Source organism: Methylobacterium sp. CM6244, from assembly GCF_054817885.1.
This window is the reverse complement of sequence record NZ_CM139247.1, coordinates 484,259-539,386: the sequence shown is the minus strand read 5'-3', so window position 1 is coordinate 539,386 and position 55,128 is coordinate 484,259. Positions and strand designations below refer to the sequence as shown.

The 55,128-nt window shown below is 65.7% G+C and carries 55 protein-coding genes and 2 pseudogenes (1 of these 57 running past the window's edge); 31 read left to right on the top strand and 26 right to left on the bottom strand.

Annotation, left to right across the window (positions count from 1 at the left end; translation table 11 throughout):
• On the top strand, positions 1-1,786 hold the 3' portion of the coding sequence (gene thiC / locus ACYQML_RS02530) for a phosphomethylpyrimidine synthase ThiC (protein ID WP_056141096.1). 122 nt of this gene lie to the left of the window's left edge; only the last 1,786 of its 1,908 coding nucleotides appear in the window; the start codon falls outside the window, past its left edge; its stop codon occupies positions 1,784-1,786.
• A 52-nt stretch (positions 1,787-1,838) separates the two neighbouring features.
• On the opposite strand, the gene ACYQML_RS02525 is transcribed toward thiC, so the two are convergent.
• The 3 genes from ACYQML_RS02525 to aptA all read right to left on the bottom strand — a co-directional run bounded on the left by ACYQML_RS02525 (position 1,839) and on the right by aptA (position 5,279).
• The gene (locus tag ACYQML_RS02525) at positions 1,839-3,155 is read right to left on the bottom strand and encodes a D-amino acid dehydrogenase (protein WP_461234596.1); all 1,317 of its coding nucleotides are present in this window, start codon (positions 3,153-3,155) and stop codon (positions 1,839-1,841) included.
• Between the two features lie 316 nt (positions 3,156-3,471).
• Complete coding sequence (locus ACYQML_RS02520) at positions 3,472-3,861, bottom strand: tautomerase family protein (protein WP_461234595.1); 390 nt, start codon at positions 3,859-3,861, stop codon at positions 3,472-3,474.
• 68 nt (positions 3,862-3,929) lie between these two features.
• A complete protein-coding gene (gene aptA / locus ACYQML_RS02515; protein WP_461234594.1) occupies positions 3,930-5,279 on the bottom strand; it encodes an omega-aminotransferase AptA in 1,350 nt (449 codons plus the stop codon).
• 173 nt (positions 5,280-5,452) lie between these two features.
• Here aptA and ACYQML_RS02510 point away from each other — a divergent pair, with 173 nt between their 5' ends.
• From ACYQML_RS02510 to ACYQML_RS02495, 4 genes are all read left to right on the top strand, one after another.
• A complete protein-coding gene (locus tag ACYQML_RS02510) occupies positions 5,453-6,859 on the top strand; it encodes an aminotransferase-like domain-containing protein (RefSeq protein ID WP_461234593.1) in 1,407 nt (468 codons plus the stop codon).
• Positions 6,860-6,918: 59 nt separating this feature from the next.
• Positions 6,919-7,335 (top strand): HIT domain-containing protein, encoded by a 417-nt coding sequence (locus ACYQML_RS02505; RefSeq protein ID WP_461234592.1) that lies wholly within the window; start codon positions 6,919-6,921, stop codon positions 7,333-7,335.
• The gene (gene nudC / locus ACYQML_RS02500) at positions 7,335-8,240 is read left to right on the top strand and encodes an NAD(+) diphosphatase (RefSeq protein WP_419953031.1); all 906 of its coding nucleotides are present in this window, start codon (positions 7,335-7,337) and stop codon (positions 8,238-8,240) included. The genes ACYQML_RS02505 and nudC overlap by 1 nt, the downstream gene beginning before the upstream one ends.
• A gap of 231 nt (positions 8,241-8,471) precedes the next feature.
• On the top strand, positions 8,472-9,290 hold the full coding sequence (locus ACYQML_RS02495) for an outer membrane protein (RefSeq protein ID WP_461234591.1): 819 nt from the start codon (positions 8,472-8,474) through the stop codon (positions 9,288-9,290).
• A gap of 48 nt (positions 9,291-9,338) precedes the next feature.
• On the opposite strand, the gene ACYQML_RS02490 is transcribed toward ACYQML_RS02495, so the two are convergent.
• From ACYQML_RS02490 to ACYQML_RS02480, 3 genes are all read right to left on the bottom strand, one after another.
• Positions 9,339-9,851 (bottom strand): ureidoglycolate lyase, encoded by a 513-nt coding sequence (locus ACYQML_RS02490; RefSeq protein ID WP_461234590.1) that lies wholly within the window; start codon positions 9,849-9,851, stop codon positions 9,339-9,341.
• Positions 9,848-10,687 carry a bifunctional allantoicase/(S)-ureidoglycine aminohydrolase gene (locus ACYQML_RS02485; RefSeq protein ID WP_461234589.1) on the bottom strand — a complete coding sequence of 280 codons (840 nt, stop codon included), beginning with the start codon at positions 10,685-10,687 and terminating at the stop codon, positions 9,848-9,850. Before ACYQML_RS02485 ends, ACYQML_RS02490 begins: the two co-directional genes overlap by 4 nt.
• A gap of 127 nt (positions 10,688-10,814) precedes the next feature.
• Positions 10,815-12,116 (bottom strand): dicarboxylate/amino acid:cation symporter, encoded by a 1,302-nt coding sequence (locus ACYQML_RS02480; protein WP_461234588.1) that lies wholly within the window; start codon positions 12,114-12,116, stop codon positions 10,815-10,817.
• 214 nt (positions 12,117-12,330) lie between these two features.
• On the opposite strand from ACYQML_RS02480, the gene ACYQML_RS02475 reads away from it, so the two are divergent.
• Together ACYQML_RS02475 and ACYQML_RS02470 are read left to right on the top strand one after the other, a co-directional pair.
• Entirely contained in the window at positions 12,331-13,263 is a 933-nt protein-coding gene (locus ACYQML_RS02475) for a LysR family transcriptional regulator (protein ID WP_461234587.1), read from the top strand.
• A gap of 325 nt (positions 13,264-13,588) precedes the next feature.
• Positions 13,589-13,972 carry a hypothetical protein gene (locus ACYQML_RS02470; protein WP_056422121.1) on the top strand — a complete coding sequence of 128 codons (384 nt, stop codon included), beginning with the start codon at positions 13,589-13,591 and terminating at the stop codon, positions 13,970-13,972.
• Between the two features lie 19 nt (positions 13,973-13,991).
• Here the strand turns inward: ACYQML_RS02470 and ACYQML_RS02465 are convergent, their stop codons facing one another.
• Positions 13,992-14,231, bottom strand: a complete 240-nt coding sequence (locus ACYQML_RS02465) for a hypothetical protein (RefSeq protein WP_056422118.1) — start codon at positions 14,229-14,231, stop codon at positions 13,992-13,994.
• Positions 14,232-14,579: 348 nt separating this feature from the next.
• On the opposite strand from ACYQML_RS02465, the gene ACYQML_RS02460 reads away from it, so the two are divergent.
• The 3 genes from ACYQML_RS02460 to ACYQML_RS02450 all read left to right on the top strand — a co-directional run bounded on the left by ACYQML_RS02460 (position 14,580) and on the right by ACYQML_RS02450 (position 18,129).
• Positions 14,580-16,673, top strand: coding sequence for a M48 family metalloprotease (locus tag ACYQML_RS02460; RefSeq protein ID WP_461235644.1), 2,094 nt, complete (start codon positions 14,580-14,582; stop codon positions 16,671-16,673).
• Complete coding sequence (locus ACYQML_RS02455) at positions 16,673-17,179, top strand: hypothetical protein (RefSeq protein ID WP_461234586.1); 507 nt, start codon at positions 16,673-16,675, stop codon at positions 17,177-17,179. The genes ACYQML_RS02460 and ACYQML_RS02455 overlap by 1 nt, the downstream gene beginning before the upstream one ends.
• A 308-nt stretch (positions 17,180-17,487) precedes the next feature.
• Positions 17,488-18,129: an HD domain-containing protein gene (locus ACYQML_RS02450; protein WP_461234585.1), complete on the top strand. Its 642-nt coding sequence runs from the start codon at positions 17,488-17,490 to the stop codon at positions 18,127-18,129.
• Positions 18,130-18,316: 187 nt separating this feature from the next.
• Here ACYQML_RS02450 and ACYQML_RS02445 read toward each other — a convergent pair whose 3' ends face one another.
• Positions 18,317-19,456, bottom strand: a complete 1,140-nt coding sequence (locus tag ACYQML_RS02445) for an HPP family protein (protein ID WP_461234584.1) — start codon at positions 19,454-19,456, stop codon at positions 18,317-18,319.
• A gap of 581 nt (positions 19,457-20,037) precedes the next feature.
• Here ACYQML_RS02445 and ACYQML_RS02440 point away from each other — a divergent pair.
• Complete coding sequence (locus ACYQML_RS02440; protein ID WP_461234583.1) at positions 20,038-20,754, top strand: hypothetical protein; 717 nt, start codon at positions 20,038-20,040, stop codon at positions 20,752-20,754.
• A gap of 97 nt (positions 20,755-20,851) precedes the next feature.
• The gene (locus ACYQML_RS02435; RefSeq protein WP_461234582.1) at positions 20,852-22,018 is read left to right on the top strand and encodes a helix-turn-helix domain-containing protein; all 1,167 of its coding nucleotides are present in this window, start codon (positions 20,852-20,854) and stop codon (positions 22,016-22,018) included.
• Between the two features lie 63 nt (positions 22,019-22,081).
• Here ACYQML_RS02435 and ACYQML_RS02430 read toward each other — a convergent pair whose 3' ends face one another.
• Complete coding sequence (locus tag ACYQML_RS02430; protein WP_461234581.1) at positions 22,082-22,471, bottom strand: hypothetical protein; 390 nt, start codon at positions 22,469-22,471, stop codon at positions 22,082-22,084.
• Between the two features lie 237 nt (positions 22,472-22,708).
• On the opposite strand from ACYQML_RS02430, the gene ACYQML_RS02425 reads away from it, so the two are divergent.
• Positions 22,709-24,331 carry a Na+/H+ antiporter gene (locus tag ACYQML_RS02425; protein WP_461234580.1) on the top strand — a complete coding sequence of 541 codons (1,623 nt, stop codon included), beginning with the start codon at positions 22,709-22,711 and terminating at the stop codon, positions 24,329-24,331.
• A 279-nt stretch (positions 24,332-24,610) separates the two neighbouring features.
• A complete protein-coding gene (locus tag ACYQML_RS02420) occupies positions 24,611-24,877 on the top strand; it encodes a hypothetical protein (protein WP_311275739.1) in 267 nt (88 codons plus the stop codon).
• A 34-nt stretch (positions 24,878-24,911) separates the two neighbouring features.
• Here the strand turns inward: ACYQML_RS02420 and ACYQML_RS02415 are convergent, their stop codons facing one another.
• Both ACYQML_RS02415 and ACYQML_RS02410 read right to left on the bottom strand, forming a co-directional pair.
• Entirely contained in the window at positions 24,912-26,912 is a 2,001-nt protein-coding gene (locus tag ACYQML_RS02415; protein WP_461235643.1) for a hybrid sensor histidine kinase/response regulator, read from the bottom strand.
• A 152-nt stretch (positions 26,913-27,064) separates the two neighbouring features.
• Positions 27,065-27,475 carry a DUF1236 domain-containing protein gene (locus ACYQML_RS02410; RefSeq protein WP_207413376.1) on the bottom strand — a complete coding sequence of 137 codons (411 nt, stop codon included), beginning with the start codon at positions 27,473-27,475 and terminating at the stop codon, positions 27,065-27,067.
• 295 nt (positions 27,476-27,770) lie between these two features.
• Between ACYQML_RS02410 and ACYQML_RS02405 the strand changes: the two genes are divergently transcribed.
• Positions 27,771-27,995 (top strand): hypothetical protein, encoded by a 225-nt coding sequence (locus tag ACYQML_RS02405; RefSeq protein WP_056422077.1) that lies wholly within the window; start codon positions 27,771-27,773, stop codon positions 27,993-27,995.
• Between the two features lie 87 nt (positions 27,996-28,082).
• Here the strand turns inward: ACYQML_RS02405 and ACYQML_RS02400 are convergent, their stop codons facing one another.
• The 3 genes and pseudogenes from ACYQML_RS02400 to ACYQML_RS02390 form a co-directional block, all read right to left on the bottom strand.
• The gene (locus ACYQML_RS02400; protein WP_056422073.1) at positions 28,083-28,319 is read right to left on the bottom strand and encodes a DUF6894 family protein; all 237 of its coding nucleotides are present in this window, start codon (positions 28,317-28,319) and stop codon (positions 28,083-28,085) included.
• 255 nt (positions 28,320-28,574) lie between these two features.
• On the bottom strand, positions 28,575-28,805 hold the full coding sequence (locus tag ACYQML_RS02395) for a hypothetical protein (RefSeq protein WP_461235789.1): 231 nt from the start codon (positions 28,803-28,805) through the stop codon (positions 28,575-28,577).
• A 102-nt stretch (positions 28,806-28,907) separates the two neighbouring features.
• A pseudogene (locus ACYQML_RS02390) lies at positions 28,908-29,540 on the bottom strand (calcium-binding protein); the annotation flags it as partial.
• A 388-nt stretch (positions 29,541-29,928) separates the two neighbouring features.
• On the opposite strand from ACYQML_RS02390, the gene ACYQML_RS02385 reads away from it, so the two are divergent.
• A complete protein-coding gene (locus ACYQML_RS02385) occupies positions 29,929-30,201 on the top strand; it encodes a hypothetical protein (RefSeq protein ID WP_156652691.1) in 273 nt (90 codons plus the stop codon).
• Positions 30,202-30,304: 103 nt separating this feature from the next.
• Here ACYQML_RS02385 and ACYQML_RS02380 read toward each other — a convergent pair whose 3' ends face one another.
• Positions 30,305-30,664 (bottom strand): hypothetical protein, encoded by a 360-nt coding sequence (locus tag ACYQML_RS02380; RefSeq protein ID WP_056422068.1) that lies wholly within the window; start codon positions 30,662-30,664, stop codon positions 30,305-30,307.
• Positions 30,665-30,958: 294 nt separating this feature from the next.
• Between ACYQML_RS02380 and ACYQML_RS02375 the strand changes: the two genes are divergently transcribed.
• Positions 30,959-31,846 carry an MBL fold metallo-hydrolase gene (locus tag ACYQML_RS02375; RefSeq protein WP_056422066.1) on the top strand — a complete coding sequence of 296 codons (888 nt, stop codon included), beginning with the start codon at positions 30,959-30,961 and terminating at the stop codon, positions 31,844-31,846.
• Between the two features lie 467 nt (positions 31,847-32,313).
• Here the strand turns inward: ACYQML_RS02375 and ACYQML_RS02370 are convergent, their stop codons facing one another.
• Complete coding sequence (locus tag ACYQML_RS02370; RefSeq protein ID WP_461234579.1) at positions 32,314-32,583, bottom strand: hypothetical protein; 270 nt, start codon at positions 32,581-32,583, stop codon at positions 32,314-32,316.
• A 19-nt stretch (positions 32,584-32,602) separates the two neighbouring features.
• Here ACYQML_RS02370 and ACYQML_RS02365 point away from each other — a divergent pair, with 19 nt between their 5' ends.
• On the top strand, positions 32,603-33,007 hold the full coding sequence (locus ACYQML_RS02365; protein ID WP_461234578.1) for a hypothetical protein: 405 nt from the start codon (positions 32,603-32,605) through the stop codon (positions 33,005-33,007).
• Positions 33,008-33,113: 106 nt separating this feature from the next.
• Here ACYQML_RS02365 and ACYQML_RS02360 read toward each other — a convergent pair whose 3' ends face one another.
• Positions 33,114-35,168, bottom strand: a complete 2,055-nt coding sequence (locus ACYQML_RS02360) for a PAS domain-containing hybrid sensor histidine kinase/response regulator (protein ID WP_419953014.1) — start codon at positions 35,166-35,168, stop codon at positions 33,114-33,116.
• On the bottom strand, positions 35,165-36,682 hold the full coding sequence (locus ACYQML_RS02355; RefSeq protein ID WP_461235642.1) for an ATPase domain-containing protein: 1,518 nt from the start codon (positions 36,680-36,682) through the stop codon (positions 35,165-35,167). Before ACYQML_RS02355 ends, ACYQML_RS02360 begins: the two co-directional genes overlap by 4 nt.
• Positions 36,683-37,016: 334 nt before the next feature.
• On the opposite strand from ACYQML_RS02355, the gene ACYQML_RS02350 reads away from it, so the two are divergent.
• Positions 37,017-37,907, top strand: coding sequence for an NAD(P)H-dependent oxidoreductase (locus ACYQML_RS02350; protein WP_461234577.1), 891 nt, complete (start codon positions 37,017-37,019; stop codon positions 37,905-37,907).
• A gap of 150 nt (positions 37,908-38,057) precedes the next feature.
• Here ACYQML_RS02350 and ACYQML_RS02345 read toward each other — a convergent pair whose 3' ends face one another.
• On the bottom strand, positions 38,058-38,798 hold the full coding sequence (locus tag ACYQML_RS02345; protein WP_461234576.1) for a 3-oxoacyl-ACP reductase family protein: 741 nt from the start codon (positions 38,796-38,798) through the stop codon (positions 38,058-38,060).
• 81 nt (positions 38,799-38,879) lie between these two features.
• Between ACYQML_RS02345 and ACYQML_RS02340 the strand changes: the two genes are divergently transcribed.
• Together ACYQML_RS02340 and ACYQML_RS02335 are read left to right on the top strand one after the other, a co-directional pair.
• Positions 38,880-39,527 carry a TetR/AcrR family transcriptional regulator gene (locus ACYQML_RS02340; protein WP_461234575.1) on the top strand — a complete coding sequence of 216 codons (648 nt, stop codon included), beginning with the start codon at positions 38,880-38,882 and terminating at the stop codon, positions 39,525-39,527.
• Between the two features lie 220 nt (positions 39,528-39,747).
• Positions 39,748-39,927, top strand: coding sequence for a hypothetical protein (locus ACYQML_RS02335; RefSeq protein ID WP_461234574.1), 180 nt, complete (start codon positions 39,748-39,750; stop codon positions 39,925-39,927).
• Between the two features lie 460 nt (positions 39,928-40,387).
• Here ACYQML_RS02335 and ACYQML_RS02330 read toward each other — a convergent pair whose 3' ends face one another.
• The 6 genes and pseudogenes from ACYQML_RS02330 to ACYQML_RS02305 all read right to left on the bottom strand — a co-directional run bounded on the left by ACYQML_RS02330 (position 40,388) and on the right by ACYQML_RS02305 (position 47,725).
• On the bottom strand, positions 40,388-40,705 hold the full coding sequence (locus ACYQML_RS02330; protein WP_461234573.1) for a DUF6894 family protein: 318 nt from the start codon (positions 40,703-40,705) through the stop codon (positions 40,388-40,390).
• A 177-nt stretch (positions 40,706-40,882) separates the two neighbouring features.
• A pseudogene (locus ACYQML_RS02325) lies at positions 40,883-41,101 on the bottom strand (nitrate ABC transporter substrate-binding protein); the annotation flags it as partial.
• A gap of 107 nt (positions 41,102-41,208) precedes the next feature.
• On the bottom strand, positions 41,209-43,785 hold the full coding sequence (locus ACYQML_RS02320; protein WP_461234572.1) for a TonB-dependent siderophore receptor: 2,577 nt from the start codon (positions 43,783-43,785) through the stop codon (positions 41,209-41,211).
• 119 nt (positions 43,786-43,904) lie between these two features.
• Complete coding sequence (locus ACYQML_RS02315; RefSeq protein WP_461234571.1) at positions 43,905-44,849, bottom strand: FecR family protein; 945 nt, start codon at positions 44,847-44,849, stop codon at positions 43,905-43,907.
• Positions 44,850-44,945: 96 nt separating this feature from the next.
• Entirely contained in the window at positions 44,946-45,455 is a 510-nt protein-coding gene (locus tag ACYQML_RS02310) for an RNA polymerase sigma factor (RefSeq protein WP_311275750.1), read from the bottom strand.
• 329 nt (positions 45,456-45,784) lie between these two features.
• Entirely contained in the window at positions 45,785-47,725 is a 1,941-nt protein-coding gene (locus tag ACYQML_RS02305; protein ID WP_461234570.1) for a methyl-accepting chemotaxis protein, read from the bottom strand.
• Between the two features lie 577 nt (positions 47,726-48,302).
• Here ACYQML_RS02305 and ACYQML_RS02300 point away from each other — a divergent pair.
• Both ACYQML_RS02300 and ACYQML_RS02295 read left to right on the top strand, forming a co-directional pair.
• Positions 48,303-48,569 (top strand): hypothetical protein, encoded by a 267-nt coding sequence (locus ACYQML_RS02300; protein ID WP_056423210.1) that lies wholly within the window; start codon positions 48,303-48,305, stop codon positions 48,567-48,569.
• 261 nt (positions 48,570-48,830) lie between these two features.
• Positions 48,831-49,169, top strand: a complete 339-nt coding sequence (locus ACYQML_RS02295; RefSeq protein ID WP_056422045.1) for a hypothetical protein — start codon at positions 48,831-48,833, stop codon at positions 49,167-49,169.
• Positions 49,170-49,303: 134 nt separating this feature from the next.
• Here the strand turns inward: ACYQML_RS02295 and ACYQML_RS02290 are convergent, their stop codons facing one another.
• Positions 49,304-49,453, bottom strand: a complete 150-nt coding sequence (locus ACYQML_RS02290; RefSeq protein WP_156467615.1) for a hypothetical protein — start codon at positions 49,451-49,453, stop codon at positions 49,304-49,306.
• Positions 49,454-49,984: 531 nt separating this feature from the next.
• On the opposite strand from ACYQML_RS02290, the gene ACYQML_RS02285 reads away from it, so the two are divergent.
• From ACYQML_RS02285 to ACYQML_RS02250, 8 genes are all read left to right on the top strand, one after another.
• The gene (locus ACYQML_RS02285) at positions 49,985-50,494 is read left to right on the top strand and encodes a ferritin-like domain-containing protein (RefSeq protein WP_311275753.1); all 510 of its coding nucleotides are present in this window, start codon (positions 49,985-49,987) and stop codon (positions 50,492-50,494) included.
• 176 nt (positions 50,495-50,670) lie between these two features.
• Positions 50,671-51,825 carry a zinc-dependent alcohol dehydrogenase gene (locus tag ACYQML_RS02280; protein ID WP_461234569.1) on the top strand — a complete coding sequence of 385 codons (1,155 nt, stop codon included), beginning with the start codon at positions 50,671-50,673 and terminating at the stop codon, positions 51,823-51,825.
• Positions 51,826-51,836: 11 nt separating this feature from the next.
• On the top strand, positions 51,837-52,358 hold the full coding sequence (locus ACYQML_RS02275; protein WP_461234568.1) for a hypothetical protein: 522 nt from the start codon (positions 51,837-51,839) through the stop codon (positions 52,356-52,358).
• A 269-nt stretch (positions 52,359-52,627) separates the two neighbouring features.
• Positions 52,628-53,488 (top strand): SDR family oxidoreductase, encoded by an 861-nt coding sequence (locus ACYQML_RS02270; RefSeq protein WP_461234567.1) that lies wholly within the window; start codon positions 52,628-52,630, stop codon positions 53,486-53,488.
• Between the two features lie 311 nt (positions 53,489-53,799).
• Positions 53,800-53,985 (top strand): hypothetical protein, encoded by a 186-nt coding sequence (locus ACYQML_RS02265; protein WP_246748098.1) that lies wholly within the window; start codon positions 53,800-53,802, stop codon positions 53,983-53,985.
• Entirely contained in the window at positions 53,985-54,203 is a 219-nt protein-coding gene (locus ACYQML_RS02260) for a hypothetical protein (RefSeq protein ID WP_056422031.1), read from the top strand. Before ACYQML_RS02265 ends, ACYQML_RS02260 begins: the two co-directional genes overlap by 1 nt.
• A 45-nt stretch (positions 54,204-54,248) precedes the next feature.
• On the top strand, positions 54,249-54,569 hold the full coding sequence (locus ACYQML_RS02255) for a hypothetical protein (protein ID WP_056422029.1): 321 nt from the start codon (positions 54,249-54,251) through the stop codon (positions 54,567-54,569).
• Positions 54,570-54,717: 148 nt separating this feature from the next.
• Complete coding sequence (locus ACYQML_RS02250) at positions 54,718-55,077, top strand: hypothetical protein (RefSeq protein WP_461222175.1); 360 nt, start codon at positions 54,718-54,720, stop codon at positions 55,075-55,077.
• Positions 55,078-55,128: the final 51 nt, after the last annotated feature.

Sequence of the window (55,128 nt, the reverse complement as noted above, 5' to 3'; positions counted from 1 at the left end):
TGACGACATCCGGGTGCCGTTCCGCGAGGTCACGTTGAGTGATCCGAAGGAGGCGCCGGTGCGGGTCTACGATCCGTCTGGCCCCTATACCGAGACCGATGCCCGGATCGACCTGAATGCCGGCCTGCCCCTGCTGCGCGACCCGTGGATCGCCAAGCGCGGCTACGCCACGATCACGCCGCGCGCGGTCAAGCCCGAGGACAACGGCTTCGTGCCGGAGGACAAGCTCGTCGCCCCCTGTCCGGCGACGCGCCAGATCCGCAAGGCCGGCCCCGGCCAGATGGTGACGCAGTACGAGTTCGCCAAAGCCGGGATCATCACCGAGGAGATGATCTACGTCGCCCACCGCGAAAACCTCGCCCGCGAGACGATGCTGGAAGGCGCGCAGACCGCGCTGGCCGACGGCAACAGCTTCGGTGCCTCGCTCCCCGCCTTCATCACACCGGAATTCGTGCGCGACGAGGTGGCGCGCGGCCGCGCCATCATCCCGGCCAACATCAACCACCCCGAGGTGGAGCCGATGGCGATCGGCCGCAACTTCCTCGTCAAGATCAACGCCAATATCGGCAATTCGGCCGTGACCTCGTCGGCAGCGGAGGAGGTGGAGAAACTGGTCTGGGCGACCCGCTGGGGCGCCGACACGGTGATGGATCTCTCCACTGGTCGAAACATCCACAACATCCGCTCGTGGATCGTGCGCAACTCGCCCGTGCCCATCGGCACCGTGCCGATCTACCAGGCGCTGGAGAAGGTCGGCGGCGATCCGCTGAAGCTCGACTGGGAGGTCTTCAAGGATACCCTCATCGAGCAGGCCGAGCAGGGCATCGATTACTTCACCATCCATGCGGGCGTCCGCCTCGCCCATGTGCCGCTCACCGCGCGCCGGGTCACCGGCATTGTCAGCCGAGGCGGCTCGATCATGGCGCGCTGGTGCCTCGCCGGTCACCGGGAATCGTTCCTCTACGAGCGGTTCGACGAGATCTGCGACATCATGAGGGCCTACGACGTCTCGTTCTCGCTGGGCGACGGCCTGCGCCCTGGCTCCATCGCGGATGCCAACGACGCGGCGCAGTTTGCGGAACTCGAGACCCTCGGCGAGCTGACGAAGATCGCCTGGGACAAGGGCTGCCAGACCATGATCGAGGGTCCCGGCCACGTGCCGATGCACAAGATCAAGGTGAACATGGAAAAGCAGCTGGAGGAGTGCGGCGAGGCGCCGTTCTACACCCTCGGCCCGCTGACCACCGATATCGCACCGGGCTACGACCACATCACGTCGGGCATCGGCGCCGCCATGATCGGCTGGTTTGGCTGCGCCATGCTCTGCTACGTCACCCCGAAGGAGCATCTCGGCCTGCCCAACCGCGACGACGTCAAGGAAGGCGTCATCACCTACAAGATCGCGGCCCATGCCGCCGATCTCGCCAAGGGCCATCCGGCGGCGCAGCTGCGCGACGACGCCCTGTCACGCGCCCGGTTCGACTTCCGCTGGGAGGACCAGTTCAACCTGTCGCTCGATCCCGACACGGCGCGCGCCTACCACGACGAGACCCTGCCGAAGGACGCCCACAAGGTTGCGCATTTCTGCTCGATGTGCGGCCCCAAATTCTGCTCGATGAAGATCACGCAGGATCTGCGCGCCGAGGTCCTGGCGATGGAGGCGGCCGGTCAGGTGTTGGGCGAGGCGACGCCCATGAGCCAGGCCGAACGCGAGGCGGGAATGGCGGCCAAATCCGCCGAGTTCCAGGCCGAGGGCGGCAAGCTCTACGTCGACGCGGCCGAATAGGCCGCCTCGCCTCACCCTCTCGCGCCCGGCGCGAGAGGGCATTACCCCGTTGTCAGGCTCCGCGTGCGTAGCGGCTGACGGCGAGGTCCGGGGTGGCGATGTCCGGCGTGCGGCCGGAGATAAGATCGGCCAGCACCCGGCCCGAGCCGCAGGCCATGGTCCAGCCCAGGGTGCCGTGGCCGGTATTAGTGTAGAGGTTCGACAGGCGCGTTCCGCCGACGATGGGCGTGCCGTCCGGCGTCATCGGCCGCAGGCCGGTCCAGAACGTGGCCTGCGAGAGATCGCCGCCCGCCGGGAACAGATCACCGACGGAGCGGACTAGGGTTTCCCGGCGCGGTCCCCGCAGGACCGCGCTGAAACCGGCGAGCTCGGCGGTGCCGCCGACCCGGATGCGGTCGCCGAGCCGGGTGATCGCGACCTTGTAGGTCTCGTCCATCACCGTCGAGACCGGGGCGGCGTCGATATTGGTGACCGGCAGGGTGAGGGAATACCCCTTCACCGGATAGACCGGCAGGTCGATGCCGAAGGGCCGGAGCAGAGCCGGGGTGTAGCTGCCCATGGCCGCCACATAGGCGTCGGCGGTCAGCACCTCGCCCGCTGCCGTCGCCACGCCGCTGATCCGGTCGCCTTCGCTGCGCAGGCCTGTGATGGCCGTGCCGTAGCGGAAGACCACACCAAGGTCTTCGCAGAGTGCGGCGAGCCGCTGGGTGAAGAGGTGGGCGTCGCCGGTCTCGTCGCCGGGGAGCCGCAGGCCGCCGACGAAGGTCCCGGCCACCCGCGCCAGGGCCGGCTCGGCCATGATGCAACCGGCGGGCTCCAGCACCGCGTAGGGAACGCCATAGGCGTCGAGGACGCGGGTGTCGTCCCCGACATGATCGAGCTGCTTCTGCGTCCGGAACAGCTGGAGCGTGCCCTGCTCGCGGTGATCGTAGGCGATGCCGGTCTCGGCGCGCAGGTCGCGCAGCACGTCGCGGCTGTATTCGGCCAGACGCACCATCCGGCCCTTGTTGCGCTGGTAGGCTTCCTCCGTGCAATTCGCCAGCATCCGGGCGAGCCAGCCGTAGAAACGCGGCTCGAAGCTCGGCCAGACCACGAGGGGCCGGTGGCGCATCATCAGCCACTTCATCGCCTTGAGGGGAATGCCGGGCGCCGCCCAGGGCGCCGAATATCCCGGTGAGACCTGGCCGGCATTGGCGAAACTCGTCTCGAGCCCCGCCGCCGGCTGGCGCTCCAGCACGGTGACCCGGTGGCCGGCTTTGGCCAGGTAATAGGCCGAGGTGACGCCGACGACACCGCCACCGAGGATCAGGACATGCATGGCCGGCGTTCCGTAGAGGGTCGGGGTTAGGGTCCGGAATGAGCTTGGCACCCCGAGCGGGCTCGCATGGGCGGGCCAACACGTCACCTTGCTCAGTCCCTATGGCGTGTCGCAGGTTTCAGGCCGCAGAAGCGGCGACACTCGTTGCGAAACCCGCCCAGGGCCTGTTCGATCGGGTTTTCCAGCGGATGCTTGTGCCAGAGCAGATCATCCCAGCAGACCACCTCATCCTGAGGCGCCCTTTGCTTGAGCAAAGGGCCTCGAAGGAGCCCTCCAGTCGTCTCCCGATCCCTGGAAGCCTCCTTCGAGGCCGCTACGCGGCACCTCAGGATGAGGTTAAGCTCTAGAATAAGAACTCAAACGGTTGTCAGAGTTCGCCGGTGAGGAACTGCGCCCGGCCGTGGCCGAAGGACCAATCCTCGTCGGTGTTCTCCACCGTGGAGACCATGACGTCGGCCGGGGCGATGCCGCAGGCGGCTTCGAGCTTCTCGGTCAGCAGCTTGTAGAACAGCTGCTTCTTCGCTTTGCCGCGCGGCCGGGTGATCATCTGGACCACCACAACGTCCTTGGTGCGCGGGATGTCGAGCCCGGTATCCTCGACGATCATCCGCGAGGGCTTGTGCTCGGTGACGATCTGGTAGCGGTCGCCCGGCGGGACGTTGAACGCCTCCAGCATTGCCTCGTGCGCGGCGTCGAGGAGCGTCTTCAGTTCGGAATCGGTGCGGCCTTCCAGGATATCGAAGCGCATCAGGGGCATGTCGGTTCAACCTTTGAAGAGAATGGAACGGGTCACGGGCCGTCTATCGGGAGTGCGCCGGCCGCCGGTCAGGCTTCGGCGCGGATGAGACCGCGCAGCATCTCGATCATGCCGGTGATCTCGGCGGGGGTCGAGATGAAGGGCGGGCCCATGGCGATGGTGTCGCCGGTGAAGCGCAGGAGGATGCCTTCGCGCAGGCCGCGCTCGAAGATCCGCAGAGCGCGCGCGCCGGGCTGGCCCGGTGTCGGTTCGAGATCGACGGCCGCCGTCAGGCCGAAATTGCGGATGTCCTTGATGCCCGGTTCGTCGCGCAGCGTGTGGACGGCCCCCTCGAGGATCGGCTCCAACTCGCGCACGCGGGCGAAGAGGTCGCCCTCCTCCATCAGGTCGAGGGAGGCATGGGCGACGGCCGCCGCCAGGGGATGGCCCGAATAGGTGTAGCCGTGGAACAGCTCCACCGCCGCGGCCGGCCCGGTCATGAACGTGTCGTAGATCTCCTTGCGGACGATGACGCCGCCCATGGGCACGATGCCGTTGGTGATGCCCTTGGCGAAGGTGATCATGTCCGGGATCACGCCGAGGCGGTCAGCGCCGAAGGGCGCGCCGAGGCGGCCGAAACCGGTGATCACCTCGTCGAAGATCAGCAGGATGCCATGGCGCGTGCAGATTTCGCGCAGGCGCTGGAGATAGCCGAGCGGCGGCACGATGACCCCGGCCGAACCCTGCAGCGGCTCGACGATGACGCAGGCGATCGTGCCCGCATCGTGGAGCGCCACCATCCGTTCGAGGTCGTCGGCGAAATGCGCGCCCCAAGTCGGCTGGCCCTTCGAGAACGCCATCTCGGCATAATCGTGGGTATGGCGCAGGTGGTCGACGCCCTGGATCATCGCGGTGGCGAACATCTTGCGGTTGGCCACCATGCCGCCCACCGACATGCCGCCGAAGCCGACGCCGTGATAGCCCTTCTCACGGCCGATCATGCGGAAGCGGCCGGCCTCGCCGCGCAGGCGATGATAGCCGAGGGCGATCTTGAGGGCGGTATCGACGGCCTCCGAGCCGGAATTGGTGAAGAACACCCGGTCCAGCCCGTCCGGCGCCATGTCGGCGATGCGCTCGGCCAGCCGTAGCGTCACCGGGTTGGTCATCTGGAAGGCGGTGCAGTAGTCGAGCGTCTCGGCCTGCCGGCGCAGGGCCTCGACGATCCGCGGCTGCGCATGGCCGAGGGGGCAGCACCACAGGCCCGACAGGCTGTCGAACAGCTCGCGCCCCTCGGCGGTGCGGTAATAGGCGCCCTTCGCCGAGGTGATGATGCGCGGCGTCGGGTCGGCCTTCACATGGCGATTGGGCGTGAACGGCATCCAGTATGGCTCGACGTTGAGCTGCCGGTTCGCCGCCTGATCGATGATCGCATGATCCATGTGTCTCTCCGCCGATCCGCGATGCAAGATCCCGACCCTCGCCGCGCTGCGTTATCGCCCGGCCCTGGCTCACCGACTATCGACAGTTGGCGGGTTGGCACGCGCAGCTGTATCTGTTCACCCACCCATACAGTCGGATCGCCGAGACCGGCCTCGCCCGTGGATGACGGCCCATGATCAGCCTCGACCCCGCCAGCACCGCCCCCCTCGTCGCCCAGTTGGTGGAGGCCTTCTCCGAGCGCATCCGCAGCGGAGGCGTGGCGCCGGGCGCCCGACTGCCCTCGGTGCGCAAGCTGGCCGTTCAGTGCGGCGTGAGCACGCTCACCGTCTCGAACGCCTACAATCGGCTGGTCGCGGACGGCCTGCTCGAAGCCCGACGCGCGAGCGGATACTTCGTCTCGGCCCGGCTGCTTGATCGCAAAGCCGTCGTCCACCGGCGGAAACCCGTGCAGATCTCGGTGGATTCCGGCTGGCTGCTCCAGCGGGTCTACGAGGAGGACGCTTTCACCGTCAAAGCCGGCTGCGGCTGGCTGCCCGACAGCCACCTGTTCGCCGACGGGATCAAGCAGGCCCTGGCGGCCCTGGCGCGGCGCCCCGACCGGCTGGTCTCGCGCTATGGGCATCCCCTCGGCCACGCGCCCTTGCGCCGGGCGATCCAGCTGCTCCTTGCCCAGCGCAACATCGAGTGCGAGCCGGACCAGATCCTGCTGACGCATGGGGCGAGCCAGGCCCTCGATTTGACCATGCGGACCTTCCTCCAGCCGGGCGACGTCGCCTTCGTGGACGATCCTGGCTATTGCAACCTCTACCCCTCGCTCCACGCGATGGGGGTGACCATCGTCGGCGTCGAGCGGACCCTCCAGGGGCCGTCGATCCCCGCGCTCCAGGCACTGGCGGAGCGGCACAAGCCGAAGCTGTTCTTCACCAATACGAGCTTCCACAACCCCACCGGGACGTCCTGCTCGCCGGCCACCGCCTACCAGATCCTCCGCATCGCCGAGAAACACGACTTCCAGATCGTCGAGGACGACATCTATGCGAGCTTCGTCGAGGAGACGGCGCCCAGCATCGCCAGCCTCGACCAGCTCGCGCGCGTCATCCACATCAGCAGCTTCTCGAAGACCATCTCGCCCGCCCTGAGAGTCGGCTATCTCGCCTGCAACCCCGAGAATGCGCAGCGGCTCCTGCGCATGAAGATGGCGGCGAGCCTGACGAGCTCGGAAATCTCCGAGAGCATCGTCCACTCGATCCTGACGGAAGGCCAGTACCGCCTCCACATCGCGCGGCTCCGCGAAAAGCTCGCCGCCGAGCAGAAGATTGTGGCCGAGGCCCTGCTCTCGGTGGGCCTGTCGCTGTTTCACCGCCCCGCCAACGGGCTCTTCCTCTGGGCCGGCTTCGGCGGCGATCCGGACACGGCCGGCCTCGCGCAAAGGGCCGCCGCGAAGGGCATCATGCTCGCCCCCGGACACCTGTTCCGCGCCGATCAGGAGCCGACCCCGTGGCTGCGCTTCAACGTGGCGCATGCCAACGCGCCGGCCCTGTTCCGCTTCCTCGACACCGAGCGGCCCGCGCCCGCGTGACTTACGAGGCCGAACCGGCGAGAACTCCGCATTCCCAACGCATCCCAGCTTGAGCGGCGATGACAAACGATTTCACCCTCGACCCGCGCCTCGTCGCCGACACCGTGCCGGTGGGCGACCTCGCCTTGTGCAGTATCCTGCTGATGGACGACGCCCGGTTTCCCTGGCTGATCCTGGTGCCGCGCCGGGCGGGTGCTAGCGAACTCACCGACCTGTCGGCGGAGGATGCGCGCGACCTCATGGACGAGATCCGGATCGCCACCGGCGTGATGCTGGCCCTCGCCAAGCCCGACAAGGTCAACGTCGCGGCCTTGGGCAACGTCGTACCGCAGCTCCATGTCCATGTGATCGGGCGTTTCCTGTCCGATCCGGCCTGGCCCTCGCCGGTCTGGGGCGTAGGCACGCGCCAGTCCTATCCGCACCACGCCCGCGCCCAGATGATCGAGCGCATCGGCGCCCTGTTCGCGGCCGCCTGATGAGCGCGCGCCTCGACCAACTCGGCTATGCGGAAAGCCGGCTCGTCCGCCATTCGGCCGAGAGCAGCGACCTCGTGCCGAAGCCGGACGCGCCGGATGCGCGGATCGTGCTGGTGGCGGGGGACCGCATCGTCCTTGCCGGCGATACGGCGCTCCTCCCCTCCGGGCAGGCGGCGAGTGCCTGTCACGCCGATCTCACGCTCTTCCTCGGCCGCCTCGACGGGGCTCCGGTCTTCGCCTGCGCGGTCTCGCCGGAGTCCGCCGACGGGTACGAGTCCGATCCCGGCTTCCGCACCACCGACCTGCGCAGCCTCGCCGCCGAGAATGCGGTAGCGCCGCATGAACTCGGCCTCCTCGCCACGGCGAAATCCATCCTGGCCTGGCATGCCCGCCACGGCTTCTGCGCCAATTGCGGAACGGCCACCCGTTTCGCCGCCGGCGGTTTCCGCCGCGAATGCTCGACCTGCGAGACCCATCACTTCCCCCGCGTCGATCCCGTGGTGATCATGCTGATCCGCCGTGGAGAAACCTGTCTGCTCGGCCGCTCGCCGCGCTTCAAGGAGGGGATGTATTCCTGCCTCGCCGGCTTCCTGGAGCCCGGCGAGACCATCGAGGACGCGGTCCGCCGCGAGACCCTCGAAGAGGCGGGGCTGAGGATCGGCGCGGTGACCTACCACGCCTCGCAGCCTTGGCCGTTCCCGTCGTCGCTGATGATCGGCTGCGCGGCGGAGGCCCTGGACGAAGCGATCACCATCGATCCGGCAGAGCTCGCGGACGCCCGCTGGTTCACCCGCAACGAGGTGGCGGCGATGATCGCCGGCACCCATGGCGAGGGACTGACCGTGCCGCCGCCTATGGCGATCGCTCATCTGCTCATGCGTGCCTTCGTCGAGGAGCGGCTTTAATGGGCTGTGGAAACCGGTCGACAGACTCACGGCAGTGGCATTTTTGTACCTCCCCGAGGAGGAGTTAGCCACGTCGCGTCATGGTTAAAAATTTCGGACGATCGGTCCGAAATTGTGTCTTCCCGGCACTATCCCAGGATCGCTCCGTTGATTCACGTCGCTGCCGTCAATGGAGGCGGCGAGGGGAAGATGGCGAAAGTTTTGTTGGGTGTCGGCGCGATAATCGGGCTGATGACCGGGACCGCGGCTGCGGCGGACCTACCCCGCCGCGCTGCGCCGCCACCCGTCTTCGTGCCGCTTCCGAGCTTCAGCTGGACCGGCTTCTACGCCGGTGTGCAGGCCGGATACGGCTTCACCGACCGGCAGACCGTCCGCACGGCGGCGACCTCGGTGAATGGCAGCGGCACCGATCTCTTCATCGAGCGCGCCGGCATCGCCTCGCTGTCCTCCCGGCAGGAAGGCTTCGTGGCCGGCGGTCAGGCCGGGTACAATTACCAGCTCACCTCCGGCGCGGGCCTCGTCCTCGGCATCGAGACCGACATTGCCTATACCGACCTGGACGAGACCAAGCGCAGGTCGCGCGGCATCTTCGGGTCGGGCAGCGATTCGGCCGTGGTCACCACCACGCGTCAGAGCCTCGATTTCCTCGGCACCGTGCGCGGCCGGCTCGGTTACGCGTTCGATCGCGTCCTGGTCTACGGCACCGGCGGTCTCGCCTACGGCAACGTGAACTACCAGAGCGCGTCGAGCTTGCAGTTGGGGGGAACTCCGACCCTCGACCTCTTCGCCGGCGGGATCGACCGTCTCGAGACGGGCTTCGCCTATGGCGGGGGCATCGAATACGCCATGCCGACCGAGAGTTTCCTCAACGTCTTCCGCTCCTCCGCGGTGACGCTGAAAGTGGAATACCTGCATTACGATCTCGGCAAGCGCAGCGTCCCGCTGACAAGCTCCAGCGGACTCGGCCAGTCCCTCGTGGAGGCGACGTCGCGCTTCCGCTCGGAGGGAAGCGTCGTCCGGGTCGGGCTGAACTACAAGTTCGGCTCCTGAGCCATCGGGACATCCGGCTCGCGATGCCCTCCGGGGCATCGCGACAGCTTATCCCTCCGACATTGTCGGCAGAGCGACCGTCCAAGGCTCGTCGAACCGAACCTCTTCCAGGTTGATGCCCGTCCCGCCGCGATCGATCACGAGAAATTCCTGGGGCGCACCGAAGGGGGTCAGCACGCCGTGCCACGTGCCGATAGCGTAGCAGACCCCCTGGCCCGGCGCCGTGACGAAGGCCTGTGGTGGTCCGGGCCGCCCATCCTCGTCGGGGCACACGACCACGAGGAACGGCGCGTCGTTCAGCGGTACGAAGGCCTGCGCGCCGAGGGGATGGCGCTCGATGAGACCGACCCTTAGCGGCAGGGGATAGGGCTCGGCTTCCACGAGGCCGATCACCACGCGCGCGTCCTCGCCGAGGGTACGGACCTCCGCCAGATCGTGGAAGCGGCGCGCCATGCCGGCATTCATGGGGCGCGGATCGACGGCCGCCCTGTCGATGATCGTCCCGAACGGGGCGAAGGCTTCGGGGGTGAGTGGACGCGCGACGATGTGCCGGGCGCTCATCGCCCGCCCCTGTGCGGCGTAAGGGCCGGGTGGCGGTTGACGTCCTTGTAGAGCAGGTAGCGGAAAGGGCCGGGGCCGCCCGCGTAACAGGCTTGGGGGCAGAAGGCGCGTAGCCACATGAAATCGCCGGCCTCCACCTCGACCCAGTCGCGGTTGAGCCGGTAGACCGCCTTGCCTTCGAGCACGAAGAGCCCGTGCTCCATCACGTGGGTTTCCTCGAAGGGAATCGAGGCGCCTGGCTGAAGCGTGACGATGTTGACGTGCATGTCGTGGCGCACGTCGTCGGGAGAGACGAAGCGGGTCGTGGCCCAGACACCGTTCGTGCCGGTCATGCCGAGCGGTTCGATCTCCGAGTCGTGGCGGATGAAGGCCGGCGGGATGTCGATGCCCGGTACGTGCTCGTAGGCCTTGCGGATCCAGTGGAAGCGGGCCGGCTCGCCGCCGTCATTGCGCAACGTCCAGGCGGCGCCCGGAGGAAGATAGGCATAGCTGCCGGGGCGGAGGGCATGCGTAGCCCCCTCCAGGACGAGGCTGGCATGACCGCCGACCACGAACAGCACGCCTTCGGCGCGGGCATCGAGTTCCGGGCGCTCACTGCCGCCGCCGGGGGCGACCTCCATCAGGTACTGGGCAAAAGTCTCGGAAAAGCCGGAGAGCGGGCGGGACAGGATCCAGGCGCGGGTGTCGTTCCAGAACGGCAGCACGCTGGTGACGATATCGCTCATGACGCCTTTCGGGATGACCGCATAGGCTTCCGTGAATACGGCCCGGCCGGTCATCAGCGCGGTCTGGGGCGGCAGTCCACCGCAGGGCGGGTTATAGGAAGAGGCGGTCACGGGCTCGTCTCCAACAATTCATGCAACTCGTTCGAGCCGTTAACGTCGCGGGCCCAGCGCGGATCGTGCCAGGGCGGACCCGGATTGGCCTGTTCCGACCTGGGCGCGCCGGATGTCGTCCCGGAGCTTACGCCTTGGCAAGGGGGCTATCGAGCACCGCCGCCGTGTCGGTGGCGACCTCTCCGTTCAGGACGCGATGGGCCTGAGCCCGATCGATATCGCCCTCCCAGGCGGCGATGACCACCGTCGCCACGCAATTGCCGATGAGGTTGCCGAGCGCCCGGGCGATGCCGACGAACCAGTCGATGGATAGAACCAGCACCAACCCAATCACCGGGATTTCCGGCACCGCCGACAGGGTCGCCGCCAGGACGACGATGGCCGATCCGGGGACGCCGTGTGCGCCCTTGGAGGTCAGTAGGGCGATGCCGAGGATCAGCATCAGGTGTCCGAAGGACAGGGGCGTGTTGGTGGCCTGCGCGATGAAGACGGTGGCGAGGGTGAGGTAGAGGGAGAAGGCGTCGAGGTTGAACGAGTAGCCCGTTGGGATCACCAGGCCGACGGTGGAATCGCGGATGCCGAGCCGTTCGAGCTTGCGCATGATCTGCGGCAGCACGCTGTCGGAGGAGGCCGTGCCCGCCACCACCATGAGTTCCTCGCGCAGATAGGCCAGGAGCTTCAGGATGCTGAAGCCGGCCGCGCGCAGGATCGCGCCGAGCACGACGAAGACGAAGAAGGCGACGCCCACATAGAACAGGGCCACCAGCATCCCGAGTTGCCGCAGGGAGCCGATGCCGTACTTGCCGACGGTGAAGGCGACGGCGCCGAGGACGCCGAGGGGGGCCAGCCGCACGATGAAGCCGATGATCTTGAACAGGACGGCGGTGATCCGCTCGATGCTCTGCGCCAGGGGCTGACCGTGCTCGCCGAGTAACGCCAATCCCGAACCGAACAGGATCGCGATGATGAGGACCTGGAGGATGTCGCCCTTGGCGAAGGCATCGACGATCGTGGTCGGGATGATCTTCATCAGGAAGTCGACGGTGCCTGTCACCTGCCCGACCCGGTCGGTGTAGCTGGCGATGGCCTTGGCATCGAGAGTGGAGGGATCGATGTTCATGCCGGCCCCCGGCGCGAACACGTAGGCGAGGACGATGCCGAGCACGAGGGCCAGGGTCGTGACCGCCTCGAAATAGATCAGCGCCTTGAGACCGACCCGGCCGACCTTGCGCAGGTCCCCCGCCCCGACGATGCCGTGCACGACGACACCGAAGACCAGGGGCGCGATCGCCATCTTGATCAACTTGATGAACCCGTCGCCGAGGGGCTTCAGAGCGACAGCGAAATCCGGCCATGCGATGCCGAGGACGATCCCGAGGACGAGGGCCGCGACCACCTGACCGAACAGGGACGCAAAAAAGCGCCGCATGCGAACCTCCAACCGTTGCTTCAGGCCGTTCGTCGCTCCGCGTGCCCGGCCCCGGTGCATCGGAAGATTCACTGACAGGAGGTGGGACGTCCTGCGGAGTCATGCAGGAATTACATGTCCTCGCCCATCGGCGAGCGCAGCATTGTTCGACCCGAGGCAGCCGTCAAATATATCTTTCATCGCCATTAAGAGGCTCAGGGTATGAATGGCGGTCATGGAACTTCGCCACCTCCGCTACTTCGTGGCCGTCGCAGAAAAGCTCAGCTTTACAGCGGCGGCGGATGCTCTCGGCGTGGCGCAGCCGCCGCTGAGCCAGCAGATCCGCGATCTCGAAACCGAGATCGGAACCCGACTGCTCGAGCGGACGACGCGCCGCGTGTCGCTCACGCAGGCGGGCCAGGATTTTCTGGTTCGCGCGAAGGCCATTCTCCACAGCGCGCAGGACGCCACCGAGCGGGCGCATGCCATCGGCTGCGGCAGCGTCGGCGTGCTCAATGTCGGCCTGACGGGGTCGATGCTCGCCGGACCGCTCGGCGGACTAATCTATAAGTTTCAGGAGACCTTCGTCGCAGTCGACATCCAGATCCATGAGATGTCGCCAGACAAGCAGATCGCTGCGCTGAAATCGGGGCAGACGGACATCAACTTCCTGCGAACTCCGCCGCAGGACCCGGACCTCACGAGCGAATTGGCCTGGAGGGAGGGAATCAACGTCGTCCTGCCCAAAGGCCACAGCATCACCACCGAATCGGTGACGTTGAGCTGTCTGAAGGACGAGAAGTTCGTCTTCCTGCGTCTGCGGGATTCGCTTTTTGCCAGGCACATTCTGCAATGTTGCATCGGCAGCGGATTCTATCCGACGATCTCGCAGCAGGCGGTGGAAGCCGCCTCGCTCACCAGCCTCGTGGCGGCGGGATTCGGTGTCGCCCTGATCCCGGAATTCGTGGCGAAGCTCGCCCATGCGAACGTCACTTACAGGCCCGTCGTCTCGCCGATCCTGTCGGCGGATGTCCACGCCCTCTATCATCTGCGGTCGGGGCCGATGGCGCAAAATTTCCTGGCTCTGATGCGAAGCGACGCGGAGCGCTTGGCTACCGAGTTGCGGCGAGACCGGCCTTCGGTCGGGAGCGGCGTAGAGCGGTCTTAGACTTTGGCTAACCAATCGGGCCCACCCTGGCTGCCATGTCGAAACAAACCGTCAAAACCGCACGATGCGCACTCTGGCTGGCTTCGCTGGCCCTCTGTTGCGTCTGCGCCTTCCAGCTCATGAAGATCCCGAAGACCGCGCCTCAGCCGGGCAATCACGCCACGCTCAGGGGCGAGCCCGAGACGACGGGATCGATTGAGACGCGGCCTGTGAAGATTTGCCGCCCCACTGTCTGTTAATGACTTCTCACCGATCGGAGGGCGTGAGCACCATTCGTTAACCACGGCATCGCAGTGTCGGGGCAACCCAACTTGCAGGTACCCGAGTGTTCCAGGCCCGTTCGATCGGCATCGAAGATTTCAACGACGATTGCCCTGTTTCAGGCGATCAGCTTGGGAAGATATACCGCGCTCACGCGGACGCCATCCCCGATTTGGTGGCGGGCATTCCCGAGAGGACCCGGGCGCGCCTCGCCGCCTTCCTCTATGGCCGGAGCCATACCCGTGAACTCGCGACGCAGGTCGCCGCATCCTGCCAAGCAACCACCCTGCGACAGGTCGCCGGCGACCTCGGCGACGCGATCCACCGGCAATCCCGACAGGGCTACACGCCTCCCACCTACGGCGATGGACACCGTGTGTCGAAGAAGGGCGTCAGCCTTGCGGGGTCGGGTGCAGCATTGGGAATGACGGCCAGTCCCCGTTTCTGACCCGGCTGAGCCGGCGCGGCTAATCCATACCACGCGCGGCGCGCCATGCCGCCAAGGCACTCTCACGGGCGTCGTAGAGATGCCGGAGGCGACTTCCCTCCTCGCCCCGGCCCGCGCGCTGAGCCGCCATCTCGTCGATCCTGTCGGAGCCGAACACGCTTGCCAATTCGGCGATCCACTCAGCATCCGCGGCGATGAGATCGGCCTCTGTGGAGGCGAGGGCCGGGGTAGAGAAACCTGGGAAGACATCGAGATTCATCCGCCCCCATACGGAGCGGCACATAATGAAGTTTCATACCTCATCCCAGGGGCCACCCTGGCGCTTCCGCAGCGTTCCTGCGCTGGAACCCCTGGCGAATGCTGATGGAGCAACCCGCCCCGGACACGATCCACGCCGCCCTCCGCATCGACATGCCAGAGTCGCCCGGATCGTGTCCGCAGCCTGACGGGTGATTTTTCCTAGGAAGTGGCCTATCTGCATGCCCGTTTGCGCTAGAACGCATCCTGGGAGGCAGGCATCGCCGACGCAACGATCACGCGCGCCCCGTCGCGGCTACGCTCTCTCGCTGGCCTCGTGGCCGCCACCGTCCTGCTGCCCCTGGCCATCATGCTCCTCGGCCTCTGGGAACAGGAGCGCGCCGCCGCCGATTGGGCCGAACTCGATGCCGAACGCCTGCAGCTGATACGGGTCGTCGAAGACCTTGAGGCGCGCCAGCCACAGGACGGCCGCATCGATTTCCGCATGCAGTTCCGCCGCAACGGCCAAGTCTATGGCGGCCCCCTCGCCCTGGTTCAGGCCCGCGCGGCCCGCGACGAGGCCACCACCCTGACCATGCTGATGGATTGGCGCAGGAGCCTGCCGCCGTTCGTCGTCGCGGCCGGTGCCATCGCGGCCGCTCTGTCGATCCTCGTCCTGCTCGCCGGCGCCGTCCTGGGATGGATGGGCCGGGGCTCGCGGGACGTGCTGGTCGTCGGCTTCTCCCTGGTGCGACGACTCTTGCCTCCCATCCTCGCGGTCCAGGTCCTCCTCACCGCCGGAGGGGTCGTTGTCGCCGTGATCGTCGAGGCCGGTATGCTCGCCCGACCCGGCCTCGGCAGCGGAGAGATCAAGCTGCTGCTGGTCGCCGCCGTAGCTATCGGCGCCGTGCTCATCACGGCCGGTGCGACCGTTCTCGGTCTGCGCCGGGCCCTCGCCGCGTTCGAACCCGACCCGCTGCCGATCCTCGGCCGGACCGTCTCGCCGGCCGAGGCGCCAGGCCTGTGGCGGCTCACCGAAGGGCTCGCCGAACGGCTCGGAGCGCTCAAGCCCGAGGCCGTGGTGGTGGGCCTCACCGGGGGCTTCTTCGTCAGCGCCGGGCCGGCCGTGGTAGAGCCGGGCGGTGAGCGGCTGACCGGCCGCATCCTCTATCTCCCGCTTCCCTACCTCGCCCTGATGCGCGGCGACGAGGTGGCGGCGATCATCAGCCACGAACTCGCCCATTACGCCGGCGGTGACACCGCCTACAGCCAGCGCTTCCTGCCAATCTATGCCGGGGTCGGGCGCTCCCTCGACGCGGTGGCTGAGGGGCATGCCGGATCCTTCGGGCTGCTGACCCCGTCCTTACGCCTCGGCGCCTTCGTGATGGAGCGGTTCCACCTCGCCGTGCGGCACTGGAGCCGGGCGCGGGAATTCGCCGCCGACGCCGCCGGCGCCGGGCCGACTTCGGCGGATGCCGCCGCGCGGGCGCTGCTCCGCACCGGCGCGGTTCAGCCGCGCATCGCCGAAATGCTCGATGCCGCCGCCGAGGCGCCCGGATCGGCCCCCGCCGATCTCGTCGCCGCCATCCTCGACCACGTGATCGCCCACGGCCTCGACGACCCGGCCGCGCATCTGGAGGCCGAGCAGCCCCACCCCACCGACACCCATCCGCCGACCCGCGAGCGCATCGCCGCCCTCGGCAGGACGCTGGATGCCGAACTCCTGGCCGCGTCTGCCATCGTGCCGCCGCCGCACGCGCTGGGCCAGCTCGCCGCCTATTTCGCGGACCCCACCGGCCTGTGCCGGGCGGCCACAGCGGATTTCCGCGGGGCGGTGGAAGAGCATGACGCGGCCGTGCGGGCGCATCTCGAAGCGACGGCGGCGGCGATCGACACCGAGGAGCGGATCCTGCGCGAGAACAGCCGGCCCGGCGCCATCGTCCTCGCGGTCACCGGCCTGCTCTTCGCCACTTTCGCTCTCGCCCTGGTGACCCTCGGCTTCCCGGGATTGTCGGCCTGGGAGGCGCGCCTCGTGGCGGCCGTCTCCCTTGCCTGCGGGGCTATGCTTGGGGGCTTTGGCTTGTTCAGGCTGTGGCGGGGCGAGCGGACCACGATGATCCTGCGGCCCGAAGCCCTGGTGATCCCCGGCCTCGACCGGCCCATCCCCTGGGACGACATGGCCGATCTCGACATGACGCTACAGCAGACGGGAATCGTCACGCGCCTGCTCCTGCCGCCGGAGGCGCTCTTTCCGCAGAGGGTGCCGGGGGGGCGGAAGATCCGCCTCGACCCCAAACGCCGCATCGTCACGATCAGGGCCAGCCTTCCGCGAAAGATGACGCTGCAGGACTTCGCCGACCTGATCGCCCGCTACCGGCATGCGGCCGAGGCGCGCCGCATCCTCGCGGAGGCTGGCTCGTCTCCGGCCCCTCCCATACACGATGCCAGACGAGGCTCGCTTTGATGACTGCCCCTGCGAAAAGCCCGGCCTCCTTGCGCCTTCCCCCTCCGAGTCAGGGCTGGGGCAATATCTTCTGGACGCTGTTCGGCCTCGTGGCGTTGGCGGGTCTTCTGGCCGCCTGCCTCGTCTACACGGCGCCGCCGCTGCTCTCGGATTGGCAGGTCCGCGAGACGGCCCATCCCGTCGCCGACGCGCGGGTGACGGACGGCAAGTGCAGCGCCAAGATCGTGATCCATATCTGCGACGCGACGCTGAACCTGCGCACCTCCACGGGAGCCGTCGCGCGACGGGTGAACTACGTGTTCAGTGGCTTTCATGTGGGCGATTACAGCATCCGGGTGATGGCCGATCCGGCCCGGCCCGACCTCGTCACCACCGATCTCGGCCTCGACCGTTTGTGGAATCGCACCCTGACTTTCCTGGCGATCACCGGTGCCATCGCGGCGATCATCGTGCTGGCGATCGCCGGCATGGTCCGCAACCGGCGGGCGGCCTCGGGGGGCCTTTGACGGCGGGACCGGTCGCGTGAGCCGGCATTTTCGCTCGGACGCGACCCCGTTTCCCACCGCCACGCGGCGGGCTTTCGGCGTGTTTCGTCGTGGCGACGGATGGCGCCACGCGCGAGGGGGCGGCAGCCACCCGAGCGCGGGAAAACGCGTGATCCAGCAAGCTCTTGAGCCACCCTGAGCGTGGCGCGACCATGGCGGATCGGCGCGGCGTTGCGCCGATCATGGCAAACCGCGCCGCGTTCCGGTCACACAGGTGGGCGACGGACCTCACGCCCCCATCGCCCCCGCTATCCGAACCGAGGTTCCGCATGGACCGATGCCTGCGCCAACGTTTCGACGGAGTCTGGACACGGGCGGTGGGAGGGGCCGGCGCGGAGGCCGCATGGCGGGCCCTCGATGCCGGCTACGGCGAGGCGACGCGGCATTATCATGGCTGGCCCCATGTCAGGGCTCTGCTCGCGGGGCACGATGCCGTGCGGGGGCTGCCCGACGTTTCGGGGCTCGACGGCGACGCCATCGATCTCGCCATCTATTTCCACGACGCCGTCTACGATCCGGCCCGCTCCGACAACGAGGCGCGGAGCGCCGACCTGCTCGTCACCTGCTCGGGGTCCGGCCTCGGGCGGGAGTGCATTCGCTCGGCCGTCGCGATGATCCGGGCGACCGCCGCGCATGGACCCAGCGAGGACCCGGAAACGCGGTTGATGCTCGATCTCGACCTCGCGGTGCTCGGCGCTCCACGGGCGATCTACGAGGCCTATGCGGCGGCGGTCCGGCGGGAATACGCGATGGTTCCCGACGCGGCCTGGAGGATCGGGCGCGCGGGCGTGCTCGATCGGTTTCTCGACCGGCCCCGTCTCTACCAGACCGGGCATTTTCACGACCGTCTGGAGAGTGCCGCCCGTGCCAACCTCGCCGACGAGGCGGCGGCGCTTCGGGCCGGAGGGTAACGCGCTCAGGCGCGGCCGAGAAGCCGGTGGACCTGCCACGTGATCATCATGCTCGACGCCATCAGGATCACGTAGAGGAGGTGGAGAAGAAGCGGCGTGTCGTGCATCGGCCCGAACCCGTGCTGGTACGGTGAGGGGTAAACACCCTCTCCACGCAACAATCGGGCCATGCTCTCCGACCTATAGATCACGCCGCGTGCGGCGTGGGCACTGCGAAGGCCTTGTTCGAGACCAGGCGCGTGAGGACCGCGACGAGGTCGGTCTGGGTGACGATCCCGAGGATGCTGCGGTCCTCGGCGGTGACCACCACCGCATGCGTGCGCCCGTTGCTCAGCGGCTCGACCAGCGAGAGCACCGGCTCGTCCGCCTTCGCGGTCCTGGCCTCGGACATGACCTGCGCGATGGCCCCGTCGCCCCGCAAGGCCAGCTCGCGCAGGCCCAGCGTGCCGGCGAGCCGGCCGGCGCCGTCGACCACGGGCAGGGTCCGGATGTTGTGCTTGAGCAGCAACTCGCGCGCCTTCGCGACGGAATCGTTCACGCCGATCGTGACCACGTCCCGCGACATGACCGTGCCGCAGTCGAGCTCTCCATGGGCGCGGGCCATGGCCTGGCTCTCGACCTCGCGGAGCAACCGGTCCAGGTCGGTCCGGTCGATGTCGAGGGTTTCGTTCAAGGACTCGAGCGCTGCGTCGACGTCGCGGGCATTGAAGCCGACGCGGAGCGGAGCGGGCAGATCGGCCGTTCCATGGACGTTGACGGGCGCCGCCTGCGGAACATGCGGATATTGCCGCCCCGACAGCCGATGAAAGGCGATGCCGAGGCCGACCAGGATGAGGGAGTTCAGGCAGACGGGGACGAAGGGAAACAGGAAGCCGGAGGACGCGATGGCCGGCCCGCCGATGAGGGCCGTCAGGGCGGCGGCACCGCCCGGCGGATGCAGGCAGCGCGTGAACGACATCGCCGCGATGGCGAGGGAGACGCCGACGCCGATGGCCAGGACGGGGTTGGGGATGAAATAGGCCGCCGTGACACCGATCAGGGCCGAGATCGTGTTGCCGCCGATGATCGGCCAGGGCTGGGCGAGCGGGCTCGCCGGCACGGCGAAGAGGAGCACCGCGGTCGCTCCCATCGGGGCGACGATCAGGGGAATGTGCGGCCCCTCTCCGACGATCCAGCCGCTGACGAGGCCGGTCAGCGCGATGCCCAGGAGAGCACCGAGGCAGGCGATGAGACGCTCGCGCAGGGTCGCCCCCGCCAGGATCGGCCGAAACAGGCGAGATCCGAGCAGGTCGCCGAGACGACGTCCAGGACCGGCGATATTGGACATCCTCTCGTTCTCCCCCCGTGCGACCACCCGCCCCGCCGATCAGAGCCGCCATCGCGGGCTCACGGCTCTGGTATACCAAGCAGAGTTTTACAGTCCGCATCGAGATTTGCAATCTCGATAGGCATTCTGCCTGCTGGCGAGGCAGATCGGGAGTGTGATCTGGTCGCGAGACGCTTTCGCCCTGCAGGGGCTCACGATTTCGGCCTCGCTCCTCCCTGCGGACGCCGAAGACCGTCGCGTCGATCACTGTCATGTGATCGCCGATGCGGGTCATCCGGGGGCCGGCACCTTTGCGGCCTTATGGAGCAAACGCACCAAGGTGATGGCTAATGCTATCGCTCGCCCTCACAGAGGCATCTCATATGGATGCCTAAGATTGTGGGAGCATTATTTGGTGGTTTAGAAGGAGGACAATCGCCACCTCCCGAACGGCGATGCGTTCAATCGCAAGATTGGGCTGACAATGACCTCCCCGGTTAGCCGGGCATCGAAGGGGTACTAGCAGCGACACGAAGCATGAGGGCTTGCGCTCGTTCGAAACTTTTGCGACCATAAATCATGTTTGCGAAAGGCGCGGTGTTATGGCTAAGCTGGCTGGGATAGATCCACTCGAACTTTTAACGCGAGGAGCCGATCCTGGGCAGCTTGCGACATTTCTAGAACGGTTCGAAGAGGGGATCACTGCCGCATTTGTGGATTCGGCACGACGCATTCCGGCCCGTCCCACTGAATGCCCCGCTGTTTATGCCCGCGGGAATTTCCGTCGCTGGCAGATCGACGAGGCCTTCCGGGAAGCTGCGAAAGCCGCCGGACTCTCTGTCATTACGGATTTCACTAGCCCGCCGACATGGAGCTACCCGATAGTCCGTACTGGTGCCTTTTCCATCACTCTCGGCATGGCTGATAAGCCAACAGCCACAGCGCAAAGGCGACTCCGTTGCCGTGGGCGCTACATGAAGCGGCACACGGCACGAAACGCTGCTTTGAATCCGCAGTCGCGCCTTACGCTTGGCAAGGAACGCGTGCGATCGATCATCCCGAACGGAGCGATCGGAGCGGTTGTGGCGATTGAGGCTTCGATGTACGAGCCCGACCGTCCTCGTTACATCGGGTTCTGGATCCCCGATCCGAGCCTCAACGGCACCGTCTACCGTATCCGCTTGGAGAATCTTATAGCCGAACTACGCAAGCGTGCTGCGGCGGCAGGCAAGCGTCTGCCAATGACCGGACAGCGAAAGAAGCTTGAAAGAAAGATTCCGGTGCGCAAATTGCCGCAGCGAAAATCACGTGACACCTAGGAAAGCATGCTGTTCTCGGCCGGCCTAGCTAGGCGGCGGGACATTGGGAGTTTTTATGCCTGCGGGCTCAGATGGTTTTGTGAAAGGTCGGCTCACGATGGCCCGCGAAGCTCGCGCTTTGCGGCAGCGTGAGCTTGCGGCTTTGGTGGATAGGCCGGACTCGACTGTTTCTAAATGGGAGAGTGGCCTTCAAAGGCCTGAACCAAATACTATTCCTGGTCTAGCAGAAGCATTGGACGTCCATCCAAACTGGTTCTTCAAGCCACTGGATGTGGACAATCATGCCGTATTCTACCGCTCTATGATTGCAGAGCTTAAAACATTGCGGAAAAGAGCGCGAGCCAGACTTGGATTTGTGGAAGCTGCTGAGCAGGAAATTGCTGAGTATATAGGATTGCCGGAAATCGACATTCCAGATGCTTTGAATGGGACTGATTTCAGAGATCTAAGAAGCGACGATATTGAGGCAATAGCGGATGACCTGAGATCACACTGGTCATTAGAGAATGGTCCACTTAGTGATATCCTGCTTCTCATGGAGAATGCTGGCGTCGTCGTCGCAGAAGATGAAATTGGGTCAGTGAAACTTGATGGAGTGTCGTGGTGGTCTAGCCGAACTAACCGTCCTTATGTATTGCTCGCCCGCGATAAGAAATCCGCTGTACGGCGACGCTTTGATGCAGCGCACGAATTCGCGCACTTGATACTTCACCGTAGCGTTACGCCCTCTGAGCTAGAGGAACATTTTACGTTGATAGAGAGCCAAGCAATGATGCTTGCTGGCGCTCTGTTGATGCCTGCGCGCGAGTTTAAAAGCGCCGTTTTCTCTATCTCACTTGACGGATTGCTTAGCCTTAAAATGGAATGGGGCGTCTCTGTAGGCGCTATGATAAAGAGACTTGCAAGCCTGGGCGAAATATCCAGATCGAATGAAGAGCAACTTTGGAAATATTACAGTGCACGCAAATGGCGTTTGCGCGAGCCATATGATGCAGAAATGAAAATTGAGCGGCCGGAAAATCTTCGTACATCTATCGAAATGATGATCGCAGAAGAAGACATAACAAAGAGTGAACTATTAAGTAGTATCGGGTTGTCATCATTGGACTTGGTGGCGCTTTGCGGTCTGCCAGAAGATTTTTTTGACGAAAAACCTGTAGCACAACAAAGGTTGAAGCCCATCTTGAAGCTCGTTAAGTCAGGGCCGGACGATCTAGGATCCGATGCAACTGTGATCCCGTTTCAAAGAGGCGGTGGGCGCTAGATATTGTGTTATGCAGCCATCGAACGACATGACGGTTCGCCAACACTGACCGTCCTCCGTTCGCTAGCCCTCTAGCATTCGGCTCGCGCGCATCCGTCTAAGCGCGCAGCCGAAGCGGCGGGTCACGTCCCTCAGTAACCGCCGATCCCACCCGTCCTTGCCTTCTGTCTGGCAAACGAGAACCGCCAGCTGGCGAGCTGTCAGAGGCCCGTCCGCCTTGCGTATCTTGGCCAAGAGGCCGTCCTGCAGTTCGCTGCGGTAGAACAAGACGATAAGGGCCGCGCGGCGCGTAGAGCCTGCCAGTTCGCCCCGATACCGGTAGGCGTCCAGCACCCTATCCAGGGCCCCCATATCGTTGGAGAGGACCGCCATGCGCTCGCGCAGTTCGGCGTTCTTTCGGCTCGGTTCCTCGCGCTTGGCGAGGAATCCATTGATGAGAGGCTCGTCCTGCATGTCGCCCTCCCATCGCTTACAGTTTCCCACGTCTCCGACCGTGCGAGCGTGAGATCCTGCCTGCCGATCACTATGTCTGTGATAGATGATGCGGGTAATCCGAGGAGATTCGCGCTGCGGTCCTCTCCGGACCTGCGGCTCGCTCGGATGGCGATGGTGGTTGTGGGCATCGCGCCCCTATGACGCCACACCGCCGGGGCATCGACACCGCCACCGGCTCCACCATGAAAGAGGCGCATGGAAAGCGTTACCGTCGTCCTGGCCCTGCTGCTGTCCGTCCTCGTCAGCGGCGCCCTCGGCCGCCTGCTTCCGCTGCCGCTGCCTTTGATCCAGATCGCCATCGGCGTGGCCCTGGCCCTGGGTCCGCTGCCGAGCACGTCCCTCGACCCCGAGATCTTCTTCCTGGTCTTCCTGCCGCCGCTCCTGTTCCTGGACGGCTGGCGCATTCCCAAGCGCGACCTGTTCCGGGACGGCAAGACCGTTCTGGCCCTCGCGCTTGGCCTCGTGGTCCTGACCGTGCTCGGCATCGGAACGCTGATCCACGTCATGATCCCGGGCATCCCCCTCGCGGTGGCCTTCGCCCTCGCGGCCGTCCTGTCACCGACCGATCCCATCGCGGTCTCGTCCGTGGCGGCGCAGGCCCCGGTGCCGCGCCGTCTCATGCACATCCTCGAAGGCGAGGCCCTTCTCAACGACGCCACAGGCCTCGTCTGCCTGCGCTTCGCCATCGCCGCCGCCCTGACCGGAACCTTCTCGCTGCCCCAGGCCGCGACGACCTTCGTCTGGCTCGCGCTGGGCGGCATCGGCATCGGCGCCGCGACGACCTTCCTCCTCATGGGCGCGCAGGACCTCCTGCGCCGGCGCACGGGGGAGGACCCCGGCCTGCAGATCCTGTTCAGCCTGCTCACGCCGTTCGGCGCTTATCTCGCCGCCGAGCATGTCCACGCCTCCGGCATCCTCGCCGCCGTCGCGGCCGGCATCGCCATGACCTATGTGGAAATCCAGGGGCGCAGCCTGGGGGCCACGCGGGTCCGGCGCACCGCCGTGTGGGACACGGTCGCCCTCGCGGCCAACGGCTCGATCTTCGTCCTGCTCGGCGAGCAGCTGCCGGCGGTCCTGCGGGAGGCCGCCAAACAGTCCGACGTGGAGGGCGCGGGCTGGCTCGTCGCCTGGATTCTGGCCATCACCGCCGGCCTGATGGCCATCCGCTTCGTCTGGGTCTGGGTCTCGCTCCAGTTCGTACTGATGAAGGCGCGCCGGAACGGCGACCGGCGAGAGGCGCCGACCCTGCGCCTCGTGGCCGCGACCACCCTCGCGGGCGTGAAGGGCGCGATCACCCTCGCGGGTATCCTGACCCTGCCGCTCACCTTGGCGGACGGCACGCCGTTCCCCGCGCGCGACCTCTCCATCCTGCTGGCGATGGGGGTGATCCTCACCTCCCTCCTCGTCGCGAGCACGATCCTGCCGCCTCTCCTGCGCGGCCTGCGCCTTCCCCCCGAGCCCAGCCACGATTCCGAGGAGGATGCGGCCCGGGCCGCCGCGCGCGACGACGCCGTGAAGGCGATCGAGGCCCTGCAGCATCGCCTCGTGGAGGAGCAGGAAGATGCTTCCATCGCGGTGGAAGCCGGCGCCCGCGCCATGGATCGCTACGAAGGTCTGGAATCGCCGACGGAGACGCCCCGCAAGGATGTCAGCCGTGTGAAGCAACTGGCGCTCACCGAGAAGCGCCTGCGCCTCGCGGGCATCGATGCCGAGCGCCAGGCGCTCTACCGCCTGCGCCGTTCGCAAGCCATCGACGACGTTCTTCTGCGGCGGCTCGTCCGGGAGATCGACCTGATCGAGGCGCGGCTCGTCGCCTAGAGCTGCGCCCGACCCCATTGGGTCGGGGCACATCTCCAGGCCTTTGTTTTGCCGCGCTCTTTCTCGCCGAACCGGCATCCACTTCGGCGGAGAGCGCTCCAGTCGCGCCTTGGTCCGGGAGACGCGCGGGAATGCGAGATCCGGCGGCGCATCTTATAATCCGCGATCGCGCGTGCGGGTCGGCACGTCGAAGATCGCGATGACACCCCATATTGGTTTCCAACAGCAACAAGCAGACACCCTCTCAGGTCTGCAGCTTATAGGAGCCAAGCAATCCTCATGAAGTCCCGTATTGCCGCCATCGCCACCGCCCTTGTTCTTGGCGTGGCCCCGATCTCGTCGGCAATGGCCTACGATAGTCCTTCCCGTTACACGACGGTCTCGCCTTACGATGTCGAGACGACAGGTTCGATCCAGTCTCGCGACGATCTCTTTTCGCGCAACCCGGCCACCTGCCCGATGAGCTCCGCCGCCGAAGGCAATGCCAATCAGCAGAACTTCCCGGTCCAGCAATACGGCCAGACCTCCGGCGGAAACCGCTGCTGATCGGTGGACGAGGGGGCGACGATAGGGTCTCCGCTCAATGGGCGGGTGAGCCGGAATCGTCGCCCGTCCTGGCAATGACCGGCTGGAACGCCGGGACCTGAGGATCGGCCTGCAATCGCGTCAGGATGGCGCGGGCGAGATCCGCCTGGTCGAACGGCTTGGTCAGGCGCACGAGATCGGTCTGCGCGTGCTCCGTCGGTTCGGCGTAGCCGCTGGCGAGGATGACCGGCAATCCCGGATACGCCGCCTCGATCGCCGCGATGAGCTGCAGGCCGTTCATGCCGGGCATCAACTGGTCGGTCACCACGAGATCGAACGGTTCGGCACTGCCGAGGACGTGCAGGGCCTGCGCGCCCGACATCGCCTCCTGCACCCCATGACCGAGATCTTCCAGCATGGCCGCGGTGTTCATGAGGACGAGCGGGTCGTCGTCGACGACCAGCACCCGCAACGGCCTCGTCTTCGGCAGGGGAAGCCCGTGTTCGGGCGCTCTCTTGTCCGGGCCGCCGGCCTGGGCCACGGGCAGCCACAGCTCCGCGACGGTGCCCTGGCCCGGAACGCTCGTGAGGATCAGCCGTCCGCCGGATTGCTCGGCGAACCCATGGATCATGGAGAGGCCGAGCCCGGTGCCCTTGCCGACACCCTTGGTGGTGAAGAACGGCTCGGCGGCGCGCGCCAGGGTCCGCTCATCCATGCCTTCGCCGGTATCGGCGACCGAAAGACAGACATAGCGACCGGGCGCGAGTCCCGGAATCTCGTGGAGGCCGAGTTGTGCCTCGCGTGCCGAAATGGTGATCCGGCCCCCCTCCGGCATGGCATCGCGGGCGTTGACGCTCAGATTGAGCAGGGCCAGTTCCAGCTGGTTGGCATCGGCGCAAGCGAGGGGCAGCTGCAGGGGAAACTGCGTGTCGACCCGGACGACGGAGCCGATGGAGCTCTGCAGCAGCTCGGCCATGCCGCGCACGAGAGCCGGCACGTCGACGGGGCCGGTCTCCAGGGTCTGCTGGCGCGCGAAGGCGAGCATGCGCCGGGTCAGCGTCGCCCCGCGCTCGGCCGCCTGAATGGAATTGTCCACCAGTCGCAGGAGCTTGCCATCCGGCGGCAGACGCTTGCGGGCGAGGTGCAGATTGCCCAGGACGACCGCCAGCAGGTTGTTGAAATCATGGGCGACGCCGCCGGTGAGCTGGCCGATCGCCTCCATCTTCTGTGACTGGACGAAGCGCGCCCGGGTCTCTTCGAGGGTCTGTTCGGCGTTTCGCCGCTCCGTGACGTCCCGGGTGATCTTGGCGAAACCGATCAACTGGTCGTGCTCGCCCCGGATCGGATCGATGACGACATGCGCCCAGAAGCGCGTGCCGTCCTTCCGGACGCGCCAGCCTTCCGCTTCGAAACGGCCTTCCTTCGCGGCCGTCCCAAGGGCGTGGCCGGGCAGGTCCGAGGCGCGATCCTCGTCGGTATAGAACCGCGAGAAATGCTCGCCGATGATCTCGTCGTCCGCATAGCCCTTGAACCGCTGCGCGCCACGGTTCCAGCTCGTCACCTTTCCCTGCGGATCGAGCATGTAGATGGCGTAATCGTGCACGCCCTGGACGAGCAGGCGGAAATGCTGCTCGCTCTGCCTGAGCGCGGCCTGGGCGGCATGCCGCTCGGTAAGGTCGCGGGTGACCTTGGCATAGCCGAGGAGGGCGCCGTCCTCATCGCGGATCGGGTCGATGAGTACATGGGCCCACATCAGGCTTCCGTCCTTGCGGACGCGCCATCCCTCCTGCTCGAATCGCCCCTCGGTCGCGGCGATCTTCAGCGCGCGGCCGGGAAGATCGGTGGCCCGGTCGTCGTCGGTGTAGAACCGCGAGAAATGCTCGCCGATGATCTCCGCGTCGGTATAGCCCTTGAAGCGTTGGGCACCGCGATTCCAGCTCGACACCCGCCCCTCGATGTCGAGCATGTAGATGGCGTAGTCGACAATGCTCTCAACCAGTAGACGATACCGGTCATCACCTACAATCGATGCATTGCTTGCTTGCGAGGCCTCCAGCTCTTGCTCGGGCATTGCAGAGTAATGGATTGAATCATCGGGCATGGGTCCACCATACGGGATACCGAACGCGATGTCGGCTGCGTCGCATTACGGACGCAGCTCATGGCATGACGGCCGTCACATCGGCCCCGGCAGGGGAGGATCGGCGCTCAGTCGATCACTTCGACGATGCGGCGGGTGCCCGGCTCGACCAGGACGGGGAGATCGTTGACGATCGTGTAATTGTACCCTTTCAGGGCGAATTCCGGGGGCACGTCGTAATAGACGACGCCGTTCTCGGGGAGCACGGTGCCGACATGGACCTTGCCGCGATACGCGAAGGACGGGCGCCTTTCGCCGCGCGTATAGATGCGGAACCGCTCCCGGCGGTCGATCCCGAGAATGTCGTTCGCGGTCCCGACAGCCCCTCCGATCACACTGCCGACGGCCGCGCCCAGCGGCCCGGCGATGTTTCCGCCGCGCTCCGCGCCATCCTGCGCCCCTCGGGCGAGGCCCTGCGCGTGGGCGGCCGTCCCAACGCTCAACGCCGCGAGCACACCCACCGCAACACGCATCCGCATCGGTTTCGCTTCCGTCTCTGATGGGCCGAACGGGAAAGAGCACTTCCGATCCGCGCTCTCCTTCCTTGCCGATGGATGGTTAACATAATCCACTGTCGGGACGGGTTCGCGTGCGAGACGCCCTGCGTCGTCGGACCAAGACCTCATCGTTTCTCGACGCGGTCCCCCTCGCGCAGCCCCGTTCCGCCGATGGTACGAGACCGGACGAAAGGTCGGAAAAAAACTTAAGTTATTGCCGGACAGGCCTCGTGTGCTTTCGAAAGGCATCAGGTCCCCTGTGCTGTGATGGCCCCTGATGTCCGATCCGCCTCAGCCTCCAGCCACGATCGTGGGAACACAGCCACGACCGGCCTACCGGGTGCTCGTCCTGTCCAAGGAGGGAACGATCCTCGACGTGAGACGGATCTCCGTCGATAGCGACGACGACGCCATCCAGCACACGCAACGGCTCGTGGACGGGCACGCCCTCGAGCTCTGGGATGGTCTGCGCTTCATCGAGCAGTTCCTGCCGACCGAGTGACCGCATTTCCGTCGCCGGGAGGGGGATGTCCCCGATCCCGGAGGGCGACCGAAGCAATCTCGATGACCGGACCCCGGGGGAAGGCCGCTAATCCAGCTTCAGGGCCTCCTTGAACGGCACGACGGCGCGCAGTTCACCCGAATCGTCCATGATCTCGAAGCACTGCCCGTCCACGAGCCGCCCGGCCCGGACGAGTTCGGCGAGGATGTCCCGCGCGGATGCCAGCGCTTCCAGGCGAGCCGCATCGACATCGACGAGAACGCTCCCCTCCTGATCTTCGATGAGATCGTCGCCGTCGCGAATGTTGAGGTAAAAACGAGGCATACCAGTCAACGGCAGGCTCTAGCCCAAGTTGCTGTATGAAAGAAGACATAGCTTCCTCCAGTCCGATGCTTTTGCGTCGCCGCACCAGATGCGAAGGTCGGGATTCGGGCACGCGCCTCTCGAAAATCCTCCCGTCTCGCGCGGACAGGCCTCGATGAGGCGGGCTCACCGAGGCCAAGCGTCATGTCACAAGTCTCACGTCACACGTCTCACATCACGAAAGCGGCCGGCCGTGGACGGACGCTCGTATGCCGATCACACGACATGCACATCCGTGTGGGTGAGCGTGGCGAGGTTCTCCAGCGTGGCGAATTGCTGTTGGGCCTGGCTGCCGCTGCCATCGGAATCGTAGTAAAGGGCGCCGGTGTTGCTGTCATAGAGCACCCTGTCGTCCCCATCGACGGTCGAACCCGCCGTACCGATGTCCTTGAACGCAGACTCGGTGAGTTCGCCGGGGGCCAGCGCCTCGAAGATCTCCTGCGACAAGCTGATCGTATCGAGATCGTGGGTGAAATCGGTGATCCGATCGACATTCGTCGAGCCCAGTCCCGTATCGAAGACGAAGGTGTCGTCGCCGCCGCCACCCGTCAGGATATCCCTGACCTGACCGCCCGCGAGCACGTCACGGCCCGCACCGCCTTCGAGCTGATCGAGGCCGGCGCCGCCGAGGAGCTCGTCCCTGCCGGTACCGCCGAACAGCTTGTCGTTGCCGGCATCGCCGAACAGGACGTCGGAGCCGTCGCGACCCAACAGAATGTCGTTGCCGGCGTCACCGTCGACCAGATCATCGCCCTCGCCCCCGTCGAGACGGTCGACGTCAGCGCCGCCGGTGACGAAATCGTTGCCGCTGCCTCCGAGAACGGTGTCTCGCCCCAGCTCTCCGACAAGGAAATCATTGCCGGAGCCGCCGCTTATGTAGTCGTCACCCGCATTGCCGGCGATGTAATCGTCGCCGAAGATGCCATAGAGGATATCGTTGCCGTCTTCTCCGATGATCTGGTCGCTACCGGCATTTCCTCTGATCACGTCGTTGCCGAGGCCGCCGGCTATGTAGTCGATACCGTCACCGCCCGTGATCCGGTCGTTGCCGTCCTGGCCATCGATGCGATCGAACCCGCCATTACCATTGATGACATCGTCGCCTGAGAGACCGAGGATGATATCTTCATCATCCGTACCATTCAGAACATCGCTTCCAAGGGTACCGTTCAGCTTAGCCATGGCGTTTGCCTCCGCTTCATGCGTGATCGCAGGGTTTTTATAGAGGCAACTGAAGCATCGTCCATTGCTCATCATGAAAACAATTGTTTGCGGCGCCGCAAAATGCTTTGCAGTACCGACGGATATTTAACCTCCGTTTTTCTCATAGTATAAAGAAATATCGAGAATTCGACCTGCCTGGCGGCACATCGCTTCGCACCATTCGAATGCCTGCGACATTTCATCCCGCATAGATTTCGATGGCGCGTTCTACGTATTTCACCTTGGGACGATGGCGCGCATCCGGGGAGCGTGACTTACGGTTATTCTGTTCGGACGGATCTTCACCGCAGGAACATTCGCCGTCGAACCGGATTGATGCGTCACTCTCGGAAAACAAGGACGTTCGATGAATAGCCTACGCATCGTCGTGAGCGCGGGAGCGCTCGCATTGTCGGTCATGCCCGCTTTCGCACAGGGGTTGCTGTCCCCCAATGGGGAGCGTGGCGTGGTGATCCAGAACCAGCCGAACACGACCGGCAACAGCCGCGATCGCGTCATCTCCTATGGGGCGACGGGGGCCGATACCGTGACGACCAATTCCGCCGCGGGCGGCAATGCGAGCCGACCGGAGCAGGCCATTCCGAATGGAAGTGCCGGTGGGGGTCAGGGCGGCCGCTGAGAGCCGGCGACGCCCACTCCCTCCACGGTCTTTCAGGCCGTGTATCGGGGATCGGCGCTGAGGCGACCGGTCGCCGGTCGGGCCACCATCACCGAGCTTGGCATCAGCCCTTGGTCCCCTTGAAGGGGCGGAACAGCCAGGCCAGGCGCTTGGCGTCCGCCTCCTCGCCTTCGGCGGGTTCAGGCACGGCCTCCTCGTCTTCGCGGTCGGCCACCGGTTTTGCCGAATCCTCGTCCTCGAGCTTGCCGATCATCTGCTCCAGCAGCGGCGGCAAGTCCCGTTCGTATTTTTCGAGGATGATGGCGGCATCGAGCAGGGCGTGAATATGCGCTTTGGGAATGGGTTGACTGGCGATCTGTGCACTGAGGACGCGGTCGGCCAGAAGACTGGCGAGCCGCGAGACTTCGGACAACCGACCGATGGGATCCGTGGCGTTGGCGGACGGGTCCGGGCTCTCGTTCATGACAAATGTTCTCCCCCCTCAGATGTTTAACCCATTATCCGCCGTCCCCCTACATGCGCCAAGCACTTCTGCCCCGGTCGACTATCCCGTGGTCGAGTGGGAGGCGCTGCCGGTGCCCTAGAGCGCTCACCGCCGCAGTGGATGCCGGTTCGGCGAAAAAGAGCGCGGCAAAACAAAGGCCTAGAGTTGCACCCGACCCAACGTGGTCGGGCGCAGCTCTAGGGGAACCGGCATCCGCGGGATCGATTGGCCTATCGACCGGGCGGCGATGCAAACCCTTTTACGAGGTGCCCCATGGCGCAACAGGTTCCCGTCGACGCGACTGCGCAGATCGAAACGCCTCTGGGTGCGGACGGTACCCACACCATCACGGAGGATCTCGTCTACCAGCGCCATGCCATCGTGAATGTGATCTTCCATGGTCCGCCGGGAGCGGGCGACCGTGGCTGGACGCTGATCGATGCCGGGATCATGGGGTCTAAATCCGCGATCCGGAAAGTGGCGGAGCAACGCTTCGGCCCGAATGCCCGTCCGGCGGCCATCGTGTTGACCCATGGCCATTTCGACCATGTCGGAGTCGTTGAAGACTTGGCTCGCGAATGGGACGTGCCGGTCTGGGCCCATCCGCTCGAACGTCCGTATCTCGACGGGTCCGCCGCCTACCCGCCGCCGGACCCCTCCGTCGGCGGCGGCCTGATGGCCCGGCTCTCGCCCCTCTATCCGCTCGCGCCGGTCGACGTGTCCGCCCATCTCCGGGACCTGCCGGAAGACGGTTCGGTGCCCTCCATGCCGGGCTGGCGCTGGATCCACGTGCCGGGCCATTCGGTGGGTCAGGTCGCCCTCTGGCGGGAGGCGGACCGCACGCTGATCGCGGGCGACGCCTTCGTGACGACCGCTCAGGAATCGGCCTACGCGGTCATCGTCCAGGAGCCCGAGATCCACGGTCCGCCGATGTATCTCACCACCGATTGGGAGGCGGCGGGCCGTTCGGTGGCGATTCTCGCGGCTCTCGAGCCGGAGCGGGCGATCACGGGCCATGGGCGCCCGCTGGAAGGGCCGGCCCTTCGCGAGGCGCTTCATCTGCTGGCGGATCGTTTCGATGCGGTCGCGATGCCGAGGCAGGGCATGTATGTGGATGAGCCGGCCCGAGCCGAGGACGGATCGGCCTACAAGGAGCCGTGACGCGCCTGTGTGGCCGCGTCGGGTGACGGATCGGCGATGCGGGCTCGACCCCATGCTGCTCGGGCGGTCGTGCCCGCGCGATCGGGGAGGACCGGGCCGGCACGACGAATCCCCACGTCTTATTCCATCGAAAAAGCATTCGCCGGGGCCGGATGCCGCTTTTCGCGCGTCCTGTGGCAGAACAATCGCAGTCATGGACCGGCTCGGCATGGTCTAACGGCCGAGCCCATTCGGCTCATGCAGCGTTGAGTTGCCAAGACATCATCATGCGACTTTCAATCTATTGCCTGCTGGCGGCCTGTTTGCTGGCGCAGCCCTCGCTCGTCGACACAGCCTCTGCCGAGGAGGTGGACACCGAACATCTGTTCGGCTTCACCGAAGGGGCCGATGTGGGCAAGAAGGGCGAACAGGAGGTGGTGCTCGATACCGTCACCCGTATCGGCAAGCGTCGGGCCGGACCGGGTCCGTCATCCTATGACGCGGTCGGCACGAAACTCAGCTATCAGATCGATCTCATCGACGGTTTCAGCGTCCAGGTCGGGCTCTTCGGCGACCACCATCGCGTTCGCAACATCCTCGATCTCGACGACAGGAACGCGGGCAATTTCGACGGCGTCTCGGTGGAGTTCAAGTATCAGCTTCGTCAAAAGCACGCCCGAGCAGCCCTTCGGCCTGGCCCTGGAATCGCGGCCGCGTTTTGCCCGCGTTCTGCCCATCGAGGGGCGCGGAGCCGACATCTTCGACTTCGAGAATGTCGTGCACGTCGATTGGCAGATCGTGCCGAACAAGCTCTGGTATGGCACAAACATCAGCTACGATCCGGCCGCCGGACGCCAGCGCGGCTCCGGGGAGGGGTACCGCTCCTCGACATTCCTGTGGTCGAACGCCCTCGTCGGGGAGGTCGCGGACAAGACCTATCTCGGACCGGAACTGCGCTATCTGCGCAGCTATGAGGGAATTTTCCTGAACGGGCTGCAGAGCGAAGCTCTGACCCTCGGCCCCGCCCTGCATCATCGCTTCACCGAAAAGGCCTGGATCACCGTGGCCTATGCCGGTCAGGTCTGGGGCCGGGACACCGACAAAGCCCTCGCCAACCGGGGATTGGGTCTGAACCAGTTCGAACGCCATGCCCTTCGGGTGAAGCTGGGCATGGAGTTCTAGGGGGCGGTCCCGCGCCCTGGTGATGGCCGTACGGTCGCCGGTTCGTCGCACGCGCTCGTCAACGAACCGCCTCTCGGATCGCCGGAATGACCGTGGCCCGGCTGGATCAGCCGGTTCCGCCCGTCAGGACCAGCCGTAGGGAGCGGGCGAGTTCATCGCGGCGGTACGGCTTGTTCAGGACGGTGAGTTCGCCCTTGCCGATGATCTGTCCCTCGTCGAGGTTGGCGACGTAGCCGGAGGTGAGGAGCACCTTCAGGCCCGGTCGCAGGCGCTGCGCCTCGACCGCCAGCTGCGAACCGTTCATGCCGCCCGGCATCACCACGTCCGAGAACAGGATGTCGATGCGCTCGACCCCCCTGAGATGCTCCAGCGCTTCGGCGGCGTTGCGCGCGACGATCACCCGGTAGCGCAGTTCCTCCAGGCTCTCGACCGCCATGCCGAGGACCTGCTCGTCATCCTCGACGAGCAGGACGGTATCGCCGTCCCCCGCCCGCTTGAGCGGGAGCGCGGTGCCGGAGCCCGTCCCCGCTTCCTCGCCGACCGGGTCCGAGGACCGCGGGATGAGAAGTCGGAACGTGGTTCCGGCCCCGACGGTGGATTCGATGGCGACGTAGCCGCCGGCGCTGCGGGTGAAACCATAGACCTGGGAGAGCCCGAGACCGGTGCCCTTGCCCACTTCCTTCGTGGTGAAGAACGGTTCGAACACCCGGGCCAGGGTCTGGGGCGGGATGCCGCTGCCGGTGTCGGCGACCGAGACCTCGACGTAGTCGCCGGGGGGCACGCCTTTGTCGGCGACGGCGGCGGTGTCGAGGCGGACGTTGCGGCTGCGTACGTCGATGCGGGCCGCGCGGTCGCTGCCCTCCATCGCGTCGCGGGCGTTGACGACGAGGTTCAGCACCGCGGCCTCGAACTGGGCGGGGTCGATGCGGATCGGATCGAGCGCCGGGTCGAGATCGAACGTCATCTCGATTGCGCCGCCGGCCGCGCGCTGGGCCAGGGGCCGGAAGTCGAGGAGGAGGCGGTTCGGGTTGAGGGTCTGGGGCCGCAGCATCTGCCGCCGCGAGAAGGCCAGAAGCTGCTGGGTGAGCTGCTCGCCCCGGCGCGCCGCGTTCATCGCGGCCTCGGCCAGGCGCACCACCCGCTCGGTGTTCTCCGGCTTGCGGATCACCATGTCGAGGCCGCCGACGATGACGGTGAGCAGGTTGTTGAAATCGTGCGCCACCCCGCCGGTCAATTGCCCGATGGCCTCCATCTTCTGGGCCTGGCGCAAGGCGTCCTCGGTCGCCCGCTGGTCGGTGCGGTCCATGACGATACCGGCGAGGCGGACGGGATTTCCCTCGCGACCGTATTCGGCGCGGCCCCTCGCGGCGATCCATCGGATCGCGCCGTCCGGGCGCCGGATCCGGCATTCCATGTCGAGGTTTCCGGTCTCGACCGCCTGCGCGAAGGCCGCCGCGACGATGGAATGGTCCTCCGGGACGACGTGATGGAGGAAGTCCGCCCATCCCCAGGAGGGCAGAGGCTCGTCGTAGCCGAAGATGGCGTCGTGGCGTCTCGAACGCCGGGAGGTATCGTGGACGAGGTCCAGGTCCCAGGAGCCCATGCCGGCGGAATCGAGGGCGAACAGGAGCGTCTCGCGCGCCGCATCGACTTCGCGGGTGCGCTCGGCGACCCGGCATTCCAGCGTCTCGTTGGCGTGCCGGAGGCGCTCCTGCGCCTGTTCCCGCTCCAGGATGTGGCCGCGGGCCTGATATTGCCGGCGCCGGCCCCGAAGCGCCGACGCGACGGCGCTCGCCAGAGTCTCGGCATTGATGGGCCGTTCCAGCAGCACGACGTTGCCGAGCCGCTCGATGATCGCGGCCGCACGCGCGGGGCGGCGACCGACCTGTCGGGTCGCCAGCATGATGAACGGGAAGTCCGACCAGGGCGGCTGGGTCTCGACCCAGGCGTCGAGGGCGGCCGTATCGGCCTCGGCCAGGGCCTCCTCGGTGACGAGGGCCGCGGCCGCGCCCGCCCGCAGGCCGGCGATCAATGCCGGCGCATCCGCACAGATGGCGGCCGGCGTGCCCGATTTGGCGAGCAGCTGCTGGACGACCCCGGCGTCGCGCCCGCGCGGCGCCAGGATCAGCACCCGCTCCTCGATCTCCGACGATGGCGTCACGCGGCGGGTCCGGACGTCTCGGCGTTGCCGTCCAGCATCGCGACCTTGCCGCCATAGGCCGGCAGCCCGGTGAGCACGCCCTGGAAGTCGCTCAAGGCCTCGCCGACCTGCAGGCCGGTCGGGGAAATCCGCAATTCCCGGATGGTGCGCTCGTGCGCGTTGACCCGGCTCTTCACCACGGAGATCGCGGTGCGGACCGCGCCTTGGGCCTCGAAATACCGGAACAGCACGATGCCGTCGCTGAGATAGCTCAGGTCGACGTCGGTGCGGACCTCGCCGATGACCCCGTGCTGGCCCAGCACGAGGACGGTCGTGGCGCCCTTCTGGTTGAGGTAGCTCAGGAGCTCGTGCATCTGCAGGACGAGGTATTGCTCGCCCGGCATGGCGTGGACGTAGGCGTTGAGGCTGTCGATGGCCACGAAGGACGATCCCTGCGCCTCGACGGCCTCGCGCACCCGGCAGGTGAACTCGCCCGGCGAGATCTCGGCCGGGTCGATCTGCATCAGTTCGAGCGCGCCGCTCGCGATATGGGGACGCAGATCCATGCCGAGGAGCGCGGACCGGGCGAGCAGGGTCGCCCTGCCCTCGTCGAACAGGAAGTAGGTCGCGCGCGATCCGCCCTCCAGGGCGGTGAGCAGGCAGCGGATGGCGGTGGTGGTCTTGCCGACGCCGGACGGCCCCATCAGCAGCGTGTTGGTGCCCGGCACGAGGCCGCCCCCGAGCAGCAGGTCCAGCTCCACCAAACCGGTCGAGGTGGTGACCGGGTCGAACTCGTCCGCGTGCTCGGCCGCCACGAGGCGCGGGAACACGGTGAGGCCGCCGGTGCGGAGCACGAGGTCGTGGAAGCCGCCACGGACCTTGACGCCGCGCATCTTGACGACGCGGATGCGCCGACGCTCCGCCCCGAACTCGCGCTCGATCTGCTCCACGACGATGACGCCATGGGCGATGCTGTGGAGCTGGACGTCCGCCGTGTTGTCGTCGAGCAGCAGCACCGTGCAGCCGCGCGACGCGAAGAACTGCTTCAGGGCGAGGATCTGACGCCGGTAGCGCAAGGGATTCTGGGCCAGGAGCCGGAGCTCGGACAGGCTGTCGAACACGATCCGGGCCGGCTGCAGCGCGTCGACGCGTTCCATGACCTCGCGCACGGTCTCGCCGAGCTCCACATCCGACGGGTGCAGGATCGACTGCTCGCTATCGGGGTCGAGGCCGAGTTCGCTGACGAGTTCGTAGACGTCGATGCCATCCAGGGACCAGCCGTGGGACGCCGCACCGGCCCGGAGCTCGTCGGCACTTTCCGACAGCGTGACGTAGAGGCCCTTCTCGCCCCGGGCGACGCCTTCGAGGAGGAACTGCAGCGACAGGGTCGTCTTGCCGGTGCCGGGCCTGCCCTCGACGAGGTAGAGCCGGTCACGGGTGAGGCCGCCGGCGAGGACGTCGTCGAGCCCGGATATGCCGGTGGAGAGCGCGTTGCGGGAGCCGGTCGGGGCGGTAGGCTGACTGTCGTCTGGCATGGTCACCATGATGCGGGAGAGGCGCATCGGGCGGCCGCCCATCGAGGGGGCGGCCCATGGCCTTCTGTCGGAATCCATCATGCATCAGCCCGTGTCAGCGCGATAGGTCGGATTGGACACATCGCCCGGAACAATGGCGGAGGCTCTGTCGTCCTTCACACCAGGACATGGCGTCGGCACGTCGAAGATCAGGCATAGGTTGAAGGCGATCAGGAACCTGCCATTGCGCCTCCTGTTTTTGTTGGGCGGGGTCGCGGTGCGGTGCCGGGACCGTATGGACACTTCAGCCGGTGAGCGGAAAACGTTGGATAACTTGCAAGCCGAAGTCGAAACGTTGCCGCTGGAGACACGCCCATTCCAGGTCCTCGTGGTCGCCGGATCGGCAAGGCGGCTCGACGGATGCCCCGGCATGGACGGCAAGGCCCGGTTTCTGATGCACCGGATGCTCGGGCGCCTGCCGGCGCGCTGGCAGGTCGACCATGTCGATATCGGTAACGAGCACGGCAAGCCCAAGATCCAGGGCTGCAATGGCTGCGTCGGCTCCTCGATGGCGCTCTGCGTCTGGCCCTGCAACTGCTACGGGCCGGACAGCGACCACCAGCCCGACCTGATGTGGAACGAGAAGCTCTACCAGCGCCTCGCCCGTGCCGATGCCTGGGCGATCATAGGGCCGGTCTGGTGGTATGGTCCCTCCACCAACCTCAAGGCGATGTTCGACCGCCTCGTCTGCATGAGCGGCGGCAACCCGCGCCCCGACCTCATCGACAAGAAGAGCACCCTGAAGGCGCAGGCGCTGGAAAAATCGCCGCTCTGGCGGGAGCTGACCCGGAACCACCTGGAGGGGCGCACGGCCGGGTTCTTCTGCTACGGCAACGAGGGCGGCAACGAACTCGACGGTGATCGCCGCCCCCGCATCCTCCGGCAGAAGGACTGGTTCGACCCGGCGCGGGAGCCTTACCAGGGCGATGAGCGCAAGGCTTACCAGGGCCTGGTCTGGCAGTGCCGCTACAGCGGCATCGAGGTGCCGGACGAGCTCTGGCGGCATGCCTCGGTCGGTCTGGAGCGGCCCTATGCCGACGATCAGGCCGACGACATGGTTCAGGAACGCGAAGCCATGGCCTGCTTCGATTCCTGGGTCGACGCCTTCGTGCGGCACGTCTCGGCCAAGGGCATCGTGCCGGGGACGACCGAGGCCGAACGGGGCGCGCGATCCACGACGGATTGATGCCGGCGGCCTCGGTCTTTCCGCTAGAGCTGCGCCCGACCACGTTGGGTCGGGTCACATCTCCAGGCCTTTGTTTTACCGCGCTCTTTTTCGCCGAACCGGGATCCACTTCGGCGGAGAGCGCTCCAAGGCCGTGTCTCGGATCCCCGCTCAGGCGTTCACGCCGCCATCCACGGTGACGACCGATCCGGTGATCTGCCGTGCGGCCGGGCTCGCGAGGAAGCCCACGGCGGCGGCGACGTCCTCCGGCGTACCGTAGCGGCCGAGCGGCGTCAGCGCGCGGATACCATCGGATTGGGGACCGTCGGCGGGGTTCATGTCGGTGTCGGTTCCACCCGGCTGGACCAGGTTCACGGTGATGTCCCGAGGCCCGAGTTCGCGGGCCAGCCCCCGGGTGAAGGCGAGAAGCGCCGATTTGGTCATCGAGTACACGGTCACGCCGGGAAAGGGGACGCGCTCGGCGAGGCACGAGCCGATCGAAATGATGCGCCCCCCTTGTCCGAGATGCGGAATCGCGGCCTGGGAGGCCAGCACCACCGACCGCACATTGACGTTCAGGAGCGCGTCGATGTCGATGAGGCCGATCTCCGCGACCGCGCCGTAGCGGGCGATGCCGGCATTGTTGACGAGGATGTCGAGACCGCCCAGTCCCGCCACGGCCTCGTCGACCGAGCGTTTCACGGCCGCCGCATCGGCGCTGTCGGCCTGAATGGCGAGCCCGTGCCGGCCTTTCGCCTCGATGGCGCGCACCAGCTCGGCCGCGCGGTCGGCCGACCGCTCGTAGGTGATCGCCACGTCCGCCCCTCTGTCCGCGAGATCGAGCGCGATGGCGGCGCCGATGCCTCGTGAGCCACCCGTGACGAGTGCGCGCTTTCCAGCCAGTTCCTGCATCACTCAACCTTTATGTATCGATCGACACAAAAATAGCTAGGCGTGTTGGTGATCGGGGTCAAGAGATTTATATATCGATCGATGCAGAAATCAGAGCAGAAACCGGGACGCGTCGCGGCAGGGTCGGTCCGGGGGCGCGGACGCCCTCGTGCCTTCGACCGCGAGGCCGCCCTCACGCAGGCGACCCACCTGTTCTGGCGCAAGGGCTACGAGGCGACGTCCATCGCCGACCTCACCGAGGCGATGGGGATCGGATCGCCCAGCCTCTACGCCGCTTTCGGATCGAAGGAGGCGCTCTTCACCGAGGCCCTGCGCCACTACAACACGACCTACGAGGCGCTGGTCTGGGGCAGGTTCCGATCCGCCGGGACGGCGCGTGAGGCGGTGCTGTCCTTACTCATGGACTCGGCCGCGGCCCTGACCGGATCGCTCGCCGACAATCCCCTCGGCTGCATGGTGACGCTCTCGTCCGTCGGCGGCGAAGGGCGATCGGACCTCGGCGATCTGGTTCGGTCGGCGCGTGCCGTGACGCTGGAGCGTCTGGAGGCGTGCCTGGCCGGGGCCGTGTCGTCGGGCGAGCTTGCGGGCGAGACGGACATTCACGCCCTCGCCCGCTTCATGCAGACCGTCCAGAGCGGCATGTCGATCCTGGCCCGCGACGGCGCGAGCCGGGCCGAACTGGAGGGCGTGGCGCAGATGGCGATGCTGAGATGGGACGCCTGCGGCTGAACTCCGCCGGACCGTGCCAGGGCTGCGCCCGACCGCGTTGGGGCGGGGCACATCTCAAAACCTTTGCTTGGCGATCGTACCATTCGCCCATACGGCCTGACGGTCTGGCTTCCTCTTCATAGAGTTTTGCCCCGATATCCGCCCATTCCGCCAGGTTCCTTCACGACGAGGCCGCAGCTTTCGGGACGCTGGATCGCCTCTTTTAGGCGGAAGGCCCCGTGTGACCTCATTGCGGTGGCATGTCGGCAGCGGCGGCCTTGTCGAGGGCGATGAGACCTTCGTCTGCAACGACCGCACCGTGAAGCCGAAGGGCGAGAAGAGGGGGCGTGGCTACGCTGACAGGCACAGGGCGACGGGCCAGGCTCGCCGTAACGTGTCCTCCCGAGGCGGCACGTCATGAATCGCGGGACACGGATACTGCAAGTATGGGCTGCCGGATCGGGTTCGGAGGCTTTTTGCTGTCCGGCGCGTTGGCGCTACATTCCTCGACGATGCAGGAGCCACTGTCATGACCGCCGACACCCCCCCCCCCAAAGCCGGGACGGCCAGGACGCCCGCTGACGCCAGGACAGGCCATGCAAGTCAGTGACGCTGAGTTCCTTGAGTTCATCCTGCAATCGGCCGCGGACGCCCGACAGTCTGTCGCGAGATCCAAAGCGGTGGTCGAAGAAACGAGGGCGATTCTGGACGAGCCTGAGACCGCACCAAGGCCGCCCGCGAAGAGGGGCGGGGTCGTCGACGCGTGAGGAACGGAGGCGCCGCTTCATCGAAGCCGCCCGTGACGCCGGGGCGAGCGAGGATGAAGCGGACTTTCCTCGTGCATGGAAGCAGATATGTTATCTGTTCAGATCAGATGAAATTCATGATTGATAGCTTGGCCGTCTTCTCATGGTTTCAACGATAGGCGACTCGATCATCGTAAAATCTAGCCAGATCAGCAAAAGCCCATTTTCATCTGCGACCTCGAGGCGCCACTCATCGCTCGAGCAAATGTGCTTGAAGTTTTCGAGAATGATCCTGCCGGCTAGGCACACTGCCGCAAACTTGGCTTCCTCGAAGCTATTGAGCTCTGTCCCATCCTGATCGAGGGTGCTCTTTCCATCGTACACGTTGAAATGATAGCGCGGCATGTCCCGCCTCATCTTGGTGGAGGCGGGAGCGACGACGCTCTCACTCACGGGCATGCCTAGGATAGGGCGCGCGATTGCCCTGACATTAGGCAACTATATTTGTTGCTGCTATTTCTTGCGTTATTTTTTGACGGCGCTCGACCACATGTCGCACCCGTCTGTGCGAGCCGATGAGGATGACCGGGAGACCGATCCGGCGCGGGGCGGGAGGGAGGCCTCCATGGCTCAGCCCGCCCGCTTGATCGCGAAGGAGTTCAGATACTCTTCGGGTTTCGCCGGATCGAAGACCTTGCCCATCACCGAGAAAGTCTTGGTGGTCGCCGTCGGCGGGGTGAGGCCGGCCTCCGTCATCAATCTTGCGGCATCGGTGGCGAGATAGACCTTCTCGGCCACCGCCTTGTCATCGACATCGCCCTTGATCTGACCCCAGCGCTTCATCTGCGTTCATCGGTCACGCGGTGCACCTCGGATTCGTGATCGACCGCCCGACGGTTTGCAAGCTTCGTACACATTGCCCGACGCGCCGGCGCGTCGAGCAAAGGGCACGGCCTCTAGAAATCGACGGAGGCGGAGACGATGACGGTTCGGGGGGCGCCGACGGCGAGGAAGCCGCGTGCGGCGGAGGCCCAGTACGAATCGTCGAACAGGTTCTCGACGGTGGCCCGCAGCACCACGGGTTTGCCCGAGACACCCTCGAAGGCGTAGCGCAGGCCGGCATCGAAGCGGGTCCAGTCGGGGACCGACTGGGTGTTGGCCTGATTGTAGAACTGGCGGCTGGTATGGATGGCCCGCCCGGTGAGGGTCAGGCCCGGGGCCAGCCACGGCGGCAGGTCGTATTCGCCGTAGAGGTTGATCGCCATGTCGGGGACGCCGGGAGCGGCGTTTCCGTCGAACTGCCCTCCGAGCGTCCTGACCAGTTCCGCGTCGATGAAGGCGATGCCGCCGAGCAGGCGGATCCCCGCGACGGGCTCGCCGAACACGGTGAACTCGGCGCCCCGGTTGCGCTGCAGCCCGCTCACGGAGAAGCGCCTCGTGCCGGGATCCGTGAAGGCGCTCGGCTGCTCGATCTCGAACAGAGAGGCGGTGACCGAGACGGTGCCGAAATCGTATTTGGCGCCGACCTCCTTCTGCCGGCTCACGGTGGGGGCGAAGATCTCGTTGGCATTGACCGCGGTGACCGGCGCGCTCGGGCCTGCGTCAAGGGACTCGATGTAATTGCCGTAGAACGACAAGTTCTCGAAGGGGCGGATGACCAGGGCGATGGCGGGGCTGAACCGGCCCTGGTCGTAGCTCGATGCCAGCGACCCCTGATTGGCCACCGGGCGGGTGACGTAGCTGTTGACCGCGATGTCCTGGAAGCGCCCGCCGAGCGTCAGCATGAAGCGGTCTTCACCCAGCGACAGGGTGTCGGCCACGGCCACGCTGCGTGCGCTCAGCTCCGTGAAGAGGGGTTGCCGGCTGGAGCGGGGATAGACCCCCGTGGCGACCGATCCGAACGGCAGGTAGGTCGGAGCGTAGATGTTGGTCTGGAAGCTCGGGAGGCTCGGGGGGAAGTAGCCGCGCGAGAAGTTCTTGTTCACGGCCTCGGTCGCCGAGACCGAGACCTGGTGCCCGATGAAGCCGGTGTGGAAATGCGAGCGCAGCCCGATCTCGCCGGTCAGGCCCTGCAATTCGAGGGGAGCGATGGCGAGCGTGTTGGTGGCCTGCCCCGAGGCTCCGGTGATCAGGTAATAGGAACTCAGCGAATCCTCGCGGTAGCGGCTGATGCCACCCGCGGCGTAGATCGTCGTCTCCGGCAGGATGTCGAATTCGACCCGGCCGGCGGCCATGCCGTAGGTGGTGTCGATATATTCGTTCGTGTTCGCCGTGTTGCGCCGGTTGTTCGGGGCGCGGGGCACCGCGATGTTCGGTGCGGCCGCGTTGAACAGCGATGTCGGCGCCGTGATGTTCTGGTTGGAATGGTTGAGGTCGAGGGAGGCGCGGAACCGGTCGCCGCGATAATCGAGGCCCAAAGCCGCGATGCCCACCTCGATGGCGTTCTTGTCGAGGGGCGTGCCCCCGTTGCGGTAGGCGCCGTTGAAGCGGATGCCCCATTCCTTGGCGGCGCCGTAGCGGCGTCCGAAATCCAGATGGGTTCCGACCTGGGAATCGCTGAAATAGCTCGTCGTGATCCGCGTGAGTGGCTCGTCGAAGGCGCGCTTCGGGATGAGGTTGATGGTGCCGCCGACACGGCCGACGCCGCCGTTGAGGAAGGCGGTGGGGCCCTTCAGCACCTCGACGCGCTCGAGGCCTTCGGTGAAGGTTCGGCGCGCATTGGCGATGTAGAACAACCCGTCGAAGGCGGTGTCGAGGTTGGTGACCGAGAAGCCGCGGATGAAGAAGGAATCGCGCTCGCTATAGGGCGGCGCGTCGTTGCGCACCGAGGGATCGTTCTGCACGACGTCGCCGACCGTGCGCGCCTGCTGGTCCGTGATCAGCTTTTCCGTGTAGCTCGTCACGTTGAAGGGCGTGTTCAGCACGGAGCGGTTGCCGAGGAGGCCGAGCCGGCTTCCCGTCGCCACCTGGCCGCCGGCATAGGGAACGGGAGGCTGGCCCACCGTTCCGCTCGACGGGGGCAGCCCCGCGAGCGACGCGCGGTTCAGGCGCTGGGCCTCGACGCTCAGCTCGGCGAGGGTCACCGCCCCGGCCGGCTCCGGGCCGAGCTGGACGTAGCTCGGATTGACGAGGGTGATGGTGGAAGGGCCGACCGCCCGGTGGGTCAGGCCGGTGCCTTCGAGGATCCTGGCCAGGCCGTCGAGGGGCAGGAACGCGCCGTCGACGCCGTTGGTGTTCAGTCTCGCCGTCAGCTCGGTGGCGTAGACCAGCTTGACCTTCGCCTGTTCGGTGAAGGTGACCAGGGCCGTTTCCAGAGGCCCTTTCGGAATCGACAGGGACACGCTGTCCCCCTGTCGCGGGGCCGAGGCTTCGGGAGCGAGGGCGATGATGCTCGCCTTTCGGTCCTTGGCCGATGGCGGGCGCTTCGCCTCCTGGCTCTGCGCGGCGGCGGGGACCATCACCAGCATCGACACGCCGGCGAGGAACACCCTCGCGCGCCGCTCCCCTGCAAACCCAAGCTCTCGCGCCGCCATTGCACGCCCCATCCGTCGGTTGAACAGGACGGTGCGCTTCGCGCTCTCTCGTCCCTTACCGATTGAGATCAACGGGCCCCCAATCTCCTGACGTCCGAGAACGGAATTATTTCGGCCTCCTATAGCGGCGACCCGACCAGGACGAGGAGGGGCGTGAGACGGGTGACGCGCACGTTCATCGTCGCCGCGATCACGTCCAGCGCCTCGTCCGTATTGTGGGGGTCGAAGGCCCCGGTGACGCGCCGCTCGCCGGCTTTGGCGTCGATGAGGACGACGCGGCCGTGGCGGTAGCGGTCGAGCTCCCCCAGGACGGCGGAGAGCCGTTCGCCCGAGAAGACGAGGCGACCCTCCCGCCACGCCACGCTCCGGCTCGGATCCGCCGTGACGACGCCGAAGGGCGCCCCGTCCTCGCGACTCACCGCTTCGCCCGCCGATACCAGCATGTGCCGGCTCTCGTCCGCCACATCGACGCGTCCCTCGGTGACCCCGACGGGGCTGTCCGCACCGTCCGCGCGGACGAAGAAGCGCGTGCCGATCGCCCGCACGCTCAAGCCGTTGCCGCGCACCACGAAGGGGCGCCGGGAATCCGGGACGACGTCGAAGAACGCCTCGCCGCGCAGGAGCTCGATTCCGCGTTCGGTGTCCGTGAACCGCAGCGCCACCGCCGTGTCGGTATTGAGGTCGATGCGGCTCCCATCGGCCAGGACGGAATGGCCGATCTCGCCGACGCCGCTCCAGAGATCGGACCGAAACCGGTCGATCAGGCCGAGTTGATGGATCAACGCCGCGCACAGGATGGCCGCCACGGCGAGGGCGGCGAGTCCTGTCGGCGAGGTGCGGCGTCTGCGTGGGTCGGGCACATGGCCGAGCCTGCGCCAGAGCGCATCCATCTCGGCATGAGCCTCGGCATGGGTGGGGTCGGCATCGCGCCATTCCGTGAAGGCGTCGCGGTCCTCGTCCGTCGCATCGGGGGAGGAGAGCCGCGCGACCCAGCCGGCCGCGGCCTCGAAGACGGGATCCTCGTCGTCGCGCGCGTCCGCGTCTGTGGTTTTGTCCTTGGTCACGGTTCTGCTCTCCGGACCCGATCCCGGCTCGGATCGCCGAGCCGTGTGTCCCTACCGTCTCTGATCAACGAGGCGGCCGATCCCTGACGTCGCGTGTCACGAACGTTCGCGGCTCCGGCTGCGGCAATGCAGGAGGGCCTTGATGAGGTGCTTCTCCACCATGTTGCGGCTGATGCCCAGGCGCGTGGCCACCTCGCCGTTGGAATGGCCGTCGATGCGGACGAGGAGGAACACCTCCCGGCACCGGGGCGGCAACGCGTCGATATCGGCGGCGAGCCGACGGAGCTCCTGGCGCGCCATCACCTGCCGTTCCGGCAACGCATAGGCATCGACGATGTCCGACATCTCCGCGTCGCTCACGGAATGGAACAGCGTCCCTTCCAGCCGCTGCCGGTTCCGCATCCGCAGGGCGACGTTGTTGGCGACCTGGAACAGGAAGGCGGAGGGGTTCTCGACGCTGGTGCGCGAGAGCGCCGCGAGCATGCGCAGGTAGGTCTCCTGGTGGGCGTCGGCCGCGTCGGCGGAATTGCCGAGCAGGCGCAGGAGGAAACGCTGAAGCTTCGCGCCTTGGCTACGATGCAGCGCATCCATCGATACCGGCTGCATAAAACCAGCTCCCACCACCTTGGGATCACCGCGGGACCGCACGATCTCCTGGCGCCGAAACAAGCGGGTGGATTCAAAATTATGCAAGCACGTCAATAGTTTATATGATTTCTAAAATGTCCTGCCCCCGACGGATCAAGCCCTTGTGTTTCTGTCGGAAACATCTTGCCGGCCGGCCTTACCCGCCGGGACGCCCTGCTTCTCACTGGGCGCGAAAGCCCCCGTCCTGTTGCGCCGCGGACACAGATATCGGCCATCCCGCCGCCGGACGGGCCCCCGAAGCGTGTCGGGATGGCCGGCCCGGCGCGGAACGCCCTGAGGCGTCGGCGTCACGCCACGCGGTCGAGGCTCGTCTCCGTGGCGTCGCGGAACTGAACGTTCAAGCCCGCGCCCGAGCGATGCCGGACTTCACAATCGAACCGGCGTCCGTTCTCGTCGATGGTGACGGCGAACCGGTCGGGAACGTCGGCGCGTCGCGACACATGCAACCGCGCGCCTCCCTCCGACAGGTCGCGGACCGAACACGCGATGCGTTCGCCGCCGGGGAGGTGGATATGGGCCGGCAGCAGGACGCGCCTCCGGCGCTCTCCGCGGCGTTCCTCCATGCCGACGGTCCAATTGTCGAGGCCCGTGCTGATGCTCGACACGCCATCGGCCGCTTGCCGCATGCTGACCAGGATGTCCCCCGTCGTCCGTGCCTGCTCATTCACCGACTCGGTGACTCCGGCCACATGCGTGCTGATCGTCCCGATCGCCTGCGTGATGGAGGCCAGGGTCGCCGCCACTTCGGTGGAGACCGCCTGCATGCCGGCGATCTCGCTGCTGATCCGGTTCGTGGCGGAGGCCGCCTGACTGGCGAGGCTCTTGACCTCGGTCGCGACCACCGCGAAGCCGCGCCCCGCGCTGCCGGCCCGCGCCGCCTCGATCGTCGCATTGAGTGCCAGCAGATTGATCTGCTGGGCGATGCCGGCGATGACCGAGGCGACGCCGCCCATGGCCTCGGTGGCGGTTCGCAGCCGCTCGGTGGCGGCATCCGCTTCGCCGGCACGCCCGTGGATGTCGTCCACCACCGTCTTGGACTGGGCCATGCTGCGGGAAATGGCCTCCGCGGACGCGTTCATGGCGTCGGCGGCGTCGGTGACGGACTGGACGTGGTCGAGGGTCCGCTCCGCCGCCTCGACCGCGACGGATCGCGCCTCCATGTTGGCGGTGACGTCCGAGGCGTATTTGACGATCTTGGTCAGCCGGCCGCTGGGATCGAAGATCGGGTTGTAGCTCGCCTGGATCCAGACCGAGCGGCCTCCCTTGCCGAAGCGCTGGAACATGCCGGAGGAAAATTGTCCTGCCCGCAGGCGGTCCCAGAAGGCGGCGTAATCCGGCGTCCGCGCATAGCTGGGCTCGACGAACATGGCATGCGGGCGCCCCCTTATGTCGTCCAATTGGTAACCGACCGCGTTCAGGAAGTTCTCGTTGGCGTCGAGGACCGTGCCGTCCGACGCGAACTCGATCACCGCCTGGGACCGATTGACGGCCTCCAGCTGCCCCATGGCATCGGCGGTCTGCAGCTTCTGCCGGGTGATGTCGCTGGCGAATTTCACCACCTTGATCGGGACCCCGTTCCGGTCGCGGATCGGGTTGTAGGTCGCCTGAATCCATACTTCGCGGTCGCCCTTGGCGATCCGTTTGAACTCGCCGGAACGAAACTCGCCACGGGCGAGCGACGTCCAGAATTCGCGGTAGGCGGCGCCCACCCGCTCCGACGGGTCGACGAAGAGGCTGTGATGCCGCCCGCCGATCTCCTCGAGCGTGTAGCCCATCGCCGACAGGAAGTTCGCGTTGGCGGTCAGGATGGTACCGTCGAGGGCAAACTCGATCACGGCCTGCGAGCGATGGAGGGCGTCGAGTTGCCCGTCATGTTCGATGTTGCGCAACACTTGAGCGGTGACATCGGTCGCAAACTTGACAATTCGGCTGACCTTCCCGGCGCGGTCCAACACGGGATAGTAAGTCGCCTGGATCCATACCTCGCGCTCATGCTTGGCTATGCGCTTGAACTCGCGCGTCTGTGCTTCGCCGCGGCGCAAGGCCTCCCAGAACAACCGGTAATCGTCGCTTTTCTGATCTTCGGAAGAAACCAAGAGTGAATGATGCCGACCCTTCAACTCGGAGAGGGAATATCCCATCGCATCGAGGAAGAGCGGATTGGCATTCAATACTATGCCGTCTGGGTTGAATTCGACCCGAGCGCTGGACTCGTCTATCGCGGTCATGAGCGCGCGGCGGTCTGCATCGAAAAATAACACAGGTCTCATTCCCTGTAGCATCGGTGGCGTTCCGCTACCCTTGGCACGACTTGGTTAAATGAAAACAAGTCATCCTTCAGCTTTCGAGCCCGGCGCTCGCTGAAGATGGACGGGCCGCGTGAGGCATTTCGTACCAGGGAGTCTGCGTTCGACGTTCGATGGAGACGGGACGTGAAAGCTTTTCTCCGCAGCCTCGTGGTCGATCCTCGTCGTCGCGACATCCGGCTCCCCTCCGAAACCGTCCGGCTCGCTCCTCCCGGTCCGGTCCGCTGGGGCCAGGGTGACGATGTCGCGCCGTCGGCTGACATCGTCGAGCCTCATCGGCCTCGCGACCCGCTCGTCCTCTTCGGTCGCCGGTCGCGCGGCGGCCAAGCAGTTGTTTTGCCTCTGGTATATCACCGACAGAAGAGTAGCCGGGTCTAATCCGCGATGCTGAGTGCGGCTCAGCACGTCAGGAATGAGATTGCTGCCCCATATTCAAATAACACAAGACGAACGAGCCGAGTTGTTCGGAATCGGCGTTAATTAGGAGCTCGTAATACAGATGAAGACCCGTATCGCCGCTATCGCCACTGCGTTTGTTCTTGGCGCTGCTTCGATCTCGTCCGCGATGGCTTTCGAGCGCCCGACCCGTTACAGCTCGTTCAATGCCTACGACGTCGAGGCCACGGGGTCTCTCGGTCTCCGCGACGGCAATGCCGGGCGCAACCCGGCCACCTGTCCTATGAGCTCCGCCGCCGAAGGCAATGCGAACCAGCAGAACTTTCCGGTCCAGCAATATGGTCAGACCTCGGGCGGGAATCGCTGCTGAATGAAGATCTTCTCATACGCCATGGCGGCCGCCGCCACCCTCATGCTGGCAGCGACGCTGGTGAGTTCGGCAAGCGTTCTGATGAGTGTCTGAAGTCCGGCTCAAACACGGATCGTCGCGCAGAAAGGCCGCCCCTCGGGCGGCTTTTTTTGCTTTCTCGGATGAGAATGTGAACTAAGTGAAAGATGGGGACTTAAGCAGTTTCGCGGGCAGATGGACTGCCCGTCAGCGAACCGGCGCCGTAGCCGACAGTTTTACCCCATGAACGACAACCCGCTCAATATCTGGCAGCTTCGCAGCCATGCCAGCGAGGCTATGCCGTTCAGGGACGGCGTCGACCGGGCCATGGCGAAGGCCTTTCCGCCGGTCGAGGGGGAAATCCCCGACCGTATCGCGAAGGCCCTGCAGGCCTTGGAAGCCGCGATGGGCGGGACGCTGGCGAGCCGGCCGTCGTCACGCTGCGGATCGAGCGGCACTCCTCGGGATGCGGCGCATTGGCATCTGATGTCGCCGATGGCGGCGATGACCAGTTCGGCCTTCCTGCCGAACGGCATCCGGCACGGCCTGCGCCATCCCTCCGAGATCGGTATCCGTCCGTAGAACGTGGAGGGTTGTCGGGCGCACGGTTCGACTGTGCGCCCCGGTGACCGCAGGTTGAGCGAATGTGACGAAGCCCCGGCGACCCGAGAGGTCCGGGGCTTCGCGCGTTGAACACACCGATGAAGGATGCGGAGTCAGCTCGGCTGCTCTTCTGTCTTTTCGATCTCCGGATCGTCTTCCTCCGGGATCGAGGGCGGCTGCCGCTCAGGCTTTTCGGGGGCAGCCGGCGGAGTGTCGATGGGCTGCAGATCGGCGCCAGGCTGCGGTGTGTCGGCTGTCTTCACGGATGTGCTCCCTCGTCGTTGCAGGGAGCAAAGCCCCTTGGATCGGAAGCGTTCCAGTGCGCGCCTTGCGTCATCCCCCGCGCGAGCCTTACTGATATTTGAAGCCGGGCTAAGCCGTTGCGCGATCACGGAATGCGCGCTGACGTCGCGAGTCCGATCGACACCGCCGGCCTCCCTCTCGCCTGAGCCATTCCGACCTCTTCGCCGATCCGATGCGGGTAAGCTCTCCGCCTCTGGCTGTCGGTGCAAGTCGTCGGCGCATGTGCCGCCTTCCGGCTCGCTTTTGGAGCGAGGTGGCGAGACCGGCGATGTCGCAACGACGAGCGACCCCGGCCCGGCCCGGCCAAGCTCGATCCGCTCAAGGATGTCTCAGGAAATGAGATCGCATTCGCTGCGGCTTATGGGCACCGAGCAAGCGTATCCGCATTTTGAGCGAGGCTTTAAGCAACCGGCTTCAGCGTCAACAGTTAGAGAGACAAGGATTTCGTCCAATCGAGACATAACACAGTTTAATATTCGGAGACAGTCTACATGGCACTCGACCCGCGCTCCATCTATGTTACTGCCCTGAAGAACACGCATGCCCTGGAGTTGCAGGCGCTTCAGATTATGGAAAGGCAGGTCGAACGCCTGCAGCGCTATCCTGAAATGGAAGCGGCGTTGCGTCGCCATATCCAAGAGACGCATGGCCAGCGTGACCGGCTCGAAGAGGCGCTGTCATCCCTCGGCGATGGCCCCTCGGCGATCAAGGAAGGGTTCCTCGGCTTCGTCGGCAACATGATGGCGCTGGGGCACGTGCCGGCTCAGGACGAAATCCTGAAGAACACCTTCGCCAATCATGCCTTCGAGAATTTCGAGATCGCGGCCTATACCTCGCTGGTGACCATCGGGGATGCCGCCGGGCAGAGTGCGCACCGCACCGCATTCGAGCAATCCCTGAGGGAGGAGCAGGCCATGGCGAAGACCGTCGCCGAGCTCATCCAGCCGACGACGTTGCGCTATCTGGAACTCAGCGCATCCGACGAAAAAGCCGACCGCTGAATACTGGGCGCTGAGTATTCGCCAGGCGCCATGGGGTCGACGATCGCCCTGGCGAACGGTGGAAGCTCGGCGCCAATCCGTGTGAGCCGAATACCGTCCGGCTTGGCTGAGAGTCGTCGGCGCGGGGAGCCTCCGCGGACGGTCCAGGGATCAGGATTCAGGGGAGGATCCGAGACATGTTGGCGATGAACTATCGCGGGCCCTACAGGGTTCGGGTCGACAGGAAGCCGGTTCCGGTCTGCGAACATGTCCAGGATGCCGTCGTGCGGGTGACCCGCACCTGCATCTGCGGCTCGGACCTTCATCTCTACCATGGCCTCGTTCCCGATACCCGGGTGGGCATGACCTTCGGCCATGAATTCATCGGTGTCGTCGAGGAGGTCGGCTCGCAGGTCGGCAACCTCTCGGTCGGCGACCACGTGATCGTCCCGTTCAACATCGCCTGCGGCCAATGTCATTTCTGCCGGCAGGGTCTCTTCGGCAATTGCCATGAAGCCAACCCGCAGGCGAGCGCGCTCGGAGGCATCTATGGCTATTCGCACACGGCCGGCGGCTACGATGGGGGGCAGGCGGAGTATGTCCGTGTCCCCTATGCCGATATTGGCCCCTGCAAGATCCCATCGACGATGGATCTCGACGACGCGGTGCTTCTCACCGATGTCGTGCCGACAGGGTACCAGGCGGCCAAGATGGCCGGCATTCAGCCGGGCGACACGGTGGTGGTTTTCGGTGCCGGTCCCGTCGGGATCATGGCGGCCCGGTGTGCGTGGCTGTTCGGTGCCGGACGTGTGATCGTCATCGACCACATCGACTATCGGCTCGATTTCGCGAGGACTTATTGTCCCGCCGAAGTCTACAACTTCCGCTCGATGGACGATCCCGTCGTCTTCCTGAAGAAGACCACCGATTCCCTCGGTGCCGATGTCTGCATCGATGCCGTCGGCGGCGACGCGGCGGGCAGCGCCCTGCATACCCTCCTCGGTACGAAGTTGAAGCTCGAGGCGGGTGCCGCGACCGCACTCCATTGGGCGATCAATTCGGTGAAGAAGGGCGGCGTCGTGTCGATCGTGGGCGTCTACGGTCCCACGGGCAACCTCATCCCCATCGGCAATGTCGTGAACAAGGGCATTACGATCCGGGCCAACCAGGCCTCGGTGAAGCGCCTCCTGCCGAGATTGATCGAGCATATCGAGGCCGGACGCCTGAACCCGAAAGCATTGATCACGCACAAGGTGCCTCTGGAGGAGATCGCAGACGCGTATCACATCTTCTCGGCCAAGCTCGACGGATGCATCAAGCCCGTACTCGTCCCCCCTTCGGCGCGCGGGTGAGGAAGACCGACATGCGAAACCTTCCGATCGACCCATCCAAGATCCCCGGCTGGGGTGCCGATGCCAATCCGGAGAACGACCCGACCTACCCGATGCGCGACCGATCGCGCGACGACAAGGGCGGGATGAACTGGCCGCGGCCGCCGCAACAGCGACAGACGGTCGAGATCCTGCAATCCATCGAGCGGAACAACCTCACGGCGGTGTTCGGCACCTCGACACCGCCGAGCGGCGTCAGTGGCGCCATGCGGCGTCAGGCCTTCAAATACAGTGAGTCCGAATGGGCCCATTGGTTGATGCTGATGGCGGCCGACCGGGTGAATGTCGTCGAAGGTCTGGTGCAGGATTTCGGTCGCGGTACCGTTCCGAACATTCCCGCCGAGATGGGTTTCCGTTCGGAACTCCGACACAACCGTGCCGGGCTGGTCAGGAAAGCCGCGGTTTCAGGGGCCGTTCTGGCCCTCGGTGTCCTGGCCTTCCGCCTGATGTCGTCAAAGGACGGCAGCCGCCATACGCGGCGGCGTGGTGGGTGAGCATCGATAAAACGGCCTGACTTTTAAAACCGTCTTCGCTGTCGAAACAATAGCCTTCGCCATGAATTGTCCCATCGAGTGAGGTGATCGACAGCAGAACCCAGGGCGCCATGGCTATTGTTTTTGTTAATGCTGTGTATTCTCGCCATCGTTTCTGAATAAGAATGGATAATGGCTTTTGATGGCTTTGCCGTTTTGGCGGATAAAGCTTGCGGTCACCTCATGCGCCGCCAACGCAGATATGATTGTTCTTGCAAGGATCGCTTGAGATGACCGATTTCCCGAAGCCGCCATTCGAGAATCAGCGGCCCCTGACGCCACCGGGCCGCGATGCCGATATGGACCCGCGCCCGGATTACGGCGAGGCGCATTACAAAGGGTCGGGGCGCCTTTCCGGTCGCAAGGCGATCATCACCGGCGCCGATAGCGGCATCGGGCGGGCCGTGGCCCTGGCCTACGCCCGCGAAGGGGCGGATGTCCTGGTGAGCTATTATGACGAGCATGAGGATGCCGACGAGACCTGCCGGCTGATCGAGTCCGCCGGTCGCAAGGCGGTGCGGATGGCGGGTGATGTGAAGGATCCCCGGCATTGCCGCGCCATCGTCGAGACAGCCGTCTCCGAGTTCGGCCAGGTCGATATCCTGGTCAACAACGCGGCCCACCAGAAGACATTCGCCAGCCCCGAGGACATCTCCGACGAAGAATGGGAGATTACCTTCGCGACCAATATCCACGCGATGTTCTACCTGGTGAAAGCCGCGCTCCCGCATATGAAGCCCGGAAGTTCCATCATCAACACGACCTCGGTCAATGCCGATACGCCGAGCCCGCAGCTCCTGGCCTATGCGACCACCAAAGGGGCGATCCAGAACTTCACCGGCGGTCTGGCCCAGATGCTGGCCGAACGGGACATCCGGGTGAATTGCGTGGCTCCGGGTCCGATCTGGACGCCGCTCATCCCTGCCACCATGCCGTTGGAGAAGGTGAAGAGCTTCGGATCGCAGGTGCCGATGAAGCGACCGGGGCAGCCCTGCGAACTCGCCCCCGTCTATGTGATGTTGGCAGGCTCGGAAGCGAGCTACGTCTCCGGCGCCACCGTCGCGGTGACCGGAGGCAAGCCGATCATCTGAGGGGCACCCCGTCTCGGATGGACCGGACTTCGGAGGCAGCCCCAAACGCTGCCCCGAGGGCTTTACCGTTCGCGAGGCCCACGAAAGATTCCTGCCGCCATCGCGGCGGTAGCAGGCGGCTTCGTCGTGCCGCCTGCATTCCTGCGTCAGTCGATGAACCCACGGCTGGAACTTACTGCCTGCCTCTGACAGTAAACATGCAGACAAATATGGTTCAGGCTTCGCGATGATTTGCCAGCGATAAATATCGGAACTGACAATGCGATGAATCGTTCTCTCTGCAAGGCAACGCTATTCGATAGGTGTACCGAATGACTGCTAAGCCGCCACCCGTTCCACCTGCCAACCAATCCGACAAGGGGCCCGGCAGCGCGCCGGAGGCGCCCGTGTCGACGGCACCCAAGGGCTCCGCCCAGACGCAGAATCCCGACAAGATGGGCCAGGCCGGAAATTCCAAGGTCAACACGACGCATCAAGGCTATCAACAGGACCGCTGATGAGCACCTCGAAGAAAACTCCGGCTGCCGATCGTCATCATGGCGGGCCCGGTAGCAGCCACCAGGATGCCACGGAACCTCGGTCCGAACCGGATCGCGGCCCGCGCCCGGGCAGTCCCACCAACGATCCCATCTCGCATGTGTCGGGCGGCGGCGGCGAGCGCGACCGCCACCACGCGCATGACGCGGAAGGGAAGGGCGGTCACCGCTCGCATTGAGCGGCGATATCGGGCTTCGAACTCGGACACAGGAGGAGATGTTTCATGGCCAAGGCCGATCGCCATTCCATGGGGCCGGGTGCTCAGGGCAAGGGCACCGGAACGGGCGCGATGACGGATCTGCCCGAGGGAATCCTCGAAGAGAACATGGTCTTGAGTAACCGCGACAAGTCTCGGCATACCGACCAGCGCGGATTGGACAGCAAGACGGTCCAGACCGAGCAATACCAGGATCACGCGGCCAACCGCGAAATCCCCCCGGATGCCATCGAATCCGGTGTTTCCGGGAATACGAGCGGCCTGGCCAATCCGAAGACCGATCTTTCGGGCGGAGAAAGCAGCCTGAAAAGCCAGGACCGGGACTAAAACCCGTTTCGATCGTTCACCTAGCCAATGGTGCTCCGGTCTTCACGAGGCAGCGGGGGCGATCCGGCCCCCGCTGCCTCGACGCTGGGACGTCGAGCACGAGGTGGCGTCGCGTGTGCGGGCCATGAACCGCCAGTGGAGTTTTCTCATGGGCCTACGATCCGAGACGCCTCCGCCGCCCGCCGACCTCGCGGTCGAATCGCCTGCGGATTCCGATCGCCCCACCAGCGCGATGCTGAAAGCCGACATCGATTCCGGCAGGACGGGTGACAAGATCCCCCATTACGATGTCGGCCTTTCGCCGCTTGGCACCGATGACGAGGCCGCCGGGAATACGCCCTCGAAGGAACGGATCGCGATGGCGCGGGGCACGGAGGCGGCCTCGCCAAGGGTTCAGGCCACCGCCCGGGCGACGGGACGCGATTCCTGGGTCATGCCGCTCTATATCGGCCTCGTGGTGCTCGCGGCCGTGGTGATCGGCGGTTCGCTGTATCTCTTTCGGACCTGACGCGAGGGCATCGACGGAAGCTGAGGCTGGCAATCCTAAGTCGCTACGCGA

Bases quoted from the DNA above. Each gene is read 5' to 3' on its own strand.
- ACYQML_RS02520 (WP_461234595.1), bottom strand. From the start codon at position 3,861: ATGCCCCTGATGCGCTTCGATATCCTGGAAGGCCGCACCGATTCCGAA.
- aptA (WP_461234594.1), bottom strand. From the start codon at position 5,279: ATGGATCATGCGATCATCGATCAGGCGGCGAACCGGCAGCTCAACGTC.
- ACYQML_RS02510 (WP_461234593.1), top strand. From the start codon at position 5,453: ATGATCAGCCTCGACCCCGCCAGCACCGCCCCCCTCGTCGCCCAGTTG.
- ACYQML_RS02505 (WP_461234592.1), top strand. From the start codon at position 6,919: ATGACAAACGATTTCACCCTCGACCCGCGCCTCGTCGCCGACACCGTG.
- nudC (WP_419953031.1), top strand. From the start codon at position 7,335: ATGAGCGCGCGCCTCGACCAACTCGGCTATGCGGAAAGCCGGCTCGTC.
- ACYQML_RS02495 (WP_461234591.1), top strand. From the start codon at position 8,472: ATGACCGGGACCGCGGCTGCGGCGGACCTACCCCGCCGCGCTGCGCCG.
- ACYQML_RS02490 (WP_461234590.1), bottom strand. From the start codon at position 9,851: ATGAGCGCCCGGCACATCGTCGCGCGTCCACTCACCCCCGAAGCCTTC.
- ACYQML_RS02480 (WP_461234588.1), bottom strand. From the start codon at position 12,116: ATGCGGCGCTTTTTTGCGTCCCTGTTCGGTCAGGTGGTCGCGGCCCTC.
- ACYQML_RS02475 (WP_461234587.1), top strand. From the start codon at position 12,331: ATGGAACTTCGCCACCTCCGCTACTTCGTGGCCGTCGCAGAAAAGCTC.
- ACYQML_RS02465 (WP_056422118.1), bottom strand. From the start codon at position 14,231: ATGAATCTCGATGTCTTCCCAGGTTTCTCTACCCCGGCCCTCGCCTCC.
- ACYQML_RS02460 (WP_461235644.1), top strand. From the start codon at position 14,580: ATGCTCCTCGGCCTCTGGGAACAGGAGCGCGCCGCCGCCGATTGGGCC.
- ACYQML_RS02455 (WP_461234586.1), top strand. From the start codon at position 16,673: ATGACTGCCCCTGCGAAAAGCCCGGCCTCCTTGCGCCTTCCCCCTCCG.
- ACYQML_RS02450 (WP_461234585.1), top strand. From the start codon at position 17,488: ATGGACCGATGCCTGCGCCAACGTTTCGACGGAGTCTGGACACGGGCG.
- ACYQML_RS02445 (WP_461234584.1), bottom strand. From the start codon at position 19,456: ATGTCCAATATCGCCGGTCCTGGACGTCGTCTCGGCGACCTGCTCGGA.
- ACYQML_RS02440 (WP_461234583.1), top strand. From the start codon at position 20,038: ATGGCTAAGCTGGCTGGGATAGATCCACTCGAACTTTTAACGCGAGGA.
- ACYQML_RS02435 (WP_461234582.1), top strand. From the start codon at position 20,852: ATGGCCCGCGAAGCTCGCGCTTTGCGGCAGCGTGAGCTTGCGGCTTTG.
- ACYQML_RS02430 (WP_461234581.1), bottom strand. From the start codon at position 22,471: ATGCAGGACGAGCCTCTCATCAATGGATTCCTCGCCAAGCGCGAGGAA.
- ACYQML_RS02425 (WP_461234580.1), top strand. From the start codon at position 22,709: ATGGAAAGCGTTACCGTCGTCCTGGCCCTGCTGCTGTCCGTCCTCGTC.
- ACYQML_RS02420 (WP_311275739.1), top strand. From the start codon at position 24,611: ATGAAGTCCCGTATTGCCGCCATCGCCACCGCCCTTGTTCTTGGCGTG.
- ACYQML_RS02410 (WP_207413376.1), bottom strand. From the start codon at position 27,475: ATGCGGATGCGTGTTGCGGTGGGTGTGCTCGCGGCGTTGAGCGTTGGG.
- ACYQML_RS02405 (WP_056422077.1), top strand. From the start codon at position 27,771: ATGTCCGATCCGCCTCAGCCTCCAGCCACGATCGTGGGAACACAGCCA.
- ACYQML_RS02400 (WP_056422073.1), bottom strand. From the start codon at position 28,319: ATGCCTCGTTTTTACCTCAACATTCGCGACGGCGACGATCTCATCGAA.
- ACYQML_RS02385 (WP_156652691.1), top strand. From the start codon at position 29,929: ATGAATAGCCTACGCATCGTCGTGAGCGCGGGAGCGCTCGCATTGTCG.
- ACYQML_RS02380 (WP_056422068.1), bottom strand. From the start codon at position 30,664: ATGAACGAGAGCCCGGACCCGTCCGCCAACGCCACGGATCCCATCGGT.
- ACYQML_RS02375 (WP_056422066.1), top strand. From the start codon at position 30,959: ATGGCGCAACAGGTTCCCGTCGACGCGACTGCGCAGATCGAAACGCCT.
- ACYQML_RS02370 (WP_461234579.1), bottom strand. From the start codon at position 32,583: ATGTCGGCTCCGCGCCCCTCGATGGGCAGAACGCGGGCAAAACGCGGC.
- ACYQML_RS02355 (WP_461235642.1), bottom strand. From the start codon at position 36,682: ATGCCAGACGACAGTCAGCCTACCGCCCCGACCGGCTCCCGCAACGCG.
- ACYQML_RS02345 (WP_461234576.1), bottom strand. From the start codon at position 38,798: ATGCAGGAACTGGCTGGAAAGCGCGCACTCGTCACGGGTGGCTCACGA.
- ACYQML_RS02340 (WP_461234575.1), top strand. From the start codon at position 38,880: ATGCAGAAATCAGAGCAGAAACCGGGACGCGTCGCGGCAGGGTCGGTC.
- ACYQML_RS02320 (WP_461234572.1), bottom strand. From the start codon at position 43,785: ATGGCGGCGCGAGAGCTTGGGTTTGCAGGGGAGCGGCGCGCGAGGGTG.
- ACYQML_RS02310 (WP_311275750.1), bottom strand. From the start codon at position 45,455: ATGCAGCCGGTATCGATGGATGCGCTGCATCGTAGCCAAGGCGCGAAG.
- ACYQML_RS02305 (WP_461234570.1), bottom strand. From the start codon at position 47,725: ATGACCGCGATAGACGAGTCCAGCGCTCGGGTCGAATTCAACCCAGAC.
- ACYQML_RS02300 (WP_056423210.1), top strand. From the start codon at position 48,303: ATGAAGACCCGTATCGCCGCTATCGCCACTGCGTTTGTTCTTGGCGCT.
- ACYQML_RS02295 (WP_056422045.1), top strand. From the start codon at position 48,831: ATGAACGACAACCCGCTCAATATCTGGCAGCTTCGCAGCCATGCCAGC.
- ACYQML_RS02285 (WP_311275753.1), top strand. From the start codon at position 49,985: ATGGCACTCGACCCGCGCTCCATCTATGTTACTGCCCTGAAGAACACG.
- ACYQML_RS02280 (WP_461234569.1), top strand. From the start codon at position 50,671: ATGTTGGCGATGAACTATCGCGGGCCCTACAGGGTTCGGGTCGACAGG.
- ACYQML_RS02275 (WP_461234568.1), top strand. From the start codon at position 51,837: ATGCGAAACCTTCCGATCGACCCATCCAAGATCCCCGGCTGGGGTGCC.
- ACYQML_RS02270 (WP_461234567.1), top strand. From the start codon at position 52,628: ATGACCGATTTCCCGAAGCCGCCATTCGAGAATCAGCGGCCCCTGACG.
- ACYQML_RS02265 (WP_246748098.1), top strand. From the start codon at position 53,800: ATGACTGCTAAGCCGCCACCCGTTCCACCTGCCAACCAATCCGACAAG.
- ACYQML_RS02260 (WP_056422031.1), top strand. From the start codon at position 53,985: ATGAGCACCTCGAAGAAAACTCCGGCTGCCGATCGTCATCATGGCGGG.
- ACYQML_RS02255 (WP_056422029.1), top strand. From the start codon at position 54,249: ATGGCCAAGGCCGATCGCCATTCCATGGGGCCGGGTGCTCAGGGCAAG.
- ACYQML_RS02250 (WP_461222175.1), top strand. From the start codon at position 54,718: ATGGGCCTACGATCCGAGACGCCTCCGCCGCCCGCCGACCTCGCGGTC.